Source organism: Streptomyces sp. NPDC005803, assembly GCF_040630435.1.
Taxonomy (GTDB): Bacteria; Actinomycetota; Actinomycetes; order Streptomycetales; family Streptomycetaceae; genus Streptomyces.
In genome coordinates this window covers 57,672-101,370 of record NZ_JBEXXO010000029.1, presented here as the reverse complement: position 1 = coordinate 101,370, position 43,699 = coordinate 57,672, and the positions used below count along the sequence as shown (strand labels likewise).

General features: G+C 72.7%; 28 protein-coding genes, 5 tRNA genes and 1 riboswitch (1 of these 34 running past the window's edge). Of the genes, 14 read left to right on the top strand and 19 right to left on the bottom strand.

The window, feature by feature from the left end; all coding sequences use genetic code 11:
* Positions 1-407: 407 nt before the first annotated feature.
* Positions 408-962, bottom strand: coding sequence for a MarR family transcriptional regulator (locus tag ABZ454_RS32165; protein WP_356322749.1), 555 nt, complete (start codon positions 960-962; stop codon positions 408-410).
* A 147-nt stretch (positions 963-1,109) separates the two neighbouring features.
* Between ABZ454_RS32165 and ABZ454_RS32160 the strand changes: the two genes are divergently transcribed.
* On the top strand, positions 1,110-2,414 hold the full coding sequence (locus ABZ454_RS32160; protein ID WP_359543117.1) for an MFS transporter: 1,305 nt from the start codon (positions 1,110-1,112) through the stop codon (positions 2,412-2,414).
* A gap of 27 nt (positions 2,415-2,441) precedes the next feature.
* Here the strand turns inward: ABZ454_RS32160 and ABZ454_RS32155 are convergent, their stop codons facing one another.
* Together ABZ454_RS32155 and ABZ454_RS32150 are read right to left on the bottom strand one after the other, a co-directional pair.
* Positions 2,442-4,106, bottom strand: a complete 1,665-nt coding sequence (locus ABZ454_RS32155; RefSeq protein ID WP_356322747.1) for a SpoIIE family protein phosphatase — start codon at positions 4,104-4,106, stop codon at positions 2,442-2,444.
* A gap of 206 nt (positions 4,107-4,312) precedes the next feature.
* The gene (locus ABZ454_RS32150; RefSeq protein ID WP_359543110.1) at positions 4,313-5,707 is read right to left on the bottom strand and encodes an NAD(P)/FAD-dependent oxidoreductase; all 1,395 of its coding nucleotides are present in this window, start codon (positions 5,705-5,707) and stop codon (positions 4,313-4,315) included.
* A 338-nt stretch (positions 5,708-6,045) separates the two neighbouring features.
* Between ABZ454_RS32150 and ABZ454_RS32145 the strand changes: the two genes are divergently transcribed.
* On the top strand, positions 6,046-6,951 hold the full coding sequence (locus ABZ454_RS32145; protein WP_359543109.1) for a helix-turn-helix domain-containing protein: 906 nt from the start codon (positions 6,046-6,048) through the stop codon (positions 6,949-6,951).
* A 497-nt stretch (positions 6,952-7,448) separates the two neighbouring features.
* Entirely contained in the window at positions 7,449-9,581 is a 2,133-nt protein-coding gene (locus ABZ454_RS32140) for a sigma-70 family RNA polymerase sigma factor (protein WP_359543108.1), read from the top strand.
* 30 nt (positions 9,582-9,611) lie between these two features.
* Here ABZ454_RS32140 and ABZ454_RS32135 read toward each other — a convergent pair whose 3' ends face one another.
* Together ABZ454_RS32135 and ABZ454_RS32130 are read right to left on the bottom strand one after the other, a co-directional pair.
* Positions 9,612-12,950: a BTAD domain-containing putative transcriptional regulator gene (locus ABZ454_RS32135; protein WP_359543107.1), complete on the bottom strand. Its 3,339-nt coding sequence runs from the start codon at positions 12,948-12,950 to the stop codon at positions 9,612-9,614.
* A gap of 197 nt (positions 12,951-13,147) precedes the next feature.
* Positions 13,148-15,259, bottom strand: coding sequence for an asparagine synthase-related protein (locus ABZ454_RS32130; protein WP_356322742.1), 2,112 nt, complete (start codon positions 15,257-15,259; stop codon positions 13,148-13,150).
* Between the two features lie 1,313 nt (positions 15,260-16,572).
* Here ABZ454_RS32130 and ABZ454_RS32125 point away from each other — a divergent pair.
* From ABZ454_RS32125 to ABZ454_RS32110, 4 genes are all read left to right on the top strand, one after another.
* Positions 16,573-18,249, top strand: a complete 1,677-nt coding sequence (locus ABZ454_RS32125; RefSeq protein WP_359543105.1) for a sporulation protein — start codon at positions 16,573-16,575, stop codon at positions 18,247-18,249.
* Positions 18,250-18,358: 109 nt separating this feature from the next.
* Positions 18,359-19,615, top strand: a complete 1,257-nt coding sequence (lhgO, locus tag ABZ454_RS32120) for an L-2-hydroxyglutarate oxidase (protein ID WP_356322740.1) — start codon at positions 18,359-18,361, stop codon at positions 19,613-19,615.
* Positions 19,605-20,543, top strand: a complete 939-nt coding sequence (gene trmB / locus ABZ454_RS32115; protein ID WP_359543116.1) for a tRNA (guanosine(46)-N7)-methyltransferase TrmB — start codon at positions 19,605-19,607, stop codon at positions 20,541-20,543. Before lhgO ends, trmB begins: the two co-directional genes overlap by 11 nt.
* Positions 20,544-20,700: 157 nt before the next feature.
* Positions 20,701-22,344: a PrsW family glutamic-type intramembrane protease gene (locus ABZ454_RS32110; protein WP_359543103.1), complete on the top strand. Its 1,644-nt coding sequence runs from the start codon at positions 20,701-20,703 to the stop codon at positions 22,342-22,344.
* A gap of 13 nt (positions 22,345-22,357) precedes the next feature.
* On the opposite strand, the gene ABZ454_RS32105 is transcribed toward ABZ454_RS32110, so the two are convergent.
* The 4 genes from ABZ454_RS32105 to ABZ454_RS32090 form a co-directional block, all read right to left on the bottom strand.
* Positions 22,358-23,302, bottom strand: coding sequence for an aldo/keto reductase (locus ABZ454_RS32105; protein ID WP_359543101.1), 945 nt, complete (start codon positions 23,300-23,302; stop codon positions 22,358-22,360).
* A 262-nt stretch (positions 23,303-23,564) separates the two neighbouring features.
* Positions 23,565-24,719: a M23 family metallopeptidase gene (locus ABZ454_RS32100; protein WP_359543099.1), complete on the bottom strand. Its 1,155-nt coding sequence runs from the start codon at positions 24,717-24,719 to the stop codon at positions 23,565-23,567.
* A gap of 11 nt (positions 24,720-24,730) precedes the next feature.
* Positions 24,731-24,884: riboswitch (cyclic di-AMP (ydaO/yuaA leader) on the bottom strand.
* 270 nt (positions 24,885-25,154) lie between these two features.
* Entirely contained in the window at positions 25,155-26,321 is a 1,167-nt protein-coding gene (locus tag ABZ454_RS32095; RefSeq protein ID WP_359543097.1) for a PP2C family protein-serine/threonine phosphatase, read from the bottom strand.
* A 211-nt stretch (positions 26,322-26,532) separates the two neighbouring features.
* Positions 26,533-26,606 (bottom strand) — tRNA-Met (locus ABZ454_RS32090).
* Positions 26,607-27,097: 491 nt separating this feature from the next.
* Here ABZ454_RS32090 and ABZ454_RS32085 point away from each other — a divergent pair.
* Both ABZ454_RS32085 and ABZ454_RS32080 read left to right on the top strand, forming a co-directional pair.
* Entirely contained in the window at positions 27,098-27,478 is a 381-nt protein-coding gene (locus tag ABZ454_RS32085) for a hypothetical protein (protein ID WP_359543096.1), read from the top strand.
* Between the two features lie 181 nt (positions 27,479-27,659).
* Positions 27,660-28,070, top strand: a complete 411-nt coding sequence (locus ABZ454_RS32080) for an SHOCT domain-containing protein (protein ID WP_359543094.1) — start codon at positions 27,660-27,662, stop codon at positions 28,068-28,070.
* 107 nt (positions 28,071-28,177) lie between these two features.
* Here the strand turns inward: ABZ454_RS32080 and ABZ454_RS32075 are convergent, their stop codons facing one another.
* The 7 genes from ABZ454_RS32075 to ABZ454_RS32045 all read right to left on the bottom strand — a co-directional run bounded on the left by ABZ454_RS32075 (position 28,178) and on the right by ABZ454_RS32045 (position 38,754).
* Positions 28,178-29,593 (bottom strand): penicillin-binding transpeptidase domain-containing protein, encoded by a 1,416-nt coding sequence (locus tag ABZ454_RS32075; protein WP_359543092.1) that lies wholly within the window; start codon positions 29,591-29,593, stop codon positions 28,178-28,180.
* 318 nt (positions 29,594-29,911) lie between these two features.
* A tRNA-Lys gene (locus ABZ454_RS32070) sits at positions 29,912-29,985 on the bottom strand.
* Positions 29,986-30,076: 91 nt separating this feature from the next.
* A complete protein-coding gene (locus ABZ454_RS32065; RefSeq protein WP_359543091.1) occupies positions 30,077-31,684 on the bottom strand; it encodes an amino acid permease in 1,608 nt (535 codons plus the stop codon).
* A gap of 105 nt (positions 31,685-31,789) precedes the next feature.
* The gene (locus tag ABZ454_RS32060; RefSeq protein ID WP_359543089.1) at positions 31,790-34,861 is read right to left on the bottom strand and encodes an FG-GAP-like repeat-containing protein; all 3,072 of its coding nucleotides are present in this window, start codon (positions 34,859-34,861) and stop codon (positions 31,790-31,792) included.
* A 312-nt stretch (positions 34,862-35,173) separates the two neighbouring features.
* Positions 35,174-37,423, bottom strand: coding sequence for a DEAD/DEAH box helicase (locus ABZ454_RS32055; protein ID WP_359543087.1), 2,250 nt, complete (start codon positions 37,421-37,423; stop codon positions 35,174-35,176).
* A gap of 240 nt (positions 37,424-37,663) precedes the next feature.
* Positions 37,664-38,233, bottom strand: a complete 570-nt coding sequence (locus ABZ454_RS32050) for a hypothetical protein (RefSeq protein WP_359543085.1) — start codon at positions 38,231-38,233, stop codon at positions 37,664-37,666.
* A gap of 170 nt (positions 38,234-38,403) precedes the next feature.
* The gene (locus ABZ454_RS32045; protein WP_356322728.1) at positions 38,404-38,754 is read right to left on the bottom strand and encodes a metallopeptidase family protein; all 351 of its coding nucleotides are present in this window, start codon (positions 38,752-38,754) and stop codon (positions 38,404-38,406) included.
* An 86-nt stretch (positions 38,755-38,840) separates the two neighbouring features.
* Between ABZ454_RS32045 and ABZ454_RS32040 the strand changes: the two genes are divergently transcribed.
* The 4 genes from ABZ454_RS32040 to ABZ454_RS32025 all read left to right on the top strand — a co-directional run bounded on the left by ABZ454_RS32040 (position 38,841) and on the right by ABZ454_RS32025 (position 40,854).
* Entirely contained in the window at positions 38,841-40,400 is a 1,560-nt protein-coding gene (locus tag ABZ454_RS32040) for a metallophosphoesterase (protein ID WP_359543083.1), read from the top strand.
* A gap of 174 nt (positions 40,401-40,574) precedes the next feature.
* Positions 40,575-40,647: transfer RNA gene (locus tag ABZ454_RS32035), tRNA-Glu, on the top strand.
* A gap of 36 nt (positions 40,648-40,683) precedes the next feature.
* Positions 40,684-40,758, top strand: a tRNA-Asp gene (locus ABZ454_RS32030).
* A 22-nt stretch (positions 40,759-40,780) separates the two neighbouring features.
* Positions 40,781-40,854 (top strand) — tRNA-Phe (locus ABZ454_RS32025).
* A gap of 265 nt (positions 40,855-41,119) precedes the next feature.
* Here the strand turns inward: ABZ454_RS32025 and ABZ454_RS32020 are convergent.
* The 3 genes from ABZ454_RS32020 to ABZ454_RS32010 all read right to left on the bottom strand — a co-directional run bounded on the left by ABZ454_RS32020 (position 41,120) and on the right by ABZ454_RS32010 (position 43,271).
* Positions 41,120-41,452, bottom strand: a complete 333-nt coding sequence (locus ABZ454_RS32020; RefSeq protein ID WP_359543081.1) for a helix-turn-helix transcriptional regulator — start codon at positions 41,450-41,452, stop codon at positions 41,120-41,122.
* Between the two features lie 79 nt (positions 41,453-41,531).
* Positions 41,532-42,533 carry a hypothetical protein gene (locus tag ABZ454_RS32015; RefSeq protein WP_359543080.1) on the bottom strand — a complete coding sequence of 334 codons (1,002 nt, stop codon included), beginning with the start codon at positions 42,531-42,533 and terminating at the stop codon, positions 41,532-41,534.
* 291 nt (positions 42,534-42,824) lie between these two features.
* Positions 42,825-43,271: a hypothetical protein gene (locus tag ABZ454_RS32010; protein WP_356322724.1), complete on the bottom strand. Its 447-nt coding sequence runs from the start codon at positions 43,269-43,271 to the stop codon at positions 42,825-42,827.
* A 248-nt stretch (positions 43,272-43,519) separates the two neighbouring features.
* Here ABZ454_RS32010 and ABZ454_RS32005 point away from each other — a divergent pair, with 248 nt between their 5' ends.
* Positions 43,520-43,699, top strand: partial view of a hypothetical protein gene (locus ABZ454_RS32005; RefSeq protein ID WP_359543078.1) — the 5' end (the start) only. 306 nt of this gene lie beyond the right edge of the window; the window shows 180 of its 486 coding nt (coding positions 1-180); its start codon is at positions 43,520-43,522; its stop codon lies off the right edge, out of view.

Below are 43,699 nucleotides of genomic sequence, written 5' to 3'. Positions count from 1 at the left end.
CAAGGAACGGACGCTTCCTTCGTACTCACCCTCTCGGGCTTTCCTCCGGGCGCTTCCCTTCGGTCTTGCGTTTCCGACTCTATCAGACTCTTTCGGGCCTGACTCCCAGTCAGCGGGTTTTGTCTTTCCGGCTGTTGGGCCGTTCCGACGTCCAAAACTCTAGCGACTTTTCCCGGCAACTCATAATCGAGTCTTCGAAAGCGAATTCCGGCATGCCGAAATTGTCCCGAGTGGGAGATCGTGCGGAGAGTTGGTTGCCGCATGCGCGGCGGATGTTTGCCGAAGAACCGTTCCGGCTCCGTGACAACTCGAAGAACCTTACGGATCGCGGCGGGCCGTGTCAACCCCGCCTCACCGCGCGGTGCGGTGGCCCCGGTGCGGGCGCGGAGCCTTCGGCCGGGTGGGGCTCAGGCCAGGTCGTTGAGGCGGCCGCCGGCGTCCGGCTGGGCGTGTTCGACGCGGCGCAGGAGGCGGATGAGCATCTCGCCGAGGACACCCCGCTCGTCGCCCGAGAGGTCCTGGAGCAGGTCCTCCTCGAAGTGCGTGGCCATCCGCATCGCCTCCAGCCACTTCGTACGGCCCTCGTCCGTCAGCTCGACGATGACGCGCACCCGGTTGTTCTCGTCGCGGTCACGGGTCACGAGGCCCTCGCCCGCCATGCGGTCGATGCGATGGGTCATCGCGGCCGGGGTGAGGCCGAGCCGCTTGGCGAGCTCCCCCGGGCCCAGCCGGTAGGGGGCGCCGGACAGGACGAGGGTCTTGAGGACCTCCCACTCGGCGTTGCTGATGCCGAGGGCGGCGACCTGCCGTCCGTACGCCACGTTCATCCGGCGGTTCAGCCGGCCGAGGGCCGAGACGACCTGCTCGACCTGCGGGTCCAGGTCGCGGAACTCGCGCTGATAAGCGGCGATCTGCTCGTCGAGGCTCGGCTCCTGGAGCTCGGGCTCGGTGGTGTCAGACATGGCGGGCAGTATGGCACGCCCTCCGTAGCCGTCGAAGTCCTTCGGCCTGTATTGTTGAGCTTCTAACTTTAGTGCTAAAGTCTTCGGGTTCGAGTCGTTCGGGCACGTGGTTTCGAGACCTTGAGGTAGGTGAGTGTGACCAGGGAAATGGGTGCAGCACTGCGGCGGATCCAGCTGGGGAGCGCGCTGAGCGCGTTCGGGCTGGGGTTCACCGTTCCGTATCTGTACGTCTACGTGGCGCAGGTGCGGGATCTGGGTGCCGGTACGGCGGGAGTCGTACTGGCGGTCTTCGCCATGGCAGCGCTCGCCGTCCTTCCGTTCACCGGCCGGGCCATCGACCGTCGCGGGCCGCTGCCCGTGCTGATCGTCGCCTCGGTCGTGGCTGCCCTGGGCGCCGCCGCGCTGGGCTTCTCCTCGCAGGTGACCGCGTCGGTCCTGTCCGCCGCCGTCCTCGGCGCGGGAACCGCCGTCATGCAGCCGGCCCTCGCCACGATGCTCGTCCGGTGCTCCGACGCCGGCACCCGCACGCGTGCCTTCGCCATGCAGTTCTTCCTGCAGAACCTGGGACTCGGCATCGGTGGACTGGTCGGCGGGCAGATCGTGGACACGAGCCGGCCCGCGTCCTTCATCGTGCTGTTCCTGATCGAAGCCGTCATGTTCCTCGTGCTCGGCGTCATCGCGGCGACCGTGCGGATGCCGCGTACCGCTGCCGTCGCGCAGGAGGCGACGGCCGCCGGATCCGCCGCGCGGGGCGGCCTGCGGGCGCTGCTCTCGCACCGGGCCATGGTGCAGCTGTGCGTGCTGGGCTTCGTGGTGTTCTTCGCTTGCTACGGGCAGTTCGAGTCCGGGCTCGCCGCGTACGGCACCGAGGCTGCCGGGATCCAGCCCTCGACGCTCGGCATCGCGCTGGCCGCCAACACCGCCGTCATCGTCGCGGCCCAGTTCGTGGTGCTGCGTCTGGTCGAGCGCCGCAAGCGCAGCCGGGTCATCGCCTCGGTCGGCCTGATCTGGGCGTTCGCCTGGATCGTGGCGGGTTACGCGGGTCTCGGACACGGGAGCCAGACCATGGCGACCGCCGCGATGATCTCCACGTACGCCCTGTTCGGGCTCGGCGAGTCGATGCTGTCGCCGACCGTCGCGCCGCTGGTCGCGGACCTGGCCCCTGAGTCGATGGTCGGTCAGTACAACTCGGCGTTCGCGCTCTGCAAGCAGCTGGCGCTCGCTGTCGGGCCCGCTGTCGGCGGCCCGATGGGGGCCTCGCTGCACGGGCCGTACATCGTGACCTTCGTCCTGTTCTCCCTGGGCATCACGGTGCTGGCGCTGCGGCTCGGCCGACGGCTCACCCCCGTACAGGACCAGCCCTCGCTCGCGGCCGTGCCGTCGCGTGTGGTGGCCGTGTCGCTGCCGGAGAACGCGTCGGCCGACGTGCCGACGGTCGCCGCCGTGCACTGACGGCACGGGCGCGCGGGCATCGGCCCGCTACCGCGGCAGGTCGAATTCGCACCAGACCGCCTTGCCACCACCGGGGGTGCGGCGGCTGCCCCAGGACGTGGCGATCGACGCGACGATCGAGATGCCACGGCCCGCCTCGTCCCCCGGTTCGGCACGGCGGCGGCGCGGCAGGTGGTCGTCGCCGTCGGTCACCTCGATGATCAGTCTGCGGTCGGTGCGCCGCAGGCCCAGGCGCATGGGCGGCGTCCCGTGCTGCAGGGAGTTGGCCACGAGCTCGCCGGCGGCGAGGACGCCCAGGTCGCACAGCTCCATCGGGAAGCGCCAGGACGTCAGCACGCCCGTCGCGAAGGCGCGGGCGCGCGGGGCCGCCTCGATGCCGCCGAGCAGATCGAGCGAGGCGTTGTGGAACAGCTCCGCCGTCGCGCCCGTGCGGGCGGGGTGCTGGACCACCAGCACCGCCACGTCGTCATCGTGCTCCGCCGTGACGTTCAGGGAGCGGATCAGACGGTCGCAGACCACCTGGGGCGACCCGTTCGCGCCGGACAGTGCCCGCTCCAGCGCGGTCATCCCCTCGTCGATGTCCTCGCTGCGGCGCTCGACCAGGCCGTCCGTGTAGAGGACGGCGGTGGAGCCGGGCGGCAGCGCGATCGTGCCCGAGGTGTGGATCCAGCCGCCGGTGCCGAGCGGGGGGCCGGTCGGGTCCGCTGCGCGACGAACCGTGCCGTCCTCGTCGCGCACCAGGATCGGGAGGTGGCCCGCGGAGGAGTAGACGAGCAGCCCCTCGTTGGGGTCGTGGACGGCGTAGGCGCAGGTCGCGATCTGGCTGGCGTCGATCTCGGCGGCGAGGCCGTCGAGCAGTTGGAGCACCTCGTGCGGCGGGAGGTCGAGGCGGGCGTAGGCGCGCACGGCCGTGCGCAGCTGGCCCATCACCGCGGCGGCGCGCACCCCGCGGCCCATGACGTCGCCGATGACCAGGGCCGTGCGGCCCGCGCCGAGGGTGATGACGTCGTACCAGTCGCCGCCGACCGCGGCGTCCGTGCCGCCCGGCTGGTAGGTGGCGGCGATCCGCAGGTCGTCGGGCTGTTCCAGCTCCTGCGGGAGCAGCGAGCGCTGCAGGGTGACGGCCGTTTCGCGGTGCCGGCTCTCGCTGGTGCGCAGCCGCTCGGCCGCTTCGGCGTGGTCGGTGACATCGGCGGCGTACACGAGGACGCCGCCGTCGTGTCTCCCGGCCTCGTCGCGCCTGAGGGGGGTGCAGGTGACCGTGTACGAGTGGCCGCTGCCGGCCTTGCGGGACTTGACCGTGCGCGGGGTGCCGCTGCGCAGGACCTGGTCCATCAGGGGAAGCAGGCTGAGTTCGGAGAGCTCGGGCATCGCCTCGGCCGCGGGGACACCGCGGGGGCGGGGTCCGAATGCCGCGGTGTAGGCGTCGTTGACGTACGCGATGCGGTGTTCGGGCCCGTGCACCAGGGCGACGAGGGCGGGCAGCTGGCCGAGGATGTCGCGGGCGGAGAGGTCTTCGAGGGCGGGCTCCGAGGGCCGGGCGCCGGGGCCGACCGGCTCGCCGTCCGGAGGGCCCGACCCGGTGTCGGCCTGTGCGTATGCGGCGCGGGCCGCCGGTACGGGACTGCGGTCGTCCCGGGCGGCTCGGCGCTGCGTGCCGGGTAGGCGGGCGCTCCAACGCGTGAAGTTCACGGAATCCATTGCCTCGTGTGTCGGTCTGGTCCGCTCGGGCGGGCTGCTTCCTCGGCAGGGGCGTCACCAGTGTGCGGTGGCGGGCTGTTGCCCCTGCTGTTGCCCCTGGGACGGTCTTCCTCGATGGTCACTGTCGGTCGCTGCCGGCCGGGTCACTCTGTGCAGATGTGAGCCCACCTATGGTCACACGTCCAGTGTGTCGGACCCTACTGACAGTCGTCGTCAGACCGGGGGCGCTTGCCCGCGGCGATCTCGAACTCGGCCCGGGGGTGTTCCAGTGAGCCCAGGGAGACGATCTCGCGTTTGAACAGTCCGGCGAGGGTCCATTCGGCCAGCACCCTGGCCTTGCGGTTGAACGTCGGGACGCGGCTGAGGTGGTACATACGGTGCATGAGCCAGGCCGGATACCCCTTGAGCCGGCGACCGTACACGTGGGCGACGCCCTTGTGGAGGCCGAGCGAGGCGACGGATCCCGCGTAACGGTGCCGGTACTCCTTGAGCGGGCGGCCGTCGAGCGACGCGACGAGGTTGTCGGCGAGGACCTTGGCCTGGCGGACCGCGTGCTGGGCGTTGGGGGCGGTCTCCTTGCCGGGTTCGGCGGCGGTCAGGTCGGGGACCGCAGCGGCGTCACCGGCGGCCCAGGCGTGTTCGGTCCCCTCGACGGTGAGTCGAGCGGTGCAGACGAGCCTGCCGCGTTCGTTCAGAGGCAGGTCGGTGGCGGCGAGCAGGGGGGCGGGTTTGACTCCGGCGGTCCACACGAGCGTGCGGGCCGGGAAGCGGGAGCCGTCGCTGAGCACGGCGATCCGGTCCTCGCAGGACACCAGCCGGGTGTCGAGGCGTACATCGATGTTGCGGCCGCGCAGCTCGCGGACCGCGTACCTGCCCATCGCCTCACCGACCTCGGGGAGGATGCGGCCGGTCGCCTCGACGAGGATCCACTTCAGGTCCTCGGCCTTGATGTTGTGGTAGTACCGCGCGGTGTAGCGGGCCATGTCCTCCAGCTCGGCGAGCGCCTCCACGCCCGCGTACCCGCCGCCCACGAAGACGAAGGTGAGGGCGGCGTCACGGATGGCGGGGTCGCGGGTGGCGGACGCGATGTCCATCTGCTCGATCACGTGGTTGCGCAGGCCGATGGCCTCCTCGATGGTCTTGAAGCCGACGCCGTGATCGGCGAGGCCGGGGACCGGGAGGGTGCGGGAGACGGAGCCGGGGGCGAGGACGAGCTCGTCGTACGCAATCTCCACGGCACCGGTACCGTCCTCGCCCGTGGCGAGCGTGGTCACCGTCGCGGTGCGCTTCGCGTGATCGATGTGCCGGGCCTCCCCGACGACGATCGTGCAGTGCGCCAGGACACGGCGCAGCGGCACGACGACATGGCGGGGCGAGATGGAACCGGCGGCGGCCTCCGGGAGGAACGGCTGATACGTCATATAAGGGTCGGGGGTGACGACGACGATCTCCGCCTCACCGCTTCTCAGTCTCTGCTTCAGCTTCCGTTGGAGACGCAGCGCTGTGTACATCCCGACATAGCCCCCACCGACGACGAGAATGCGCACACCCGGCGGGGGGCCGGGGCGTGTTCCCCCGGAATCTGAAGCCATCACCATCCCATGACGCAACGTGCGCGGGAGTTTGTCCACAGCCCCGGCAAATTGTGTGACCGGAGGTTCTGAACGGGCTTCGGTCCGTCGATGTGCCGTACGGACGGAAGTCCCGCAGGTCAGGGGGGAGGAGAGGGGTCCCGGGAGGGGTACCGGTCGGTGACCGGCCGGTCCGCGCTCCGACCGGCGGACGCTCCCGGCGGGCAGCCCCCTTCTGAATTGACCCTGGCTCAACTATGTTCCTATGTCGTCGGGGTGCCGGACGGTGACCATCGGTCCACCCTCGACTGACACGGCGGGAGTCTCCGGGGGGAGACGTCATAACCGGGGGAACAGTTATGCATATTCAGGAATCGCATTGGCCGACTGCTGCGGTCACGTCCGAAGGGAACGGACGGATCGGGGTGGTCGGCGGCACGGTGAGCGGTGTCGGAGCCGGCGGGGCCGTGGCGCCGTCGGGGGCCGGCACGCTGGGAACCGCGCTCAGCGCCCAGACCGGGGCGCACGGCCGCTCGGCACCGCTGCGCGTGGACGCGCAGCGCAACCTCGAACACGTGCTGAGGGCGGCGCGCGAGGTGTTCGGCGAACTGGGGTACGGCGCTCCGATGGAGGACGTGGCGCGCCGTGCCCGGGTCGGTGTCGGCACGGTGTACCGGCGCTTCCCCAGCAAGGACGTGCTGGTGCGCCGGATAGCCGAGGAGGAGACGGCCCGGCTGACCGACCAGGCCCGGTCCGCACTGGGCCAGGAGGAGGAGCCGTGGTCGGCGCTGTCGCGCTTCCTGCGGACCTCGGTGGCCTCCGGTGCCGGCCGGCTGCTGCCTCCGCAGATACTGCGGGTCGGCGTCGAGGCCGACGACGCCGCCGAGGCCGTCGACGCGGGTGCCGTACGCGCCCCGGAAGCGGCGCCGGTTGACGCGTGGGACGAGCCTCGGGTGCCCCAACAGCGCCAGGAAGCCGGTCAGGTTCCGGTCCAGGCCGGTGTGCGGGTGGCCGAGCAGCGTTCCGCGCCGGCGGACGGGACCGAGGACCTCGGTGCCGGAGCGGCCGACCTGCTGGAGGTCGTGGGCCGGCTGGTCGACCGGGCGCGGGCGTCCGGGGAGCTGCGCCGCGATGTGACGGTGGCCGATGTGCTGCTGGTCATCGCGACGGCGGCACCCTCGCTGCCCGACGCGGCTCAGCAGGCGGCGGCCTCGGCCCGGCTGCTGGACATCCTTCTGGAGGGTTTGCGCTCGCGGCCCGCGTGAGCACGGACCGGCCGGGCCAGGTGGGGCGCGCGGTGGGTGTCGGGGTGCTGTCGCCCTAGGGGCTGCGGGCTGCGGGCGGCACCACCGCGTCGGCCGGGGCTGCGCGGGCGTGCCGGTGGGGGGCGGCTGTGCCGGTGGAGGACGAGTCGCGGTGTTCCCGTGGGGAGCGGGGCCGCGTCCGGCGGATCGGTCCGGCGGGTCGGTTCGGGGGGTCGGTTCGGGGTCGGTTCGGGGTCGGTTCGGGGCGGTTCGGGGCGGTTCTGTCCGGGGAGCTCCGTCTGGAGGGGCGCTTCCTGGTTGTTACTGGGGCGCCGTCCCCGCTCACTGCCCCGTCAACACAACCTGCCAATTCTCCCCCGAATGAGCGCCTCCCCGTGCTCGCATTCGGGAAAACACCCCGGATGAGTGGTTGACGGCGCTGAAGGGTCGCCGCTCCTGCGCTCTGTGGCACGCTTGCCCGGTGTTCGGGTCCGAAAGCGCATACGGGGGCGACCGCGATGAGCGGTGACGGGCAGCAGGAAGAGCGGCTCGACGGTGTCTCCACTGTCGGAGGCGGCGCGGAGGCGGGCGGGCTGCCCGGACACCAGGTGCCGAGCCAGGCCGGCCCCCGGCGCTCGGACACCGGCGAACAGAGTGGCGGCACCGTCCTGCCCGGACCATGGCCGCCCGCGCCGGTCGACAGCCCTGCCACGGACGCGGGCGCGGACTCGGATGCGGGCGCGGACTCGGATGCGGGCGCGGACTCGGATGCGGACTCCGGCACGGGCACGGGCACGGACTCCGGCGCGGACACGAACGCGAAGGCGAACGCGAACGATGTTGTGGCCGCGGTGCCCATGCAACGCTCTCGTCGCGGTCGGCACGCCAGGGATGCCGCCGGGACCGCCCCCGCCGACGTCCAGTTGATTCAGAGGATGCGGGACGGCGACGACCTCGCGTACGAGATGTTGTTCCGCCGCCACTCCGACGCGGTGCGCCGCTATGCGCGTACCTGCTGCCGGGACGCGCACACCGCCGACGACCTGACAGCCGAGGTGTTCGCCAGGACCCTGCAGGCGGTACGGGGCGGCAAGGGCCCCGAGGAGGCCGTACGGGCCTATCTGATGACGGCGGTCCGGCACGTCGGGGCCGCGTGGGCGAAGACCGCGAAGCGTGAGCATCTGGTCGACGACTTCGCGGTGTTCGCGGCGCATGCGTCGCGCACCACGGAGGTGTCCGACGCGGACACGCTCGATCTCGGCGCCGACGTGCTGGCGATGCACGAGGCCGAGCAGTCGTTGGCGATGCAGGCGTTCCGCAGCCTCCCGGAGCGCTGGCAGGCCGTCCTGTGGCACACCACCGTCGAGGAGGAGTCGCCCAGTGACGTCGCCCCGCTGTTCGGACTGACGGCCAATGCCACGTCGGTACTGGCCAGCCGCGCCCGTGAAGGGCTCAAGCAGGCCTATCTGCAAGCCCATGTCAGCCAGGCGCTCACCTCCGGGGGTGACTGTGCGCGGTACGCCGACCGGCTCGGCGCCTACGCCCGGGGCGGCCTGCGGATGCGGGCCGAGCGCGGCCTGCGCGGGCATCTGGACGAGTGCGCGAAATGCCGGCTCGCGGCAGGCGAACTGGCGCACGTCAACGCCGGGATCCCCGCGCTGCTGCCGGTCGCGGTCATCGGCTGGTTCGCCGCCGGGTACGCCCTCAAGGCCGCCGGGATCGTGGCGGGTGGCGCTGCCGGTGCCGCCGGTGCGGGAGCCGCCGCCGCGGCGACCGGAGGCGGCTCGTCCGCGGGTTCGGCCGGAAGCGCCGCCGCTTCCGAGGGGCTCGGCGCCCCGGTGAAGGCCGGCATCGCGGCGGCGGTCGCCGTCGCGGCCGCGGCCGGCCTGGTGTGGGCGCTGATCGGCGGAGATGAACCGCGCCCCGAGGCGAAGGCGGCCGCCAGGCCCCCGGCCGTGGCACCCGCCGTGCCGACCCCCGCACCGCCGAGACCCGCACCGCCGACACCCACACCGACGCCTCCGGCACCCGCGCCGCCCCCCGCTACACCGGCTTCCGCACCGTCGACCCCGGCCCCTGCCCCGACGCCGCCACCTACGCCGACGCCGTCCCCGAGGCCCACTCCCCCGCCGAAACCCACGCCTCCCCCGCCGCCAGCGCCGGAGCCCACCCCGGCGCCCCCGCGGCCTTCCCCGTCGCCGCCCGCTCCGGCCCCGACGTCGTACCGGGTCAGCGAGCTGGGCTCCACCCTGGCCGGCGACCACACCGCCCCCGAGGTGGTGCTCGGCCGGAGCAGCTGGGTCTGGCAGCGTGCCGGCATGTCGATCGGCGGCACCCGGTACGCGCACGGGGTGACCGTCCACAGCAGTTCCTCGGTGTACATCCAGTTGAACCGCGCGTGCACGCGGTACGAGGCGATGGCCGGTGTGGACGACCTGACCATGGGGCTCGGTTCGGTCCGGTTCTCGGTCGTGAACGGCGACGGGACGCGGCTGTGGCAGTCACCCGTGATGAGGGGCGGCGCCCCGGCCGTTCCCGTGAGCGTTGGCATCGAGGGTCAGGAGCGGATCCGGCTCGTCGTGGAGCCGGCGACCCCGTTCGGCGGGGTCGCCCTCGCCGACTGGGCCGCATCCGTCATCAGCTGCCGCTGAGCGGACGGGAGCCGTCCGGCACGGCCTCCCTCATCCCGGGAGGTCTGCGGTGATGCCCTCCAGCAGGCCGATGACGTCGTCGAGGGTCAGTCCGAGTCCCGCGACGCGCTCCTCCTCGTACCGCGACGCACCCAGTTCCTCGCGTGCCTGCCGCTCGGCGGCGTCCACCTCGGCCTGCTCCGCCGGGGTCCTGGGGCCGGACAGCCGCCAGTTGTCGGCGGCGGCCAGGACGCGTACGGCCGCCGCGTGCCGGCCCAACCTCGGCAGCACGGTCACCACGCCGTCCGCCAGGTGTCCCGTGACGATCTCGGCGCACTGCGCCTCCCTCGCCGTGACCAAGGCAGCCGTCAGCCCGAGCAGCGCGGAGACGGGGCCGCCCTCCGGTTCGGGTTCGAATGCGGAGATCCGGGCCGACAGGCCCTCCATCGCCACGGTGAAGTGGGACGGCGGGCCGCCGCGTCCGACCTCCCCCTGGGCCGCGGCGAGCAGGTGGCGGGCGGCGGCCGTGTCGCCATCGTGGAAGGCCATCGTGGCCCGCAGGTAGTGGATGTACGAGGCGGCTTCGTGCACCTGCTGGTTCTCCGCTTCGGCCTCCGAACGGTCCAGCCCCTCCCGTGCGGCCGCCAGGTCGCCCGTGCGGTAGGAGAGTTCGGCGAGCCGGGCCAGGAGGAACGGGGCCTCGGCGTGGGCGCCGACCTCGCGGGCGAGCAGCAGTGCCTCCTCGTACGCCGCACGCGCCTCGTCGTAGCGTCCGCGCATCATGCCCGCCTCGGCCGCGGCGCTCGCGACCTGGGCGCGCATCCACCGGTCACCGATGCGTCGGCTCAGCGTGCGCAGTTCGGCGAGGTCGTCGTCGATGCCGGGCATGCCGCCCGGCATGTCGACGATCATGTGGGTGCGGAACATCAGGGTGACGCCGTACTCCCACGCGTCGCCGTGGACGCGGGCGTTGTCGACGGCAGCGTCGATCTTCCGCCGTACGTCGTCGGTGGTGCCGGTGAGGTACGAGGTCATCGGCCAGAGCAGCCCGGGGAACCGGGCGGCCTGCGGCCCTGAGGAGGCGAACGCGCCGGCCACCCGGGTCACGAACGCGTGGAGCCCGGCGTCGTCCTGGTTCGTCTCGTACTGCCCGCGCTCCGCCGCGTAGAAGAACCACAGCATGTGCAGGTTCATCCGGACCCAGTACCGGGGGTCGTCGGCGTCGGCGGGTTCCGGGCCGAGTGCCAGCGCCTTCTCGGTCCAGGCGAGGCCCTCCGAGCGGTAGTTGCGCAGCCACCAGAACCAGCCCATGCCCAGCACCAGTCGGGCCGCGTCCGGTTCACAGGGGAGAGCCGCGGAGGTGGTGCGCTGGAGGGCGGCCCGGATGTTGTCGAGGTCCGTCTCCAGGCGCTGGATCCAGGGGAGCTGGTCGACGGAGCGCAGGCGCGGCTCGGCCTCCTCGACCAGCGCGGCGAAGTACGCGGTGTGCGCGCGCCCGGCGGCGGTCCGGATGTCCGGGGTCTCGGCGCAGCGCTCGACGGCGTACTCGTGAATGGTCTCCAGCAGGCGGTAGCGCATCGCGCCGTCCGCGGCCGGGGCGGCGACGACCAGGGACTTGTCGACCAGGGCGCCGATCAGGTCGGCGGTACCGGGCGACGCGCGCCGGCCAGGGACGGCCGGTGTGCTGATGACGGCTTCCGCGGCGGTCAGGTCCCAGCCGCCCGCGAAGACGGAGACCTGGCGCAGGGCGGTGCGTTCGTCCTCGTGGAGGAGGTCCCAGGACCAGTCGACGACCGCCCGCAGGGTCTGCTGGCGGGGCAGCACGGTGCGGCTGCCGCCCGTCAGGAGGCGGAACCGGTCGTCGAGCCGGTCGGCGATCTGACGCGGGCCGAGCAACCGCAGCCGGGCGGCCGCGAGTTCGATGGCGAGCGGCAGGCCGTCCAGCCGACGGCAGATCTCGGCGACGGCGTCCGCATCGTGTGCCGGTTCGTGTTCGGGGTCGAAACCGGGGCGTACGGCCCTGGCTCGTTCGGTGAAAAGGCGGTGGGCGGGGTCGGCGGGCAACGGGTCGACCGGTCGTACGGACTCGCCGGGGACGCCGAGCGGTTCGCGGCTGGTGGCGAGGACACGCAGCTGCGGGCAGCGGGTCAGCAGGGTCTCGGCCAGCGCGGCGGCCGCGTCGATGACGTGCTCGCAGTTGTCGAGGATGAGGAGGACGGGACGGGTGCGCGCACCGTGCGCGAGCCGGTCGACGAGCAGGCCGACCGGGTCGGCGCTCGGGGCGGGCCCGTCGTGGGTGCTGTCCCGCAGCAGCGCCGTCTCGCGCAGCCCGAGCGCGGACAGTACGGCCCCCGGGACGGCGTCGGGGTCCTCGACGGGGGCCAGTTCGGCCAGCCAGACGTCGCGGGGGGTGGCGGCGTGGTCGTCGCGTGCCGCGGACTCCTCGGCGAGGCGGGTCTTCCCCGAGCCGCCGGGGCCGGTGAGGGTGACCAGCCGGGAGCGGGCCAGGTCGTCCCGGATGGCACGGAGTTCGGGCTCGCGGCCCACGAAGGAGGTGAGCCGTGGCCGGAGGTTGCCCCGGACGGGCGCCGCTTCGGGCGGCGCGGGCTCGGCGGAGAGGAGTTCACGGTGCAGCGCGGACAGGTCGGGCCCGGGGTCGGTGCCGAGGCCCTCGGCGAGGGTGCGGCGCGCGTCCTCGTACGCGGCGAGCGCGTCGGCCTGCCGGCCGTCGGCGCGAAGGGCGCGGATGAGCTGGGCGCGGAAGCGCTCGTCGTACGGGTGGGTGGCGGTCAGCTCCGTCAGCTCGGCGACGAGGTCGGCGGGGCCGGGGGCGGAGGCTGCCTCGGGGTCGGCGGGCGTTGCGGCCGCTCCCCGCTCCTCGGTCGCCACGCGGCGCAGGTCGGCCTCGATCCGGCGCTCCAGGGTGGCCAGCCGGTGGGTCTCCGGGCGAAGGGCGTGGCCGTGGTCCCCGTCGGGCAGGTCGGCGACGGCGGGGCCGCGCCAGAGGGCGAGTGCGGCGCGCAGGGTGCGGGCGGCCTCGGCCGGGGCGCCGGCCTCCAGCTCGGCCCCGCCCTGCCGGGCCAGCCGCTCGAAGACGTACAGGTCCACGTCGTCCGGACCGGCGGCGAGGCGGTACCCGCCCGGGCTGCTGGCCAGCGCCTCCTTGCCCAGCACCCGGCGCAGCCGCCCGACGAGGGCCTGGAGCGCGGCGGTGGCGTCCGCCGGGGGCTCGTCCGCCCAGACGTCGCCGACGAGCTCGGTGACCGGTACGGCGCGGCCCGGGCGCAGGGCGAGGGCGGCGAGCAGGGCACGCAGCCGCGTACCGCCGAGGGGCAGCGCGGCGCCGCTCTCGTCTCGCGCCTCCGTGACGCCCAGGATCAGATACCGCACCTCGCCATTGTGTCCCGCCGCTCGGACAACGGGACATCGGATCGGCCTCGCCGAACGCGCACCGCGGGTAACGGGGACATCGGATCTGCCTCGCGGGGCGCGCACCGCAGGTAACGGAACGTCCGACTGGCACCGCCACGACAGAGCAGCCTCCGCCCCCGCCCGGCAGCGCACCGGGAAGCCGAAGCCGCCCCGTGCTACCCCTGAAGTGACCGTCGGGCCGGGGCCACTCCGCCGGCGACCGCGCGCTGCCGTGGGGCCGCCGTACCCGTCCAGCAGGTGCCGCGCCGCGACACGAGGCGGCGGAGCCACAGTTCCGTGGAGGCGAGGTCGGCCAGGCCGTCCAGGGGGAGGGGCTCCCCCTCGGAGGCCGCGCGCAGTGCCTTGCGTACGACGCGGGCCTCGACCAGGCCCGCGTCGGCGAGGAGCGGGGCGTCGAAGAGGGCGATCAGTTCGGGTAGCGCGGCGCGCAGGCCGGTCCGGGTGACGGCGGTCGAGGTGGCCTGGGAAGGGGCGCCCCAGCCGGGCGGCAGGTCGTGGATGCCCGCACCCGCCAGGACCCGGCGCAGGATCGCCGCGCGGGCGCCCGGCTGGACCCGGAGGGACTCGGGGAGCGCGCGGGCGGCGCGTACGACCTGGTTGTCCAGGAAGGGGGCGTGCAGCCGCTGGCTGCGGACCTCGGCGGCCTGTTCCAGGATGCGGTGGCCGGCGGCGTGCCGGGCCAGGGCGGCTCTGGCGCGGGCCTCACCGGGGCGCTGGACGGAGGCGGGGCGGATGGCCGCCTCCTGGAGGCGAACCGATACTTCGGCCAGCGCCTCCCCGGTGAGCCACCGGGCGGCCGGGCCCGGCCGGGACCAGGCCAGTGCGGCGAGCGAGGCGTCGGCGGGGGTGTCGAGGCCGGGGGTGAGGCGGTTGGCGTCGGGCAGGTGGTCGGCCGCGGCTTCGAGACCGGTGCGGTAGGAGGTACGGGCCAGCCGACGGGCCGCCCGGTAGACGGTCAGCGGGACGAACAGCGAGTGGGCGGAGGGGCCTTCCGCCTTGGCGAGGGCGGCGACCGGGCGGACGAGATGGCGTCGTCTGCGGTCGATCAGCAGGTCGGCGAGGCGGGCCGGATGGGCGTCGAGCACCTGCCGGGCGCCGTCGCCCACGAAGTGGTCGGCGCTGCCTGCCGAGAGTCTGCGGCGGTGGCGTTCGACGAGGACGAGGGAGGGGGCCGGCTCATCGGTGAGCGGGCCGTTCTCCAGGTCGGCGTAGGGGAGGGCCTCTTCGCCCGCGGCGACCACGACATGGTGCAGCCGCGGGTTGGCGGCGATGACGCGCGCGCGTTCGAGCTCGTCCTCGTGAGCGCGGGTCGTCAGGTCGTTGAAGGTGACCGCGAGCAGCCGCTCGCCCGCTCCCGTGCCGTGGCCCAGGATCGTGCCGGGCAGGCCGGGGAGCCCGGCGGCGAGGAGGGCGAGCGTCGCGGACGCGCTGCCCCCGGAGAGGTCGGAGCCGATGCCGGGGACGGGTGCGCCCCGGGCGGCGCGGCGTTCGGCGGGGCCCATGCCGGGGACTGGGCCGGGGTCGGGCGGCTGGGTCTGCGGAGCGTGGCGCGGGGCCAGCAGCCGGGCGCGCACCGCTTCGACGAGGGCGTCGCGCACCCCTTCCACGGCGCTCACCGGGTCCTTCTCGGGCGCGGCCACGGCGAGGGAGGCCACCGCCTCGTACCCCGTGATCTCCCGCGAGCCCTCGCGGAGGATCAGCGCGTGCCCGGGCGGAATGCGCTTCACCCCCTCGTACGGAGTGCCGTCGCGCAGCGCCTCCGGGGTTTCGGGGCAGGCGAGCAGGGCGGCGAGGTGGCCGATGTCCAGCTGCGCCTCGATGAGGTCGGCGAGGGGGAGCGCGGCGGTGGCGTAGGCCGTGCCGCCGGCCCAGGGCGTGTAGAAGACCGGGCGGGCTCCGGCGAGGTCGCCGGCCACGGTGATCCGGCGGCCTATCTGGACGACGGCCGTGTAGCTGCCGGTCCATGCGGTGAGGTGGCGCAGTGCTCCGCCGCGGGCGGCGAGCAGGCCGACGCGCAGTTGTTCGTCGGTGGCCCCGCAGCAGCCGAGGACGGCGAGCCGTGCGGTGGGGGCGCCTTCGGCGGTGTCCAGCCGGACGGTGCGGATCTCGTCGGGCCGCCAGTCGCCCACCGCCCAGAGCGGATCCGGGTCCCCCCACAGGAGTTGGGAGCCCACGGGGTGCATCGTGCGCCCCTCGTCACTGCCGCCGACCGCTCCGACCGTGCCGAAGCTCGCGGCGATACTGCTCCAACCCACCAACCAACGCACCGCCGCCTCCACAGGCTGTGGACAAAACGGCGCAGCAGGGCAGTATCGGGAGAACTCCGGTAACGCGCGGCGCCGTTGCGGACATGCTGCCACGACAACGGCGCGCAGGAGTGGCTACGGACGGCGCACGTCGTGAGCGCATGCGCCCCTGGCAAAGGCCGGAGGGCGGCCGCCGGACCTGGCGTTCGTCGCACGGCCCGCGCGCGTCGGACCCGAAGGCGACGGGGCGAAGGATGCCGTGCGTCGCGTTCCCCGTACGCGTCCCGGAGTAACGGCCCGGAACCGGCCATGAAGCGCGTCCCGCCGGGGCGGCGGCCGGGATGTCCGCGCACCCCTCGGCCCGACCTCGTCCGACGGGCGACATCCGGCCAATCTCAGGAGGCGTGGGAACCGATCGACCACCCCAACGCGACCTTATATACACACTTTTATACCTGTTTGTTCTCCGGTGCGCTCAGGACGGCGGCACTCCTCACCCGTGCCCGGACGAACTCGGGAAGAGCCGGGCCGTCGCCCTGCGGCCCGATGGGGCGGCCACCGCGCCACCCGGCTCGTCGCACGGTCCGGGAGGCGCGGTCCGCCCCCCGGACCGGTCCGCCGCCTGCGGGGAATGAGGCGGCGGTGTTCCCCCAGCCCGCTGTGTCCAGTGCAGCGGGCCGACCCACGCAGCACCATGCAAGCGCTCCCGCAGGGGCCGAGCCAGAGCGCACGGCCGGGCGCACGGCCACACGCCAGGAGCACGCGCGGGGCACCTCGGACGGGGCCCCCGGCGAGGGTCGCCGAGGCCGTGCGGGCCGGGCGCCGGACGCGCTCCGGCGCTCGATCCGGGCTGGTCGGCGGGTGGGGAAGGCCGGCACCGCACCCCCTTCCCGCGCTCCGCCCCGCGCCGGCCGCCTCCGGCCGCCCCCTTCCGGGAGGGCCGTCCCGGCGATCTCTTCGCGGGGTGCGGGCGGGGCTCCACAAGGCCTCCTCCCCGCCCCCGCTCTTTCTCCGCCCTTCCTTCGCGCGGCGTTCGCCTCCCGCTCGCCCGCTCCGCCCCTTTGGCCCCTCGCGCCTCCCGGCTCCCCGCCGTTCCCCGCGCGTGGCCGGTACGGACAACAATCCCGCCATACGGACGTCTGGCCCTTAACGGTAGGGATGCGGCGAACTACGCTGGGTTTACTGATGTTCTCAGCAGGGCGGCATATTCCTCGGGGCTCGGCCAAATGCGTGTGCGGCCGGAGTGCCGGGGTTCGTCCCTGGGGAGAACCCGGTACGAATGCCGCGCGCCGCATCGGTGACGCGGCTGCCGTCTGTGTGTCGAGGGGTGGCGCATGTCCAGGGAGCAACGCGGACCGAACGACAAGCTCGGAACCGTTCTCGCCCTCGCGGGAATCAGCAACGCCGGGCTCGCCCGGCGGGTCAACGACCTCGGGGCGCAGCGCGGACTGACACTTCGGTACGACAAGACGTCGGTGGCCCGGTGGGTCTCCAAAGGCATGGTGCCCCAGGGCGCCGCGCCCCATCTCATCGCCGCGGCGATCGGCGCCAAGCTCGGCCGCCCGGTGCCGCTGCACGAGATCGGGCTGGCCGACGCCGATCCGGCGCCGGAGGTCGGGCTGGCGTTCCCCCGCGATGTGGGGGAGGCCGTCCGCTCGGCGACCGAGCTGTACCGGCTGGATCTGGCCGGGCGGCGGGCGGGCAGCGGCGGGATCTGGCAGTCGCTGGCCGGTTCGTTCTCGGTGAGCGCGTACGCGACCCCCGCGTCCCGCTGGCTGATATCCCCCGCCGACCCGTCGGTGGAACGGGCCTCGACGGCGGCCGTGACGGCGCCTCGGCCCCAGCAGGGCGCACGGGGCGCATCGGGGGCGCAGGCGGCATCGGGTGCGCCCGGCACGTCACTTCCGCCCGCCGCCCACGGGCAGCAGAGCGGGCCGGGCTCCGCACCGGTGCGGGACGCCTCCGGACAGTCGGCGGCAACGGCGGCCGGCCGCCACGCGCCCGGCACCTCGCTGCTGCCGCCGACGTCGCCCGGACAGGGCCTCTCGATCCCCGTACAGCCCGGCCCGGACTCCGCGCACGACGTCTCGCCGCTGCGGGTGGGCCACAGCGATGTGTCCAAACTGCGGGAGGCCGCCCAGGACGCGCGCCGCTGGGACTCCAAGTACGGCGGCGGGGACTGGCGTTCGTCCATGGTCCCGGAGTGCTTACGGGTCGACGCGGCGCCGCTGCTGCTGGGGTCGTACAGCGACGAGGTCGGCCGGGCGCTCTTCGGCGCGGCGGCCGAACTGACCAGGCTCGCGGGGTGGATGGCCTTCGACACGGGCCAGCAGGAAGCGGCCCAGCGCTACTACATCCAGGCGCTGCGCCTGGCACGGGCCGCGGCCGACGTACCGCTCGGTGGCTACGTCCTCGCGTCCATGTCGCTCCAGGCCACCTACCGCGGCTTCGCCGACGAGGGCGTCGACCTCGCGCAGGCGGCGGTCGAACGCAACCGTGGCCTCGCGACGGCACGCACCATGAGCTTCTTCCGCCTGGTGGAGGCGCGGGCCCACGCGAAGGCGAACGACGCGCCGGCCGCCGGAGCCGCGCTGAAGGCCGCCGAGGGGTGGCTGGAGCGCTCCCGGGACGGCGACGCGGACCCGTCGTGGCTGGGCTTCTACTCGTACGACCGGTTCGCGGCCGACGCCGCGGAGTGCCACCTCGACCTGAAGGCACCGCGGCAGGTGCGCCGCTTCACCGAGCAGGCGCTCTCCCGACCCACCGAGGAGTTCGTCCGCTCGCACGGTCTGCGGCTCGTCGTCTCGGCGGTCGCCGAGCTGGAGTCGGGGAACCTGGACGCGGCCTGCGCGGCGGGCACCCGGGCCGTGGAGGTGGCGGGCCGTATCTCGTCCGCCCGGACCACCGAGTACGTGCGCGATCTGCTGCACCGGCTGGAGCCCTACGGGGACGAGCCGCGCGTCGCCGAGCTGCGGGAGCGCGCCCGCCCGCTGCTGGTCGCCCCCGCCTAGCCGGGCCCGCGCCCCGGCCGGGCCGACGCGATATGCGCCACGCTGTGCCCGCAGGGGTTTGAGTGCGTTGTCAGTGGGTCAGTGCACTATCGGGGTGGGAGGTGGCGTGATGATGACGCACGCGGCGTACGACTGCGATGTGCTGGTGATCGGCGGCGGGATCGTCGGCCTGTCGACCGCGTACGCGATCACACGGACCGCACCGGGCACGCGGGTGACGGTGCTGGAGAAGGAGTGGGGCCCCGCGCGCCACCAGACCGGGCGCAACAGCGGGGTGATCCACAGCGGCATCTACTACCCCCCGGGCTCGCTGAAGGCGCGGTACGCGTTGCGCGGCGCGGCCGAGATGACCGAATTCTGCCGGGAGCACGGCATCGCGCACGCGGTGACCGGCAAGCTGATCGTCGCGACCGACCGCTCCGAGCTGCCCCGGCTGCACGCCCTGGTGCAGCGCGGCCGGGAGCACGGGCTGCCGGTGCGCGAGCTGGGACCGGCCCAGATCGCCGAGTACGAGCCACAGGTCCGGGGCCTCGCCGCGATCCGGGTGGGCACCACGGGGGTGTGCGACTTCGGCGCGGTCGCCGAGCGCTTCGCCACCGAGGTCCGGGGCGGCGGCGGCCTGATCAGGTACGGCGCCGAGGTCACCGCGATCGACCGGCGGCCGTGGGGCGTGGCGGTGCGGACGGCGGACGGCCTGGTGGTGCGGGCCCGGGTGCTGGTCAACTGCGCGGGGCTGCACTGCGACCGGGTGGCCCGCCTGGCGGGCGACGACCCGGGGATGCGCATCGTGCCCTTCCGGGGGGAGTACTACGAGCTGGCCCGGCCCGAGCTGGTGCGCGGCCTGGTCTATCCGGTGCCCGATCCGGCGTTCCCGTTCCTCGGCGTCCACCTGACCCGCGGCCACGACGGCGGCGTGCACGTCGGGCCGAACGCGGTACCGGCACTGGCACGCGAGGGATACGGCTGGCCGGTCGTACGCCCCCGCGAACTGCTGTCCACGGTGAGCTGGCCGGGTTCCTGGCAGATCGCCCGCAGGCACTGGAGGTACGGGGCGGGCGAGGTGCACCGCTCGCTGTCGAAGCGGGCGTTCACCACGGCCGTGCGGCGCCTCCTGCCCGCGGTGACGGAGGACGACCTGCGCCCGGCCCCGGCGGGGGTCAGGGCCCAGGCCGTGCTGCGGGACGGCACGCTCGTGGACGACTTCCTGTTCCGTGAGGCCCCGCACACCGTGCACGTGCTGAACGCCCCGTCGCCCGCGGCCACCGCCTCGCTGCCCATCGGGCGGGAGGTGGCACGCAGGGCGCTGCTCCGGGCACAGGGGACGGGGTGGAAGCCGCCCGCCGTAGAATCAGGGCATTGTGTCTGAGCCCTTGAACCCCTCCCCCGCGACGCCCGGCGACGCCGCTGCCGAGACGGACAGCACGCCCCCCTCCGGGACGACGCGCCCCACCGATCCGCCCTCCACCGGGACGGACGCCGCCGCGCCCGGCACCGACGCCGCCGTGCCCGCGACCGCCGGAATCCCGGCCGAGCTGCGCGCCGCGGCCCTGGACCGCGCCCGCAGGCTGCGCCAGGAGCCCCGCTTCCCCGGCGGTCCCGCGGCCGATCCGGCCGGTTCGCACCACGAGCGCCGGATCCGCAGCTTCCAGCCGCGCCGCAGCCGGGTCACGCCGGGCCAGCAGGACGCCCTGGAGCGGCTCTGGCCGAAGTGGGGCCTGGACATCGACGGGCTGCGCGTCCTCGATCTGCCCGAGCTGTTCGACGGGCTCCCGGTGGTCCTGGAGATCGGCTTCGGCATGGGCGAAGCCACCGCGCAGATGGCCGCCGACGACCCGGGCACCGGCATCCTCGCCGTCGACGTGCACACCCCCGGGCAGGGCAATCTGCTCGGTCTCGCGGACCGGAACGGCATGTCCAACATCCGGGTCGCCAACGGTGACGCGATCATCCTGCTGCGCGAGATGCTGGAGCCGGACGCGCTGGACGGGCTGCGGGTGTACTTCCCCGACCCCTGGCCCAAGTCGCGCCACCACAAGCGCCGGCTGATCCAGCCGGAGTTCCTCGACCTGGCGGCGCGGCGGCTGAAGCCCGGAGCGGTCCTGCACTGCGCGACCGACTGGGAGCCGTACGCCGAGCAGATGCTGGAGGTGCTGACCGCGCACCCCCGCTTCGAGAACACGGCGGCGGACGGCGGCTACGCACCACGCCCCGCGTTCCGGCCGCTGACCCGGTTCGAGGGGCAGGGTCTGGACAAGGGCCACGTGGTCCATGACCTGCTCTTCGCCCGCCACTGAGCGGGCGTCCCACGGCCCGCACACAGGTCGGCGCCCGCTCCCCCGGCTGACCGGGCACGGGCCCGCACCGGCCGGCCGGCGGGCGGCCCGCACCGGTCCGGGCGGGCGCCGCCCACGCGCCATGGCCGTTGTCAGTCCCGCTCGTTAGGGTCGTGGAATGTCCGACGGGTCTGTCCAGCAGCAGCGGCAGTCGCAGCCGGCCGTCCCGGTGCTCGAGGAGCACCTCGTCGGCGAGGTCCTGGCTGCCGTGCCGGACCGGAGCCAGTGGCGCTATCACCCGCGCCGTGTCGGCATGCTGTGGCGGAGCAGGACGTTCCGCGTCGTCGCCGTCTTCACCGTGCTGGCGCTCTGCGGCCTGGTGATCCTCGCGCTGGTCCGCGACCAGACGGGGACCCAGGGGTTCCTCGTCGGTCTGGGCCTGGCCGTCCTGCCCGTCCCGGTGCTGATGACGGCGTTCCGCTGGCTGGACCGGGTCGAACCGGGCCCGTGGCGCAGCATGCTGTTCGCCTTCGCCTGGGGCGCCTGTGCGGCCGCCCTGGTCGCGATCCTCGCGAATTCCTTCGCGACGCGGTGGATCGCCACCGCCACGGCCGACCCGGGCGGCGCGGACACCCTCGGTGCGACGGTCATCGCGCCGGTCGTGGAGGAGAGCGCCAAGGCGGCGGCCGTCTTCCTGCTCTTCCTGTTCCGGCGACGGGACTTCGACGGGATCGTCGACGGTGTGGTCGTCGCGGGCTTCACCGCGACGGGTTTCGCCTTCACCGAGAACATCCTCTACCTGGGCAACGCCTTCGGCGAGGACCAGCAGACGGGGTCGGGTTTCGCCGCCGTGACCGCGGCGACGTTCTTCGTGCGCGCGGTGATGTCGCCGTTCGCCCATCCGCTCTTCACGGTGCTGACCGGCATCGGCTTCGGGATCGCCGCGAGCAGTGCGCGCCGTCAGCGGGTCCGGCGCATCGCGTCTCCGCTCCTGGGCCTGCTCCTCGCCATGGGCATGCACGCCCTGTGGAACGGGTCGTCCTCGTTCGGCCCGTACGGCTTCTACGTCGTGTACGGGGCCTTCATGGTCCCGGCCTTCGGGCTGGTGACCTGGCTGGCGATCTGGGCCCGTCTGCGCGAACTGCGCACCCTCGGCGTCGAGCTTCCGGTGTACGCCGAGGCCGGCTGGCTGTCCCCCGCCGAACCCGCCGCCCTGTCTTCGATGCGGGCCCGGGGCATGGCCAGGGACGTCGCGCGCCAACGCGCGGGGGCGGCGGCGGCCGGCGCCCCGTACGGCAGGCCCCAGGACCACGCCTCCCGCCCGGCGCATGCCTTCCACCCCGCTCACGCCCGCATACCCGCCACATCGCTGAAAGAAGTGCGGACCCGGGGCAGGGCGGCGGCCCGTACGGTCGCCGAGTACGAGTCGTTCGCGACCTCGCTGGCCTTTCTGCGCCGCCAGGCCCGCCGCGGCACGGCGGGCCCGGACTTCGCCGAACGCGAGCGGGAGTTGCTGCACCACCTGTGGCAGCGCAGGGAGACCGCCGGCCCCGCCCTGGCGTACGCGGCGCACGCCACGGGCCGTCTGCGCCCCCGGTACGTGCCCGCGATGCGCCGGCCGTACCAGGACCAGGCCCACGGGACGTACCGGCCCCACGGCGGCCACGCCCCCTACCCGCACCCCGGGAACCCGTACGCCGGGCAGCCCTACAGCGCACCGCCGTACAACCCGGCTCCGCACCACCCCGGGCCGTACAGCCCCACGCCGTACGACTCCGCGTACGACCGGCCCCACCTGCCGCACACCGACCCACCGCGGTAAGGGCGGCGGAGGGTCAGGCGGAGGCCTCGGTGAGCTCGGCCAGCTCCTGGTCCGTGAGCTGCAGACCGGCGACGGCGACCAGCGCGGGAAGCTGCTCGACCGTACGGGCCGAGGCGATCGGTGCGGCGACGGTCGGCCGGGCGGCCAGCCACGCCAGCGCCACGGTCGCGATCTCCGCATCCCGCTCCCGCGCCACCTTGTCGAGCGCGGCGAGCACCTTCCGCCCCCGCTCCGACTCCAGGTGCGTGCCCGCACTGCCCGCGCGGGCACTGTCCACGGCCGTACCCGGACGGTACTTGCCGGTGAGGAACCCGGAGGCGAGGGCGAAGTAGGGGACGGCCGCGAGCCCGGCTTCGGCGGCGGTGTCCTGGAGCTCACCCTCGTACGTGTCACGGGAGACGAGGTTGTAGTGCGGCTGCAGGGCCACGTACCGGGCGAGACCCTCGCGCTCGGAGAAGTCCAGCGAGGCGCGCAGCCGCTGCGGGCTGATGTTGGACGCGGCGATCTCGCGGACCTTTCCGTCCTTCACCAGCTGGTCGAGGGCGGTGATGATCTCCTCGACCGGGACCGTCTCGTCGTCGAAGTGCGTGTAGTAGAGATCGATGTGGTCGGTACCGAGCCGGCGCAGCGACTCCTCGGCGGCGGCCTTGACGGTGGTGGCGGAGAGCCCCTTGTGCGCGGGGTGGGCGCCGACCTTGGTGGCCACGACGATGTCGGACCGGTTGCCGCGTGCGGCGAGCCACTTGCCGATGAGCGTCTCCGACTCGCCGCCCTCGTTGCCGGGGACCCAGTGCGAGTAGGAGTCGGCGGTGTCGACGAAGTTGCCGCCTGCCGCCGCGTACGCGTCGAGGACGGCGAAGGACTGCGCCTCGTCGGCGGTCCAGCCGAAGACGTTGCCCCCGAGCGCGAGCGGGAAGACCTGGAGGCCGGAGGAGCCGAGCTTTCGGAGAGAAGTCATAAAGGGAACAACCGATTCCGCCGGTTCCGCTATTCCATGCCTTGTACACCTGATTCCGCGACCACGACGTCGGCCGATCTCGTCGACCGTGGACCGTGCCCTGCCGGTCCTTCGGGCAGGCAGACGGGCAGATGGGCAGACGAGGAGCCAGGGCGTCTGGGCGACGGATCGGCGGCCGGACCGGCAGCCCTGACGTCGGGGGTGAGCGTCAGGGCTGCCGGGGTTGCGTGGGCCGGAGAACGAAGCGGCGTGCGGGGCGGTCTCAGACCGTCAGGCCCCGGGCGCGCAGCCAGGTCATCGGGTCGACGCCGGTGCCGTCCGCGGTGTGGACCTCCAGGTGGAGGTGCGGACCGGTCACGTTGCCGGTCGCGCCGACGCGTCCGATGGTGTCACCCGTCGTGACCTTCTGGCCGACGCTGACGTCGATCGAGGACTGGTGGCAGAACCACACCTCCGTGCCGTCCTCCAGCTCCAGGACCGTGCGGTAGCCGTAAGAGCCGGAGTATCCGGCCGACTTGACCGTGCCGGTGTGGACGGCCTTGATCGGGGTACCGGTAGGCGCGGCGAAGTCGAGGCCCGTGTGGAAGCCGGAGGACCACATCGATCCGGCCTCACCGAAGGTCGAGGTGATCGTGTACGAGGAGGTGGGAATGGCGTAGCTGGCGGCGAGCTTGGCGAGGCGCAGGGCCTCCGCCTTCTTCTTCGCCTCTTCCGCGGCCTTCTTCTTCTCCGCGGCGATCTTCGCCTCGGCGGCGTCCTGCTGCTTCTTCGCCTCGGCGGCGGCCTTCTCCGCAGCGGCCTTCTCGGCGGCCGCCTTGACCTCGGCGTCGGCGGCGTCCTGCTGCTGCTCGGCCTGCTGGAGGATGCGGGCGCGCAGCGCCTCACCCGCGTCGGTGGTGCCCTGCTCGGCCTCGGCGGTGGTGATGCCGGCGCTCGTCAGCGGGGCGGAAGCGGTCGCGGCCTCGTCCGCCTCGGACCCGCTCGAGAAGAGTGCGCCGACGCCCGGAAGGGACTTGGCGTCGGGGAGATTGTCCGCGATGGAATCGGGAAGAGAGATGGAGACCGGCGGCTTGCTCTGGGCGGTGGCCATGCCACCCGCACCGACGGCCGCGATGACGCCGACGCCGAGGACGGTGGAGCTGCGGGCCAGACCATTGCGCTGCTTGGCGACGCGGTGCTTGCCGCGGACGGGGCGGACGGACTCCTCGGTGGGATTCCATTCCTCCCAGGTCCGGTCGGGCCCGGCCGCATCGGCGCGGAAGTCGTTTCCGAAGTCGCTGCCCCGATCGGTCCCGTAGTCGGTCGCGTAGTCGGCCCCGCACTCCGTGAGAGCGGTGGCGGGCCGGGTCGCGAAGTCATCGCCGTACTCGGACCCGAACCGTGAGGGAGCTTCGGGGGCAGGCTTGTTGGACGCCACGGGGGCGCACTCCTTTCCTTCCTTCTCGCCTACCGGGTTAGCTGACGGGTTCGGAGCAGGAAGGTCTCCTACGGGTACCTCTGCCTCGTCACAGGACAGAGTTGCCCGATTCACCCCATGTAGGTGGTTCCCCGGTTCCCTTGCGGAATTCGGCGCTCGCGCACGGTGCCGCCACTGACGGCGGCTGGGACAACCGCGCTGCGTTATCGAACGTTAATAGACACCAGGGTCCGAATCCAAGCTGTTCCCACTGATCGTTCACGTCTTTGGCCTGGACTTTACGGGACACAACCGGGTGGAATCGGACGAGTTGATCGCCCCTCAGGCGTCACCCGTTTTCTGACGTTGTGTCAAATGTTATGCGGAGCGGTGTCCTTCGGTCACGGACGGTGGCATCGTGGACAACCGCTCCCACCCCGCCGGTCACCGCGGGGCTCAGGCCGGGCCGCCGCCGCCCAAGCCCACGATCTTCACGGTCCTGCGCCGGACGGGCTGGCCCTCGGCGGGCCGCGCGACCGCGAGCAGCGCCATGTCGTCCGTCGACTCGCCGCCCGTGTGCAGCCGCACGTCGTCGGTCAGCGCGGACAGCAGCTCCTCGGGCCCCGGGAAGATCCGCCCCCGCAGCCGCTCGGCGGGGTCGTAGAAGACGCCTTCGGCGTTACGGGCTTCGGAGAGGCCGTCCGTATAAAGGAGGAGCGTCGCGCCGGCCGGCAGGTCCCACTCGTCCGCCCGGTCCGGCCACACCCCCAGGTCCATCCCCAGCGGGAGCGCGGGCACCGACGGGCCGAGCACCTCCAGTGCCCCGTCCGTGTGCAGCAGCAGCGGCTCGGGGTGACCGCGGTTGACGATCCGCACCCGGTCCGCACCCGGCGGGATCTCCACGAGCACGGCGGTGATGAAGCCCTCGACCGCGTCGAGGCCGCCGCGCCGGCTCGACTCCCGCGCCAGCGCACGCTCCAGCCGCCCCGCCACCCCCTCCAGCGTCTCCTCGTCCTCGGCCACCTCCCGGAAGGCACCGATGATCACCGCGACCGCCTCCACGGCGTCCAGCCCCTTGCCGCGCACGTCCCCGACCACCAGCCGCACCCCCTGCGGGGTGTCCGTCACCGAGAACAGGTCGCCGCCGACGAACTCGTCCGCCTGCGCCGCCTCGTACCTCGCGGCCACGCTCAGCCCGCCGATCCGGTCGGACGGCGTCGGCAGCACCGCCCGCATGGCCGTCTCCGCGATGACGCGGGCCGAGGCCAGCTGCTCGTTGCCGCGCCGCACGACCCCGTTGATCACGACGGCGAGGACGGAGACGGTGAGGACCGTGAGCAGTTCGATGGAGGGCACGACCTGGAAGAGGGTGCCGCTGTAGAGCCGGAGCGCGGCGACCGCCAGCAGCGCCGCGACACCGGTACGGACCGTGCTGGCCAGTGAGAAGAACGGCGCGGCGATCAGCGGAGCCGCCGCGAACAACGGGACGGCCGTGAAGGAGGGCGGGCTGGCGGCATCGAACAGCACGCCCCCGGCGATCATCAGCGCAGGCAGCGCCCGGACGAACCGGCGGGTCCGCACACCCCCGGCACGCCTCCGCCGCCGCTCCTCCCGCTTCCCCACCTTTTGTTCTCCTACCCCGTGCATCCACGGCCGCGGACGGTACCGCGCACCACCCTCCAGGCTTCCCGCAACGGGGTCGCGGGGCGACTCGTCATCGGCCAATGGGGGGACGTACGCGGCATGCGGCTCACGCCGGGCGACCCGGCGGGCCGACGGCGCACACACGACTCAGGCCCGGCACGCTGCATGCGTGCCGGGCCTGAACCTTCAGTAGCGGGGACAGGATTTGAACCTGCGACCTCTGGGTTATGAGCCCAGCGAGCTACCGAGCTGCTCCACCCCGCGTCGGTGAACACAACTCTACGGCATGTTCGACGCACTCATGACCACCCGGCGCGCACGCCCACGCGACCGGCACCCGCAGCGGCCCGCCGACCGGCCCCGCGTCCCGCGCCACCCGCACCCGGAGCGGCCCGCCGACCGGCCCCGCGTCCGCGCACCTGTCCAGGTCAGTCCGGTGCCCGCCCTCCGCGTCCACCACCCCTCAACCGCCGCTGACCGGCCGGGGATCGGCGTCAGCGGGCCCGAACAAACCGACACAGCAGCCCCGTTGGGGCCCAGAGACATCACCGCCTCCTCGGGCGATCTCCCCCGAGCCCTCAAAGTGGCGAAAACGAGAAGGTGTTGCAAGGAACACGTGTTCTGCCGCAAGGTAACTGCTGCATCCCCCGGATCGGCGGGCTGCCCGGGCGAGCCGGTCCCGGAGCGCGCATGTCGCCGCGCCCCGCGAGCCGCTCCCGGTCTCTCATCGCAGCCTGTCTGGAGGGCCCTCGACGATGACCGCACCGCTCACCCCCGCCCCTGCCCCCGCCCCGGCCACCCCGGCCACCCCGCCCTCCCCCGTACGCGGCGCCGTCATCAGCGGTCTCATCGGCGGCCTGATGGGCGCGGTGATGAGTGCGGCGGTGAACTACGTGGCCATCGGTCTGCCGGACAGCGAATCGGTCAACGCGGCCAACCACGCGGTATCGGGCCTGATCAGCGGGTTCATCGCGGGCTTCATAGGCATCCTGGCGCACAGCCGCAAGACCTCGCAGGCCGCACGCGCGGCCCAGGCGGCGACCACGCCCGCTTCCACGGTCCCGCGGCCGGCCGACCCCGAGCCCACGGAGCGCTCCGCCGACGCGGCCGCCGCCACCCCCGTACCGGAGAAGTAGCCACCTCACTCCACGCCGCACCGGTCCGCACCCCGCGCGCCCGCCCGTTCCCCTCCCCCCCCCCCGGCGGAACAAGGGAAACTCCAACGGGCGCATGCAGGAATGCGGTGATATGACTTATTTCAGATTCAGTCATATCGACGCAGACCCAGTCATTCGACGCGGCGCCAGGAGTGGACCGATGGACGACTATCCCCTGCTCAACCTGTTCTGGACCATGCTCTGGTTCTTCCTCTGGGTCATGTGGCTCTTCCTGCTGTTCCGGGTCATCACGGACATCTTCCGCAGTGACGACCTCAACGGCTGGGCCAAGGCGGGCTGGCTGATCCTGGCCCTGGTACTGCCGTACCTCGGCGTCCTCGTCTACGTGATCGCGCGCGGCAGAACCATGGGCCAGCGCGACATCAAGGACGCGAAGGAACGTGACGCGGCCTTCAAGGCGTACGTGAGGGACGCCGCGGGCACGTCCGACGCGCACGGCGCGGCGAAGACCGGCCACGTGGAGGACCTGTCGAAACTCGCCGACCTCAGGGACAAGGGCGCGATCACGGAAGACGAGTACCTGCGGGCGAAGACGAAGCTCCTCGTCTGACCACCCGCACCCACGGCGCCGGCGCCCTCCCGCCCACGGCGGGCACCGGCGCCGCCGTCGTAGGGACATGCGGAAGCCGGCCGGCACACCGGCGAGCGGTCACCGAGTCACGCGGTGGCCCGGCCCATCAGCTCCGCGACCCGGACCGCCGGCGCCGAACCGGCCGGTTCCCCGGCCCCGCCGTCCGCATCGGTGATCCGCACCGCGCACGCGATCAGCCCTCCCTCGCCCGTCCGGGCGTACGACACGAACCACGCGGTCGCCCCGTCCCCGTACGACGGACTGGGCGTGACCCGACCGGACGTTCCGCCGATCACCGCGCCCGTACCGCCTCCGGCGCGCGCCCCGGCAGCGGATGTCTCCAGTGCCGACCGGAGCTGCTCCGCCGTCCCGCGCCGCATGATCCGCTTCGCACGCCTGGCGGCATCCTCCGCCGGCTTGACCACGCTGCCGTCGGCCCGCACCACCTTCGCGACCATCTGGGGGTCGACGCGCTCCCCGCCGTTGGCGACAGCGGCCACGACCCGGGCCATCTGCACCGGTGTGGCGGTGACGCCCCCCAGACCGGCCCCCGCGAACGCCACGTCGGCCCCGTTCACACCGCTTCGGGGGTACACGCTCGCCTCGAGCCGGACAGGGGTGCGCAGTTCTTCCCCGTTGAAGCCGAACGCCTCCGCCATGGCGGCCACCGCCGGCTGCCCCATCTCCACGGCCATGGCGGCGAAGACGTTGTGGCACCCGTGACGCAAGGCGTTCCGGATGGACGCGTTCCGGCAGTGCGCCGGATCGTCCGAGAACTCCGAAGCGCTTCCCGGCGCCGTGTAGGGGGCGGGACTGCGCGTGCTGTCGTCCACCGACGCGTACAGGCCCCGCTCCAGCGCGGCGGCCGCCACCACGACGCCGAACGTCCCCTCCGGCGCCAGCGCCTCACGCAGCGCCCGGTTCAGCATCGGCTTGTCCGGGTCCCGCATCAGCCGCTTCCACGCCTCGGTGTCCGCCGTCGTATTGCCGCTGAACCGCCCCGGGTCGTACGACGGTGTGCTCGCCACGGCCAGCAGCTGCCCGGTTCCGGCGTCCAGCGCGACGGCGGCGCCCTTGTGGCCCCTCAGCCCTTCCATCGCGGCCCGCTGGACGGAGGGGTCGATGGTGGTCGTCACGTCGCCCGACGTCCGGCCGCCGCCGGAGACTCCCGCGGTCAGCTCGTCGCCGTACACGCCTTCCAGGCCGGCGGCTCCGAAGGCCGTCGACCGGTATCCGGTGACGGGGGCGTACAACTCCCCGTCGGTGTAGGTGCGCCGGTACGGGACCTTCGCGTTCCCGGACGGCTCGGAACCCGTGACCGCCCTGCCGCCGACGAGGATGCGGCCCAGTCCCGGGGTGGCTGGGCGCTCGGGCGAGGGCTTGCCGTCCGCGGGTCCGTCCGGAGCGGCGGACCCGTCCCCGTTCGCGCATCCCCAGACCGGAGCGAGGAGCGCCACGAGAAGGGCGGCGCGGACAACGAGACGTCTGTTCGTCGAAGGCATGAAGATCACCTTATGAAGCGGCGCCGCCCGACCGGCCTGGAATGCCGAAAGAGCGGCCGTCCTGGTACCAGGAGCACGCGGACACGGCGGCCGCGCAACGGGCCGCGTCCGTGGGCGGTTCGGGCGGCAGCCCCGCGGGGTCCCGAGAGCGCGCCGGGGGTGGGATCGGCGGGGGACACGGCCAGGAACACCGCGAAGGTGCCGTTGTCCGACGGGAAGACCCCGCCGCCGGCCGGGAACGACGCAGCGCCTCGACCGGACGAAGCCGGTCGAGGCGCTGAGCAGCAGGTCGGGGAGGTCACCCCGCCCCGCCGGAGGTAGGCCGTGTGGGACTCGAACCCACAACCAACGGATTAAAAGTCCGCTGCTCTGACCAATTGAGCTAACGGCCCTCGGCGAATCACCCCCGAGCATAGCCCGCCGTAGCCCGGCCGCCGATCGGGTATCGGTTGCCGGGCCCCGTCGCCGTGGAACCGGCCCCGTTCAGCGAGGCGTTTTACGGGCGAGCGTGCGTGGGTGATCCGGGTTGAGGAACCAGTGGCGGGCCGAGGCGAACCACCAGGTGGCGGCGAAGCCCAGGACCACCAGGACCGCGACCGGGGCGTAGTTGAAGGTCTCCCAGGTGACGGGCGAGACCTGGGGCAGCATGAACAGCACGGTGATGACCACGACCCACACCACCGCGACGATCCCGATGGGACGGGACCAGCGGCCCAGGTGCCAGGGGCCGGGGCGGAAGTCGTCGCCGCGCAGGAGGCGGAGCAGGGTCGGGATGACGTACGCGATGTAGAGGCCGATCACCGCGATGGAGGTGACGGCCGCGTACGCGGTGACGTTGATCAGGTACGGGAGGCCCAGGACCAGCGCGCCGGCGGCGGCCAGCCAGACCGCCGCCACGGGGGTGCGGGTGCGGGGGCTGACCGTGTGCCAGACCCGGGAGAACGGCAGGGCGCCGTCCCGGGAGAAGGCGTAGATCATCCGGCTGTTGGCGGTCACGGACGCCATGCCGCAGAAGAGCTGGGCGCCGATCACCACGAGGAGCAGGAGCTTGCCGGCGGTGGCGCCCAGGGCGTCGAGGAGGATCTGGGCGGGCGGGGCGCCGGTCGGGGAGGCCAGGGCCCCGTCGTACGACTGGATGGCGAAGGTGAAGCCGAGGAGGAGGACGAAACCGGCGATCCAGGAGGTCCAGATCGACTGGACGATGCCGCGCGGGCCGGCGGTCGCGGCGTCGTGGGTCTCCTCGGTCATGTGGGCGGAGGCGTCGTAGCCGGTGAAGGTGTACTGCGCCATCAGCAGCCCGATCATCACCACGTAGAACCCGCTGCCCCAGCCGGTGTTGTTCACGAACTCGGTGAAGACGAACGACGCCGACTGATGCGAGTCGGGTACGAAGGTCAGGGCGCCGACGATGACCGCCACCCCCAGCACGTGCCACCAGACGCTGACGCTGTTGAGGATCGCGACGATCCGCACGCCGAAGGTGTTCAGCAGGCCGTGCAGCAGCAGGATCGCGGCGAAGAGCAGGATCGTGCGGCCGGGGGTGACCTCGAAGTCGAACTGGAGGTTCAGATAGGCGCCCAGGAACGACGCCGCCCCGAAGTCGATCCCGGCGGTCACGGCGACCTGGCCCAGCACGTTGAACCAGCCGGTGAACCACGCCCACGCGGCGGCCGAGCGGGGCGGGGCCAGCCGGTGGGCCCAGAAGTACAGGCCCGCCGACGTCGGGTACGCCGAACAGATCTCGGCCATCGCCAGGCCGACGAACAGCGTCATCAGCCCGACGCCGACCCAGCCCCAGGTGATCAGGACCGGGCCGCCGGTGTTCATGCCGAACAGGTAGAGCGTCAGGCAGCCGGAGAGCACCGAGATGATCGTGAAGGAGACCGCGTAGTTGGAGAAGGCGGACATCCGGCGGGCGAGGACCTGTGTGTAGCCGAGCTCGGCCAGCCTCGCCTCGTCGGAACCGGCGGGCGGGGCGGGAGTGGCGGGCGGGGCCGTGGTGTCGGACGGGTGCTTCGACAGGTCGGGCGGGCCGGCCGCGGAGGGCGGGGACGGTTGCCCGGCAGGCGCTCCAGGTGGGTTGCTTGTCATGCCCCCAGCGATTCCCGCGCCGGGGGCACGGCATGCGCGGGACGCGGTCCCGTGTGGCGGCTCGCGCGGCCCGGCCCCCGCGTAGAGAGCCGGACCGCGCCGTGCTCAGGCGAGCCTGGAGTACATCTTCCAGCCGCCGCCGACCTTCACCCGGCTCGCGAACAGGCCCTTGCCGTCGCCTCGGTAGCTCCACAGCACACCGGACGTGTCCCGGGCGAGGAGATCGGCCTTGCCGTCACCGCTCACGTCGCCCACCCCGACCAGCGCGTCGTAGATCTGCCAGCCGCCGCCGACCTTCACGCGGGTCGCCAACGTGCCCTGGCCCGTCCCGGCGTACCGCCACAACGCCCCGGCCGCGTCCCGGGCGAGCAGATCGCCCTTGCCGTCACCGTTCAGGTCACCGGCCCCGGTGAGCAGGTAGCCCTTCCAGCCCGTACCGATCCTCACGCGCGCCTTGAAGACACCGGCGCCCTCGCTCTCGTAGAGGAACAGGTATCCGGTCGTCGTCTCCCGGGCGATCAGATCCGCCCGCCCGTCACCGGTGAGGTCACCGGGCGAGGTCAGGACGTCGTACACGTTCCAGCCCGGGCCCACCTTCGTGAACGGCGTCGTCGACTCCAACGCCCCACCGCACGACGGCTTGTACGCCCGCAGCTCACCGCTCTTCACCCGCACCAGCACGTCGTTGCACCGGTCACCGCTCACATCGTCGAACGGCACCGCCGCCGTCACGCTGTTCGCACCCGTCCAGCCCGAACCCGACACCGCGGCGTTCACCAGGCCCGTACCCGTACCGGCCCGGAAGTCGGCCCCACCCGCCGGCGTGAATGCCAGAAGGTCGCCGAAGCCGTCGTTGCCGACGAAGTCGCGGCTGACAGCCGCACCGCCTGTCACCTTCACCGAACCCGACACCGCGAGGGCCGCGCCCTGTCCGTCGGCCGGCTTCGCCGACAGGGTCCAGGTGTACGTGCCGTTGGCGACGAGCTTGCCGGCCGCGTCCTTGCCGTCCCACGAAGCAGCCACCAGTCCGTGCGCCGTGCCGCCCGAGAGCGTCCGCGCCACTGCTCCGGTCGCCGTGTTCCGCAACGTCAGCGCCCACGAGCTGACCGGCTTGGTCACCCACCAGCGCGGCGTCCAGGGGGCCTTGCCCCCGTTCACCGCCTGGGACCTGGCGGCATCGCTGTCCCTGAGGGCGACGGCGGCCGTCTCGACGCCGCTGTCCGCGAGGTGGATGTCCCCGGTCGTGTCCGACCAGGCGAGCGTCCCGGTGGCAGGGTCGACCGTCCACACGGTCCTGGAGGACGACACGTCGGCGCCGGTGTCGTGCGTCGTCCCGCCGGCGCCCAGATCCTTCACCATCAGGCGGCCGCCCGACGGATAGGCGACGAACCCGTCCCCCAGCTGGGCGCCCGCACCGTAGCCGATGCCCAGGGGAGTGATGGTGCGGGTCCGGAGGTCGTAGATCCCCTCGTCGTCCCTCGGTCCGGCGCAGTTCCAGAGCACCCAGTGGCCGATCCCCTGGACGCCGTCGAGGAGGCAGCCGGGCACATAGGCGGACTCGGTGCGCGCGCCGGTCCTGATGTCGTAGCCGACGGCCGTGTCGTTGCCCTCGACGGTCCACAGGGTGGTGCCGGACAGCGCGTACGGACGGACGGGGAACGTCCGGGTCACCGCACCGGTGTCGGTGTTCACCACCCGAGCCTGCGGGGACCCGTCGTCCAGGGTCGCGAAGACGACCGCCCACCGCCCCGAACTGCCGATGAAGCCCTTCGACCGCGTGCCGACGTCGATCGTGACGCCGGGCAGCTGGGCCCCTTCCGGGACACGGTGCAGCGGCAGCACGCTCTTGGTCCCCGCCCTGAAGGGACCGCCGTAGACGAGCCTGCCGTCTCCGCTCTCCTCCACCTTCGGGCAGTCGGGGGCGGAGCACTCGTCCGCCAGCTCAGGCAGCGTGCCGCGCTCCTGGCGGGGGCCGTACGCCCACGCGTCGCCCGTACGCTCCGCCGTCCAGGTGTAGACGCCGGTGCGGCCCGTCGTCGCGATGCCCTCGGCACTCGTCAGGCGCCCCTGCTGGAAGGACAGCTGCTGCACGGTGTGGGGCACGGGACGGGAGGGGATGTCCGTCTCGGCGGTCGCCCGGACCTCGCGCGCCGCGTTCTCCTCGATCAGCTGGACGCCCCAGGCCGACTCCGTCGGTCCCCCCTGGACCAGCAGTCCCCCGCCCGGGGTGGACACCGCCCGGCCGATCGACCTGGCCAGGACGGTGTGGACGGGGGCGCCGTCCAGGGGCTCGGCGTCGACCCGCCACACCGGAAGGTATTCCGACAGCGCGCCCAGCGCGGGGTCGTGACGGGCGACGATCACCTCGTTGCCGACCATGCCGAGAAGGCGGGTGCCGGCGCCCTCCTCGAGCAGGCGGACGCTCTGCGCCTGGGTGAGGTCATCCCGTCGGTAGACGGTGACTTTGCCGCCCTCGCGGACCAGCAGGTGATCGCGGGTCAGGGCCAGATCGTCGGCCCTCAGCTGGCCACTGATCGGCAGGGGCACCGCACGCCGCTCCGTGACGTCCAGCCAGACGTTCCGTCCGCCTGCGGCGATCACCATGCCGTTCTCGTCCCCGAGCCCGGGTATGACGGCGTACGAACCGAGGCCCGCCATGTCGTCGATGAGGCGGTCCCGGACCTGACCGGTCTGCATGTCCAGCACGTGGAAGCGGGTTTCGGCGCCGAAACCGTCCCGCGTCAGCACGTTCCAGCCGAACGACCCCAGGTAGGTGTGTCCGGACGGCAGGGCCACGGCAACGGTCGTGCCCGTCGCCATGTCCCGCAGGTCCACCGTGTCCGTGGCGGAGCGGTACTGGGCGACGACGTCCGAGCCCGTGCCCCACTCGAAGACGCGGCCGTCGAGCGTCGCCGCGGGGTCGACCTGGACGTCTCGCGTCGCGTGGTACGAGCGCCAGATCGCGCCGCGCCCCTCCTCGACACGCAGGTAACCGTGCGGCCCGGCGTTCACCAGCCTGCCCTTGGCCGGGACGTCGCTGGTGGCGCCCTTGATGATCACGTGGGACAGGGGCTCGGCCTGCGCGGGGGAGGCCATCGGAACGGTGAGGACGGCCGCTCCCAGAGCGACCGCGGTGGTGACGCCCACGAAGGTGGCGAAGGATCTCTTGCCGGACACGTGTCTCCTGTTCGGACATCGAAGCGAAGGAGGACGCGAGAGGTGGTTCCAGGAGTGACGTGCGAGCCGGACAGGGAGCGCGGAACGAGTCCGCGCCGCCCCTCCCCGTGCACGAGCCGCTGATCCGGGCAGCGCGCGGGTGTGCCCGCGACCGCGATCACCGGTGGCCGACTCCTCGACCCGCCTGGCCTGTTGCCCCCCACATCCAGGTCGCCGGATCGTAACAGCCGCCCGGCCGGGGCCGTAAGCCAAAAAAGCGGGCCCGTCCACGAAGGACGGGCCCGCTTCCTGAGGTCGAAGACCTACCGACGATCAGCCGTTGCGCTTCCAGCGCGGCTTGTCGTCGCGGCGGCCGAAGGTGCCGGTGCCGGTACCCGTGCCGGTGCCACCGCGGTGGTCGTCACGACGGCCGGTCGGGCGGTCGCTGGAGCCGCCGGAGCGGAAGCCGCCCGCCGGACGGTCGTCACGACGGTCACGGTTGAACGGACGGTCGCTGCCACCGGAGCGGAAGCCACCGGACGGGCGGTCGTCACGACGGTCGCGGTTGAACGACGGGCGGTCGTTGTCGCGGTTGAACGACGGGCGGTCGTTGTCGCGGTTGAACGACGGGCGGTCGTTGTCGCGACGCTCGAAGGAGCGGCCGCCGCGGTCGTCGCGACGGTCACCGCCACCGGAGCGGAAACCGCCCGAGGGACGGTCGTCACGACGGTCGCGGTTGAACGACGGGCGGTCGTTGTCACGGCGCTCGAAGGAGCGGCCGCCGCGGTCGTCGCGACGGTCACCGCCACCGGAGCGGAAACCGCCACCGACCGGACGGTCCTCACGGCGGTCGTTGCTGCCGCGGAAGGACGGACGGTCGCTGCTGCCGCGGTAACCGTTGCTGCCGGCCGGACGGCCGCTGCGCTCACCGACGCGGTCGTTGCCGCCACGGTAACCACCGCGGTCGCCACCGCGGTTGTCCCGGCGCTCGTAGTTGCCGCGCTCGTCACGACGCTCTTCGCGCGGGGCGGGCTGCTCCGGCACGGAGGTGGCGGCCAGCAGTGCGGCCTCCGCCTCGGCGGCGACCTCGGCCACCGCCGCCTCGGGGTCGTCGCCCCGCTCGCGTGCGGCGCGGGCGACCAGGCGGTCGGCCTCCTCGCGCAGCTCCACGGCGCGGCGCTGGACGCGCTCCAGCTGCTTGGTCAGGTCGGCGGCCTCGCGCTCGGCCTGCTTGGCGGCGTTGTTCGCGGAGTCGGCCTGGACCTCGGTGAGCGAGCGGGCGCCGGTGATCTCGGCCACCTCCGGCTCGAAGACGCCCGCGCCCTGGACGATGTGACGCGACGCGTCGACGCCGGCGTCCTCCATCAGGCGGAAGATCTGGCGGCGCTGGTGCGGCAGCGCCAGCGAGACGACGACACCGGACTTGCCGGCCCGGGCGGTACGGCCCGAGCGGTGCAGGTAGTCCTTGTGGTCACCGGCCGGGTCCACGTTCAGGACCAGGTCGATGCCGTCGACGTGGATACCGCGGGCGGCGACGTCGGTCGCGACGAGCGCGTTGACGTAGCCCTTCTTGAAGTCCTCGAGGACGCGGGTACGCGCACCCTGGGTCATGCCACCGTGCAGCGCGTCGGCCTTCACGCCGGACTCGATGAGCTGCTCGGCGATGCGGTCGGCGCCCAGCTGGGTGCGGACGAAGATGATCGTCCGGCCCTTGCGGGCGGCGATGGCGGAGGTGACCGGCGCCTTGTCCTTCGGCTTCACGACGAGGACGTGGTGCGACATGGTCGAGACGTTGCCCTGGGCGGAGTCGACCTCGTGGGTGACCGGGTTGCTCAGGTAGCGCTTGACCAGGGTGCCGATCTCGTTCTCCATGGTGGCGGAGAAGAGCATGCGCTGGCCGCCGCCGGGGATCTGGTCGAGCAGCTCGGTGACCTCGGGCAGGAAGCCCAGGTCGGACATCTGGTCGGCCTCGTCGAGGACGGCGACCTGGACGTTCTCCAGGGAGCAGGCTCCCCGGTTGATGATGTCGCGCAGTCGGCCCGGGGTGGCGACGAGGACGTCGACACCGCGCTCCAGCGCGTAGATCTGGTTGCCCATCGACGTACCGCCGCAGACGACCTTCATCTTGAGGCCGAGCACGTCGCCGTAGGGCTGCAGCGCGTCCGCGACCTGCATCGCGAGCTCACGGGTCGGGGTGAGGATGATCGCGCGGGGCTTCTTCTTCTCGGTGTGCCCACCGGCCAGCGCGGCCAGGGTCGGCAGACCGAAGGAGAGGGTCTTGCCGGAGCCGGTACGGCCGCGGCCCAGGATGTCCTTGCCGGCCAGGGCGTCCGGGATGGTCGCCGCCTGGATCGGGAAGGGTGCGGTCACACCGTTCTGCGCGAGCTTGCGGACGATGCCCTCGGGCAGGCCCAGGTCGCCGAACGTGAGGGTCGGCTCGGCGTCCGCCGTGTCGGCGGCGTCGGTGTCGGCCTGCTCGGCCGGGGCGTCGGTCTCGACGGCGTCGGCGGACTCGGCGACGACGGCCTCTGCGGCCTCGATGATTTCGGTGCTCTCGACGTCGTTCTCGACGTTCTCGGGCATGACGGTGTGGTCAGAACTGGAAATTGACATGCGAAATGCGAAACCTCTCGGAGTCTCGGCACGCGCCCGTAACTCCGTGTTTTCGCAATTTCGACCGCCTCAATGCGGTCCAGCCACGGCAAGGGAGAGTACGCGCCACACGGCGCTCTTCTGTGTCGGCGCCGGGCAATGGGATCAAACGATCTACCACCATACGCACTCTCCCCCACATCGCGCAAGCCCCCCCTGCCGCCTCCCCCGTCAGACCGGTCCCACCTGCGGTGATGCCTCCGGAGTGCGCATCGCGTACACCCCGTCCGGCGCGCCCGCCGCGCCGTCGTGGGACTGAGCGGCCGGTGAGACCGACGGCGCCGGAGGCGCCGGCTCGGAGGGCTCCGGGTCGGGGTCCGGCGGGGGCGGCGACTGCGGGGGCTCAGGGGTGCCGGGACCGGGGTCGGACGGGCCCGGCGGCTCCGGCTGCTGCGGCCCGCCCGGCGCCGAGGGCGTCGGCGCCGGCGGATGGCCGCCAGGGGCCGGAGCGGTCCGGCCGGGCTTCGTGCCGGGGCTGCCCGAGGGGGCGGCCGAGGCGCTCGGGCCGGCGGGCCGGGCGGTCCTGTGCTCGGAGTGCGCCCCGGCGCCGCCCCCCGGACGGGCCCGGCCGGTACCGGCCACCGTCGCTCCGTCCGGGTCGGCCACCGCACCGTCCGGCGCGGCCGTGCGGGAGGGGGCCGGTTTCCCGTCGTCGGAGCCGATGCTCATGCAGCCGGTGGACGCGGCGATCGTCACCGCGGTGACGGCGGCCCAGCGGACGGGAACGGGCAACTGGCGCACGGGGGCACCTCCGGGGGCGCGAAGAAGGACGAGGCATCACGGGAACGAGCGGGAGCGCTGTGCCCAACTCCCGCCGCCCCGCCGGGGACACGCCCCGGCGCCCGCACACCTCGTTCACCCCGCGCGGTATGGCGCACATCACCCCTTCCGGGGCGCGTGCGGCCTCCCCCTCACCCGTAACCGAGCGCGTGCAGCCGCTCGTCGTCGATGCCGAAGTGGTGGGCGATCTCGTGCACGACCGTGATCTCCGTCTCGGCGACGACGTCCTCCCGTGACGCGCACATCCGCAGCGTGGGCCCCCGGTAGATGGTGATCCGGTCCGGCAGCACGCCCGCGTACCACTCACCGCGCTCGGTCAGCGGGGTGCCCTCGTAGAGGCCGAGCAGTTCTGGATCGTCGGATTCCGGTTCGTCCTCGACGAAGACCGCGACGTTGTCCATCAGCCGGGTGAGCTCCGGCGGGATCCGGTCCAGCGCCTCGCCGACCAGTTCCTCGAACGCTTCCCGCGTCATCTCCAGCACCCCGCCATTGTCACGTACGGCCGCCGGATGCGCCCCGGTGCGCGGGGAAGCGCATATCCGCTTCCCCGCCGGGGCATACGCGCCCAATGGCCCGCGACCCGTTCCGTGCCGCGGCAGTCCGCGTCCGGCACCTCGTCCACCCCCGCCCGCGCTCCGGCCGCCGGTCCGGACACCTCCCCCGCCCCAGCGGCGCGCTCGCCGGCTCGCCGCGTCCGTTCGCCCGGGCGCTCGGCCTGGTCGCCGTCGTGCTGTTCGGCGCCTGGCTGGGGCTGCTGGTCGTCGGCAGCGTCCGCACGCCCGTCGGTCCGATGGACACGACCATGACCCTGCGGCCGTCCCTCAGCGGCGGCACCAAGATCAACGTGTCGCCGCTCGGTGCCCTGGAACTGGACTCGCACCACGCCCCGGTCCGGCTCGACGTCGACGTCGACCGCCTCGACCCGGTCCGCTCCGAGGCGCTGGTCCAGCACCCCGAACGGCTCGCGGGGCTGGAGGCGGAGGTCGGTGACGACGTCGGCGCCGGCGCCCGCGAGCTCGCCGTGCGCTCCTGCGTCGCGGTCGTCTCCGGGGCCACCGCGCTCGGCCTCGCCGTCTACCGCAGGCCCCGGCGCGCCCTGGCCGCCGGCGGGCTCGCGCTCGCCCTGCTGGCCGCCTCGGGCGTCGGGGCGTACGCCACGTGGAACCCCGAGTCGGTCCTGGAGCCGAAGTTCTCCGGGCTGCTCTCCAGCGCCCCCTCCGTCGTGGGCGACGCGCGCTCGATCGTCACCGACTTCGACGTCTACCAGCAGGAACTCGCCCGGCTGGTCACCAACGTCACCAAGCTGTACGACGCCACCTCGACGCTCCCCGTGTACAGCCCGAACCCCGCCACGCTCCGCGTCCTGCACGTCTCCGACATCCACCTCAACCCCGCGGCGTGGCACATCATCGGCTCCCTCGTGGAGCAGTACGACATCGACGTGATCATCGATTCCGGCGACACGATGGATCACGGGGCAGCCGTGGAGAACAGCTTCCTCGACCCGATCAGCGATCTGGGCGCGCCCTACGTCTGGGTCCGCGGCAACCACGACTCGGCGGTGACGCAGAAGTACCTGGAGGGGAACAAGCGGTTCAAGAACGTGCACGTGCTCGACGAGGGCCGCGCGGTGAACGTCGGCGGCCTGCGGGTGGCGGGCGTCGGGGACCCGCAGTTCACCCCGGACCGCACGGGCCCGGAGCAGGCCGAGGGCGCCGAACGGGCGGCGGGCCTGCGCCTCGCCGACGCGCTGCGCGACCAGCGGCGGGCCGGCACCCCGGCCGACATCGCCGTCGCCCACGAGCCGGAGGCGGCCCGGCAGACGGACGGAACGGTCCCCCTCGTCCTCGCCGGCCACGTGCACCACCGGCAGAACGAGCTCATGAAGCACGGCACCCGGATGATGATCGAGGGGTCCACGGGAGGCGGCGGGCTGCGGGCCGTACAGAACGCGAAGCCGGAGCAGGTGCTCGCGTCGGTGCTCTATCTGGACCGCTCGACCCGCCGTCTGCAGGCCTGGGACGAGATCACCCTGGGCGGGCTCGGCCTCACGACCGCCGAGGTCAGCCGCCATCTGCCCAAGGAGAACCGACCCGACGCGACGCCCTCCCCTATTCGGTTTGGCTGACACCGAAACGCCGTAGTACAGTCTCCGACGTGCCCAAGGGCGCCGGTCGGACTCGGCCGTTCTGAGACCTTGAAGGTCGAAGGAGAAGCGGAACCTCTTGAGGGGAAGCGGAGTCGCCGCTTCTCACTTCCCCTTCGGGCGACAGACGCAGAAGCAAGCTGTACCAGCAGTTCTGCCCTCATCGTCTAGTGGCCCAGGACGCCGCCCTTTCAAGGCGGTAGCACGGGTTCGAATCCCGTTGGGGGCACGCACAACCTGTGCGACACTTAGTCGCACAAAGCTTGGTCCTGTGGAGCAGTTTGGAGTGCTCGCCACCCTGTCAAGGTGGAGGCCGCGGGTTCAAATCCCGTCAGGACCGCTGCAGCCCGTATGAGCTGCGTGGCTGGGTAGCTCAGTTGGTACGAGCGATCGCCTGAAAAGCGATAGGTCGCCGGTTCGATCCCGGCCCCAGCCACAGCGTGGGAAACGCCCCGGACATGCCGTCCGGGGCGTTTTCGTATGCCGGACATGTCAGGGCGGTGTGCGCCCGCTCGTGTCGGTTCTCGGCCGGGCGTCGGGGCTCCTGCCCCGCCGTATCGAGCGCGCAGCAGCGTGATGGTGCGCCCGGAGGGTGTCCTCCGCCGGGAGGGCCGGGGGTGGCCGGCGCCGCCGTGCACCGGCCGGTGAGGCACCGGATGTCCCTCGGCGCCGGATGTGTCGCACGCCGCGGACCCCGTTGCTCACTTCTGAGCGGTTGATCCCACGGCGGCCCCGGCCGCCACAGGGTCCAGTCGGCGCAACGTGGCCAGCAGGCAGAGCTGGAGGCGGGAGAGCCCGCGGTGCTTCACCCGGAGGTTCGCCACATGGAACTTCACGGTACGGATCGTGATACCCAGATGGGCGGCGATCGCCGCGTTGCTCGGCCCACCCCGCAGCAGGCCGAGGATCTTCTCCTCGGTCTCGGTGAGAGGGGGATCGAGGGCGAGTGCGCGGAGGAGTGCGTCCGCGGCTGCCGTGGTACCACCGACCCCGTCCGGCGAGCAGCCCTCGTCCACCTGATCAACAGAACGCATGGCCCCCCCGGGCTTCGATAGCCGCACGGCTGGCCGGAGCCCGCGCAATCCTGATGCGTCTGGATCGTAACTGATCTGCTCAGCCGTTGAGTTGTGCTGCGAGGCGAAGCCGGTCCTGGGTCTGTTGCTTGAACAGGGCGAGGGTCTCGGCGTGCTCCTCCACCAGTGCCTTCTCGTACGCGCTCTGCACGGCGTAGCGGATGCCGATGTAGTTGACCCGCGTCTTGCAGGCGACGTCCGCCTTGGCGATGGTGATGGCCTCGGGGCTGGAGAGCTTGCCTTGCACCAGTCCCAGGTCCGACTGGACGTTGTCGGGACTGGAGGTCGTGAAGCCGGAATCAGCCATGCACTGTGACCACTTGGTCGTGGCCTTCCTCACCCTGGAGTCCTCCAGCGCCCTGGACTCGGCCTCACCACCCAGGTTGAAGACGAAGAGGATGTCGACGGCTCCCGGATTCGGGGCGAACAGCTTCAGGGCGGACTCCCGACCGCAGCCGCCGACGGGCACTTCCTTGCCGTTGACCATGATGCCGGTGCCCGGCGCCTTCTCCGCCTCGGCCTGCGACTTGGGTTCATCGGTGGGGGCGGCCGCCTTGCCTTGTTCCTTCGCCTCGGCCTCGGCAACCAGGTCCACCCCGTTGAGCACCGTCTGGCCGGTCCTGCTGAGAGGGGGTGCCGGCTGCCTCTTGGCGGGTGCCGGGTCGGTCGCCCGGCGAGGGCTCGCGTAGCCGAACTGGGCGGCATCCTTCGCGCTGGCCAGCCCGAAGACACGCGAGCTCGAGTCGTTCCTGCTCGGAGGTGTCGGGGCCGGGCGGGCGTACTCGAAGCCGAAGCGCTTCATGCACTGCTCGATCAGCCGGTTCTGGGCCTTTTTCACCTGATACTGCTGATCGGAGGTGACCTCATATGCCGCGACCGGGAATTTCAGGCCTTCGGTGCTGCTCAGTTTCGCGATGCTGCCGATGTCCGGTTCCTTCCCCGCACCAGCGGCTTCGGGCTCATCGCCCGCGCAGCCGCCGAGAGTCAGCACGGCGGCGCTCACCAGACAGGTGGCAGCCAGGAGTCGGGCTGGGTGAGCCATGGCGGGGATCCTCGCGATCGTCGTGCGGGTAGCGTGGAACAACCGCTGTCCCGCTTGATATCGGCAAGCGGGACAGCGGGCGGTGCGAGCTCGGGCGGGTGCCGCCCGGTGCGCTCCAGGGCGTCTTTCGAAAGTAGCGCCGTCCGCCCAAAGGGCGGGCTCGGCGGCGTCCGGTGCGTGCGATCGCACGGCGCAGGCCGCCCCCGGTACTGGATGTACCGGGGTGCTCCCGGCAACGCGGCGGGCGTGCGTGCCAGGCGTCACCGAGCGGGCGGGACTTTCGAGGGCCGCCTAGTAAGGGGCGCAGTACTCGACCAGGTAGCAGGTCGACTCGATGTTGTTCTTGAAGTTGCTGGTCGCGTTACCGACGTAGTAGGCGGGAATCTCGCCGTGGTACGTGCCTCCGCTGTTGGGGCCGGTGTGGACGTACCAGGACTCGTCGGTCCGGTTCTTGTACGAGGCCGTGTTGTTGCCGACGACCTGTCCCTTGCCGTTGCACGAGGCAGAGGTCGGAAAGGCCCTGAAATTGTCGTTGTTGAAGTTCTGGTCCTTGTCGTACAGGTCGAAGACGCAGCCGGCCTGGTCCGAGTTGTAGTAGAAGCCGATCTCCTCCGGGTCCAGGTAACCGTCGTAGGCGACCTGCTCCGCTGCCGCCGTGCCGGCAGCGGCCAGACCGAAGCCGCCGAGGGCGGAGACGGCCAGCGCGACTGTGGCCACGCGGCGGGTGAGGTTGGTCATGAACAGAACTCCTTGCTCCAGAGGTGGCGTTGTACGTGCAAGTGTTCGATGATGTGCCGCGTCATTACAGACCGCCAACGGGGCGACGTCTACTGTCCCTTGGGGCAGTAGACGTCGGCTCTCACCACGTGGTGGGGTCAGTCGCGGCTGGACCGCTCTGCGGCGGACGGTCCCGGGGGAAGACGGCCGGGCGTGACGTGCCGCAGACGACTACGCCGCCCCCTCCCCACGACCAAGCGGAGTTACTCATGCCCTCCCCCACTCGCGTCACGCAATCACTGTGCGCAGCACTGCTGGCAGCCGCTGTCCTGGTCGGATGCGGCGGTGCCGAGAAGGACAGCGCGGGCGGCGGGAAGGACTCCACCACGAAGCCCACCGCGGAGGGGAAGCCCTCGGCGGCCAGTGACTCGGACCGTGACTACTACGGG

What these genes read in the sequence shown, in the direction of transcription:
- ABZ454_RS32110 (WP_359543103.1), top strand. Translation starts at nt 20,701, where the DNA reads ATGTCCGACGGGTCTGTCCAGCAGCAGCGGCAGTCGCAGCCGGCCGTC.
- ABZ454_RS32040 (WP_359543083.1), top strand. Translation starts at nt 38,841, where the DNA reads ATGGCCCGCGACCCGTTCCGTGCCGCGGCAGTCCGCGTCCGGCACCTC.
- ABZ454_RS32080 (WP_359543094.1), top strand. Translation starts at nt 27,660, where the DNA reads ATGGACGACTATCCCCTGCTCAACCTGTTCTGGACCATGCTCTGGTTC.
- ABZ454_RS32020 (WP_359543081.1), bottom strand. Translation starts at nt 41,452, where the DNA reads ATGCGTTCTGTTGATCAGGTGGACGAGGGCTGCTCGCCGGACGGGGTC.
- ABZ454_RS32075 (WP_359543092.1), bottom strand. Translation starts at nt 29,593, where the DNA reads ATGCCTTCGACGAACAGACGTCTCGTTGTCCGCGCCGCCCTTCTCGTG.
- ABZ454_RS32055 (WP_359543087.1), bottom strand. Translation starts at nt 37,423, where the DNA reads ATGCCCGAGAACGTCGAGAACGACGTCGAGAGCACCGAAATCATCGAG.
- ABZ454_RS32125 (WP_359543105.1), top strand. Translation starts at nt 16,573, where the DNA reads ATGTCCAGGGAGCAACGCGGACCGAACGACAAGCTCGGAACCGTTCTC.
- ABZ454_RS32085 (WP_359543096.1), top strand. Translation starts at nt 27,098, where the DNA reads ATGACCGCACCGCTCACCCCCGCCCCTGCCCCCGCCCCGGCCACCCCG.
- lhgO (WP_356322740.1), top strand. Translation starts at nt 18,359, where the DNA reads ATGATGACGCACGCGGCGTACGACTGCGATGTGCTGGTGATCGGCGGC.
- ABZ454_RS32015 (WP_359543080.1), bottom strand. Translation starts at nt 42,533, where the DNA reads ATGGCTCACCCAGCCCGACTCCTGGCTGCCACCTGTCTGGTGAGCGCC.
- ABZ454_RS32010 (WP_356322724.1), bottom strand. Translation starts at nt 43,271, where the DNA reads ATGACCAACCTCACCCGCCGCGTGGCCACAGTCGCGCTGGCCGTCTCC.
- ABZ454_RS32105 (WP_359543101.1), bottom strand. Translation starts at nt 23,302, where the DNA reads ATGACTTCTCTCCGAAAGCTCGGCTCCTCCGGCCTCCAGGTCTTCCCG.
- ABZ454_RS32140 (WP_359543108.1), top strand. Translation starts at nt 7,449, where the DNA reads ATGAGCGGTGACGGGCAGCAGGAAGAGCGGCTCGACGGTGTCTCCACT.
- ABZ454_RS32145 (WP_359543109.1), top strand. Translation starts at nt 6,046, where the DNA reads ATGCATATTCAGGAATCGCATTGGCCGACTGCTGCGGTCACGTCCGAA.
- ABZ454_RS32065 (WP_359543091.1), bottom strand. Translation starts at nt 31,684, where the DNA reads ATGACAAGCAACCCACCTGGAGCGCCTGCCGGGCAACCGTCCCCGCCC.
- ABZ454_RS32150 (WP_359543110.1), bottom strand. Translation starts at nt 5,707, where the DNA reads ATGGCTTCAGATTCCGGGGGAACACGCCCCGGCCCCCCGCCGGGTGTG.
- ABZ454_RS32165 (WP_356322749.1), bottom strand. Translation starts at nt 962, where the DNA reads ATGTCTGACACCACCGAGCCCGAGCTCCAGGAGCCGAGCCTCGACGAG.
- ABZ454_RS32160 (WP_359543117.1), top strand. Translation starts at nt 1,110, where the DNA reads ATGGGTGCAGCACTGCGGCGGATCCAGCTGGGGAGCGCGCTGAGCGCG.